The 57,671-nt window shown below is 43.0% G+C and carries 56 protein-coding genes and 3 pseudogenes (1 of these 59 running past the window's edge); 47 read left to right on the top strand and 12 right to left on the bottom strand.

From position 1 onward, the window contains the following. Together ACQ76X_RS31530 and ACQ76X_RS31525 are read left to right on the top strand one after the other, a co-directional pair. A protein-coding gene (locus ACQ76X_RS31530) for a YrpD family protein (RefSeq protein WP_076114327.1) crosses the window boundary here: on the top strand, positions 1-891 show its 3' portion. 174 nt of this gene lie to the left of the window's left edge; the window shows 891 of its 1,065 coding nt (coding positions 175-1,065); its start codon lies off the left edge, out of view; its stop codon occupies positions 889-891. A 126-nt stretch (positions 892-1,017) separates the two neighbouring features. Next, positions 1,018-1,833, top strand: coding sequence for a copper amine oxidase N-terminal domain-containing protein (locus tag ACQ76X_RS31525; protein WP_438497692.1), 816 nt, complete (start codon positions 1,018-1,020; stop codon positions 1,831-1,833). 80 nt (positions 1,834-1,913) lie between these two features. Here ACQ76X_RS31525 and ACQ76X_RS31520 read toward each other — a convergent pair whose 3' ends face one another. Beyond that, entirely contained in the window at positions 1,914-2,792 is an 879-nt protein-coding gene (locus ACQ76X_RS31520) for a hypothetical protein (RefSeq protein WP_438497691.1), read from the bottom strand. 165 nt (positions 2,793-2,957) lie between these two features. Here ACQ76X_RS31520 and ACQ76X_RS31515 point away from each other — a divergent pair, with 165 nt between their 5' ends. Then, positions 2,958-3,278 carry a hypothetical protein gene (locus ACQ76X_RS31515; RefSeq protein WP_076114330.1) on the top strand — a complete coding sequence of 107 codons (321 nt, stop codon included), beginning with the start codon at positions 2,958-2,960 and terminating at the stop codon, positions 3,276-3,278. A gap of 54 nt (positions 3,279-3,332) precedes the next feature. On the opposite strand, the gene ACQ76X_RS31510 is transcribed toward ACQ76X_RS31515, so the two are convergent. After that, positions 3,333-3,425: a YjcZ family sporulation protein gene (locus ACQ76X_RS31510; RefSeq protein WP_231578298.1), complete on the bottom strand. Its 93-nt coding sequence runs from the start codon at positions 3,423-3,425 to the stop codon at positions 3,333-3,335. Between the two features lie 255 nt (positions 3,426-3,680). Between ACQ76X_RS31510 and ACQ76X_RS31505 the strand changes: the two genes are divergently transcribed. The 7 genes from ACQ76X_RS31505 (at position 3,681) to ACQ76X_RS31475 (ending at position 13,746) form a co-directional block, all read left to right on the top strand. Further along, positions 3,681-4,985 carry an MFS transporter gene (locus tag ACQ76X_RS31505; protein WP_438497690.1) on the top strand — a complete coding sequence of 435 codons (1,305 nt, stop codon included), beginning with the start codon at positions 3,681-3,683 and terminating at the stop codon, positions 4,983-4,985. A 290-nt stretch (positions 4,986-5,275) separates the two neighbouring features. Continuing rightward, entirely contained in the window at positions 5,276-8,446 is a 3,171-nt protein-coding gene (locus tag ACQ76X_RS31500) for a GNAT family N-acetyltransferase (protein ID WP_438497689.1), read from the top strand. After that, positions 8,433-9,308, top strand: a complete 876-nt coding sequence (locus ACQ76X_RS31495) for an amidohydrolase family protein (RefSeq protein WP_438497688.1) — start codon at positions 8,433-8,435, stop codon at positions 9,306-9,308. The genes ACQ76X_RS31500 and ACQ76X_RS31495 overlap by 14 nt, the downstream gene beginning before the upstream one ends. 190 nt (positions 9,309-9,498) lie before the next feature. Continuing rightward, positions 9,499-11,055 (top strand): ABC-F family ATP-binding cassette domain-containing protein, encoded by a 1,557-nt coding sequence (locus tag ACQ76X_RS31490; RefSeq protein ID WP_342436027.1) that lies wholly within the window; start codon positions 9,499-9,501, stop codon positions 11,053-11,055. A 227-nt stretch (positions 11,056-11,282) separates the two neighbouring features. After that, the gene (locus tag ACQ76X_RS31485; protein ID WP_342436026.1) at positions 11,283-11,765 is read left to right on the top strand and encodes a DUF2975 domain-containing protein; all 483 of its coding nucleotides are present in this window, start codon (positions 11,283-11,285) and stop codon (positions 11,763-11,765) included. Positions 11,766-11,775: 10 nt separating this feature from the next. Then, positions 11,776-11,994, top strand: coding sequence for a helix-turn-helix domain-containing protein (locus ACQ76X_RS31480; protein WP_038593853.1), 219 nt, complete (start codon positions 11,776-11,778; stop codon positions 11,992-11,994). A 255-nt stretch (positions 11,995-12,249) separates the two neighbouring features. Further along, on the top strand, positions 12,250-13,746 hold the full coding sequence (locus ACQ76X_RS31475) for a serine hydrolase domain-containing protein (protein ID WP_438497687.1): 1,497 nt from the start codon (positions 12,250-12,252) through the stop codon (positions 13,744-13,746). Between the two features lie 26 nt (positions 13,747-13,772). On the opposite strand, the gene ACQ76X_RS31470 is transcribed toward ACQ76X_RS31475, so the two are convergent. Next, positions 13,773-14,432, bottom strand: coding sequence for a histidine phosphatase family protein (locus tag ACQ76X_RS31470; protein WP_438497686.1), 660 nt, complete (start codon positions 14,430-14,432; stop codon positions 13,773-13,775). Between the two features lie 155 nt (positions 14,433-14,587). Here ACQ76X_RS31470 and ACQ76X_RS31465 point away from each other — a divergent pair, with 155 nt between their 5' ends. Beyond that, positions 14,588-15,478 carry a LysR family transcriptional regulator gene (locus tag ACQ76X_RS31465; protein WP_438497685.1) on the top strand — a complete coding sequence of 297 codons (891 nt, stop codon included), beginning with the start codon at positions 14,588-14,590 and terminating at the stop codon, positions 15,476-15,478. 135 nt (positions 15,479-15,613) lie between these two features. On the opposite strand, the gene ACQ76X_RS31460 is transcribed toward ACQ76X_RS31465, so the two are convergent. Next, positions 15,614-16,600: a hypothetical protein gene (locus tag ACQ76X_RS31460; protein ID WP_438497684.1), complete on the bottom strand. Its 987-nt coding sequence runs from the start codon at positions 16,598-16,600 to the stop codon at positions 15,614-15,616. Then, positions 16,578-17,510, bottom strand: a complete 933-nt coding sequence (locus tag ACQ76X_RS31455) for a helix-turn-helix domain-containing protein (RefSeq protein WP_438497683.1) — start codon at positions 17,508-17,510, stop codon at positions 16,578-16,580. Before ACQ76X_RS31455 ends, ACQ76X_RS31460 begins: the two co-directional genes overlap by 23 nt. 168 nt (positions 17,511-17,678) lie before the next feature. Between ACQ76X_RS31455 and ACQ76X_RS31450 the strand changes: the two genes are divergently transcribed. The 5 genes from ACQ76X_RS31450 to ACQ76X_RS31430 are packed head-to-tail and all read left to right on the top strand — an operon-like array spanning position 17,679 to position 22,587. Continuing rightward, positions 17,679-17,921, top strand: a complete 243-nt coding sequence (locus ACQ76X_RS31450; RefSeq protein WP_438497682.1) for an acyl carrier protein — start codon at positions 17,679-17,681, stop codon at positions 17,919-17,921. Continuing rightward, on the top strand, positions 17,918-19,252 hold the full coding sequence (locus tag ACQ76X_RS31445) for a hypothetical protein (protein ID WP_438497681.1): 1,335 nt from the start codon (positions 17,918-17,920) through the stop codon (positions 19,250-19,252). The genes ACQ76X_RS31450 and ACQ76X_RS31445 overlap by 4 nt, the downstream gene beginning before the upstream one ends. 13 nt (positions 19,253-19,265) lie before the next feature. Further along, positions 19,266-20,384 (top strand): UDP-glucuronosyltransferase, encoded by a 1,119-nt coding sequence (locus ACQ76X_RS31440; protein WP_438497679.1) that lies wholly within the window; start codon positions 19,266-19,268, stop codon positions 20,382-20,384. Further along, positions 20,384-21,577: a radical SAM protein gene (locus ACQ76X_RS31435; RefSeq protein WP_438497677.1), complete on the top strand. Its 1,194-nt coding sequence runs from the start codon at positions 20,384-20,386 to the stop codon at positions 21,575-21,577. Before ACQ76X_RS31440 ends, ACQ76X_RS31435 begins: the two co-directional genes overlap by 1 nt. Beyond that, on the top strand, positions 21,574-22,587 hold the full coding sequence (locus ACQ76X_RS31430; protein ID WP_438497676.1) for a Gfo/Idh/MocA family protein: 1,014 nt from the start codon (positions 21,574-21,576) through the stop codon (positions 22,585-22,587). Before ACQ76X_RS31435 ends, ACQ76X_RS31430 begins: the two co-directional genes overlap by 4 nt. Before the next feature lie 69 nt (positions 22,588-22,656). Here the strand turns inward: ACQ76X_RS31430 and ACQ76X_RS31425 are convergent, their stop codons facing one another. Next, on the bottom strand, positions 22,657-23,409 hold the full coding sequence (locus ACQ76X_RS31425) for a nucleotidyltransferase domain-containing protein (RefSeq protein ID WP_438497675.1): 753 nt from the start codon (positions 23,407-23,409) through the stop codon (positions 22,657-22,659). 217 nt (positions 23,410-23,626) lie between these two features. Between ACQ76X_RS31425 and ACQ76X_RS31420 the strand changes: the two genes are divergently transcribed. Next, positions 23,627-24,613, top strand: coding sequence for an aldo/keto reductase (locus tag ACQ76X_RS31420; RefSeq protein WP_438497674.1), 987 nt, complete (start codon positions 23,627-23,629; stop codon positions 24,611-24,613). Positions 24,614-24,701: 88 nt separating this feature from the next. Here the strand turns inward: ACQ76X_RS31420 and ACQ76X_RS31415 are convergent, their stop codons facing one another. Continuing rightward, a complete protein-coding gene (locus ACQ76X_RS31415; protein WP_438497673.1) occupies positions 24,702-26,042 on the bottom strand; it encodes a hypothetical protein in 1,341 nt (446 codons plus the stop codon). 531 nt (positions 26,043-26,573) lie between these two features. Between ACQ76X_RS31415 and ACQ76X_RS31410 the strand changes: the two genes are divergently transcribed. The 8 genes from ACQ76X_RS31410 to ACQ76X_RS31375 are packed head-to-tail and all read left to right on the top strand — an operon-like array spanning position 26,574 to position 33,644. Then, a complete protein-coding gene (locus ACQ76X_RS31410) occupies positions 26,574-27,257 on the top strand; it encodes a GntR family transcriptional regulator (protein ID WP_076114509.1) in 684 nt (227 codons plus the stop codon). A gap of 30 nt (positions 27,258-27,287) precedes the next feature. Further along, on the top strand, positions 27,288-28,439 hold the full coding sequence (locus tag ACQ76X_RS31405) for an amidohydrolase (protein WP_438497696.1): 1,152 nt from the start codon (positions 27,288-27,290) through the stop codon (positions 28,437-28,439). A gap of 41 nt (positions 28,440-28,480) precedes the next feature. Beyond that, on the top strand, positions 28,481-29,524 hold the full coding sequence (locus ACQ76X_RS31400) for a methionine ABC transporter ATP-binding protein (RefSeq protein WP_438497672.1): 1,044 nt from the start codon (positions 28,481-28,483) through the stop codon (positions 29,522-29,524). After that, positions 29,499-30,158, top strand: a complete 660-nt coding sequence (locus ACQ76X_RS31395; RefSeq protein ID WP_038593806.1) for a methionine ABC transporter permease — start codon at positions 29,499-29,501, stop codon at positions 30,156-30,158. Before ACQ76X_RS31400 ends, ACQ76X_RS31395 begins: the two co-directional genes overlap by 26 nt. Positions 30,159-30,187: 29 nt before the next feature. Further along, entirely contained in the window at positions 30,188-31,207 is a 1,020-nt protein-coding gene (locus tag ACQ76X_RS31390) for a uroporphyrinogen decarboxylase family protein (protein ID WP_438497671.1), read from the top strand. 12 nt (positions 31,208-31,219) lie between these two features. Beyond that, complete coding sequence (locus ACQ76X_RS31385) at positions 31,220-32,050, top strand: MetQ/NlpA family ABC transporter substrate-binding protein (RefSeq protein ID WP_438497670.1); 831 nt, start codon at positions 31,220-31,222, stop codon at positions 32,048-32,050. 17 nt (positions 32,051-32,067) lie between these two features. Further along, the gene (gene proC, locus ACQ76X_RS31380; protein WP_438497669.1) at positions 32,068-32,877 is read left to right on the top strand and encodes a pyrroline-5-carboxylate reductase; all 810 of its coding nucleotides are present in this window, start codon (positions 32,068-32,070) and stop codon (positions 32,875-32,877) included. Next, positions 32,877-33,644, top strand: a complete 768-nt coding sequence (locus tag ACQ76X_RS31375; protein WP_438497667.1) for a VOC family protein — start codon at positions 32,877-32,879, stop codon at positions 33,642-33,644. Before proC ends, ACQ76X_RS31375 begins: the two co-directional genes overlap by 1 nt. 234 nt (positions 33,645-33,878) lie before the next feature. Here the strand turns inward: ACQ76X_RS31375 and ACQ76X_RS31370 are convergent, their stop codons facing one another. After that, a complete protein-coding gene (locus tag ACQ76X_RS31370; protein WP_438497666.1) occupies positions 33,879-34,529 on the bottom strand; it encodes a hypothetical protein in 651 nt (216 codons plus the stop codon). Positions 34,530-34,765: 236 nt separating this feature from the next. Here ACQ76X_RS31370 and ACQ76X_RS31365 point away from each other — a divergent pair, with 236 nt between their 5' ends. Continuing rightward, on the top strand, positions 34,766-35,671 hold the full coding sequence (locus tag ACQ76X_RS31365) for a hypothetical protein (protein ID WP_438497665.1): 906 nt from the start codon (positions 34,766-34,768) through the stop codon (positions 35,669-35,671). A 111-nt stretch (positions 35,672-35,782) separates the two neighbouring features. On the opposite strand, the gene ACQ76X_RS31360 is transcribed toward ACQ76X_RS31365, so the two are convergent. Continuing rightward, positions 35,783-36,223 carry a DUF6376 family protein gene (locus ACQ76X_RS31360; RefSeq protein ID WP_438497664.1) on the bottom strand — a complete coding sequence of 147 codons (441 nt, stop codon included), beginning with the start codon at positions 36,221-36,223 and terminating at the stop codon, positions 35,783-35,785. 375 nt (positions 36,224-36,598) lie between these two features. Here ACQ76X_RS31360 and ACQ76X_RS31355 point away from each other — a divergent pair, with 375 nt between their 5' ends. After that, positions 36,599-37,597, top strand: a complete 999-nt coding sequence (locus ACQ76X_RS31355; RefSeq protein ID WP_438497695.1) for an alpha/beta fold hydrolase — start codon at positions 36,599-36,601, stop codon at positions 37,595-37,597. Between the two features lie 285 nt (positions 37,598-37,882). Here the strand turns inward: ACQ76X_RS31355 and ACQ76X_RS31350 are convergent, their stop codons facing one another. Beyond that, positions 37,883-39,013: a C45 family autoproteolytic acyltransferase/hydolase gene (locus ACQ76X_RS31350; protein WP_438497663.1), complete on the bottom strand. Its 1,131-nt coding sequence runs from the start codon at positions 39,011-39,013 to the stop codon at positions 37,883-37,885. Positions 39,014-39,313: 300 nt separating this feature from the next. Here ACQ76X_RS31350 and ACQ76X_RS31345 point away from each other — a divergent pair, with 300 nt between their 5' ends. The 4 genes from ACQ76X_RS31345 to ACQ76X_RS31330 all read left to right on the top strand — a co-directional run bounded on the left by ACQ76X_RS31345 (position 39,314) and on the right by ACQ76X_RS31330 (position 41,699). Further along, entirely contained in the window at positions 39,314-39,436 is a 123-nt protein-coding gene (locus tag ACQ76X_RS31345; protein WP_438497694.1) for a hypothetical protein, read from the top strand. Positions 39,437-39,626: 190 nt separating this feature from the next. Further along, a complete protein-coding gene (locus ACQ76X_RS31340; RefSeq protein ID WP_438497662.1) occupies positions 39,627-40,490 on the top strand; it encodes a hypothetical protein in 864 nt (287 codons plus the stop codon). Positions 40,491-40,634: 144 nt separating this feature from the next. Then, entirely contained in the window at positions 40,635-41,102 is a 468-nt protein-coding gene (locus tag ACQ76X_RS31335; protein ID WP_438497661.1) for a hypothetical protein, read from the top strand. Between the two features lie 39 nt (positions 41,103-41,141). Further along, positions 41,142-41,699 (top strand): DUF4240 domain-containing protein, encoded by a 558-nt coding sequence (locus ACQ76X_RS31330; protein ID WP_438497660.1) that lies wholly within the window; start codon positions 41,142-41,144, stop codon positions 41,697-41,699. A 720-nt stretch (positions 41,700-42,419) separates the two neighbouring features. On the opposite strand, the gene ACQ76X_RS31325 is transcribed toward ACQ76X_RS31330, so the two are convergent. After that, on the bottom strand, positions 42,420-42,644 hold the full coding sequence (locus ACQ76X_RS31325) for a helix-turn-helix domain-containing protein (RefSeq protein WP_074100956.1): 225 nt from the start codon (positions 42,642-42,644) through the stop codon (positions 42,420-42,422). Between the two features lie 122 nt (positions 42,645-42,766). Between ACQ76X_RS31325 and ACQ76X_RS31320 the strand changes: the two genes are divergently transcribed. The 12 genes and pseudogenes from ACQ76X_RS31320 (at position 42,767) to ACQ76X_RS31265 (ending at position 52,930) form a co-directional block, all read left to right on the top strand. After that, positions 42,767-43,057 (top strand): DUF6809 family protein, encoded by a 291-nt coding sequence (locus tag ACQ76X_RS31320; RefSeq protein WP_438497658.1) that lies wholly within the window; start codon positions 42,767-42,769, stop codon positions 43,055-43,057. Between the two features lie 403 nt (positions 43,058-43,460). Next, positions 43,461-43,565, top strand: coding sequence for a DUF1259 domain-containing protein (locus tag ACQ76X_RS31315; protein WP_438497693.1), 105 nt, complete (start codon positions 43,461-43,463; stop codon positions 43,563-43,565). 230 nt (positions 43,566-43,795) lie between these two features. Beyond that, entirely contained in the window at positions 43,796-44,425 is a 630-nt protein-coding gene (locus ACQ76X_RS31310) for a TetR/AcrR family transcriptional regulator (RefSeq protein WP_438497656.1), read from the top strand. Then, a complete protein-coding gene (locus ACQ76X_RS31305) occupies positions 44,422-45,396 on the top strand; it encodes an alpha/beta hydrolase (protein ID WP_438497655.1) in 975 nt (324 codons plus the stop codon). The genes ACQ76X_RS31310 and ACQ76X_RS31305 overlap by 4 nt, the downstream gene beginning before the upstream one ends. Positions 45,397-45,731: 335 nt before the next feature. After that, positions 45,732-45,932 (top strand): annotated as a pseudogene (locus ACQ76X_RS31300) (DUF255 domain-containing protein); the annotation flags it as partial. 725 nt (positions 45,933-46,657) lie between these two features. Then, positions 46,658-47,212, top strand: coding sequence for a MarR family winged helix-turn-helix transcriptional regulator (locus ACQ76X_RS31295; RefSeq protein WP_341379004.1), 555 nt, complete (start codon positions 46,658-46,660; stop codon positions 47,210-47,212). A 108-nt stretch (positions 47,213-47,320) separates the two neighbouring features. After that, positions 47,321-49,129, top strand: a complete 1,809-nt coding sequence (locus ACQ76X_RS31290; protein WP_438497653.1) for an ABC transporter ATP-binding protein — start codon at positions 47,321-47,323, stop codon at positions 49,127-49,129. A 12-nt stretch (positions 49,130-49,141) separates the two neighbouring features. After that, entirely contained in the window at positions 49,142-50,350 is a 1,209-nt protein-coding gene (locus ACQ76X_RS31285; protein WP_438497652.1) for an MFS transporter, read from the top strand. Positions 50,351-50,709: 359 nt separating this feature from the next. Beyond that, complete coding sequence (locus ACQ76X_RS31280) at positions 50,710-51,180, top strand: hypothetical protein (RefSeq protein ID WP_438497651.1); 471 nt, start codon at positions 50,710-50,712, stop codon at positions 51,178-51,180. 111 nt (positions 51,181-51,291) lie between these two features. Next, positions 51,292-51,774: pseudogene (locus ACQ76X_RS31275) on the top strand (DUF4240 domain-containing protein); the annotation flags it as partial. Between the two features lie 104 nt (positions 51,775-51,878). Beyond that, positions 51,879-52,565, top strand: a complete 687-nt coding sequence (locus ACQ76X_RS31270) for a hypothetical protein (RefSeq protein WP_438497650.1) — start codon at positions 51,879-51,881, stop codon at positions 52,563-52,565. A 35-nt stretch (positions 52,566-52,600) separates the two neighbouring features. Further along, complete coding sequence (locus tag ACQ76X_RS31265) at positions 52,601-52,930, top strand: hypothetical protein (protein WP_438497649.1); 330 nt, start codon at positions 52,601-52,603, stop codon at positions 52,928-52,930. 107 nt (positions 52,931-53,037) lie between these two features. Here the strand turns inward: ACQ76X_RS31265 and ACQ76X_RS31260 are convergent, their stop codons facing one another. Continuing rightward, positions 53,038-53,262, bottom strand: coding sequence for a helix-turn-helix domain-containing protein (locus tag ACQ76X_RS31260; RefSeq protein WP_074100956.1), 225 nt, complete (start codon positions 53,260-53,262; stop codon positions 53,038-53,040). Between the two features lie 122 nt (positions 53,263-53,384). Here ACQ76X_RS31260 and ACQ76X_RS31255 point away from each other — a divergent pair, with 122 nt between their 5' ends. The 4 genes and pseudogenes from ACQ76X_RS31255 to ACQ76X_RS31240 form a co-directional block, all read left to right on the top strand. Continuing rightward, complete coding sequence (locus ACQ76X_RS31255) at positions 53,385-53,648, top strand: DUF6809 family protein (RefSeq protein ID WP_438497647.1); 264 nt, start codon at positions 53,385-53,387, stop codon at positions 53,646-53,648. Between the two features lie 155 nt (positions 53,649-53,803). Continuing rightward, positions 53,804-54,997 carry a recombinase family protein gene (locus ACQ76X_RS31250; RefSeq protein ID WP_438497646.1) on the top strand — a complete coding sequence of 398 codons (1,194 nt, stop codon included), beginning with the start codon at positions 53,804-53,806 and terminating at the stop codon, positions 54,995-54,997. Between the two features lie 210 nt (positions 54,998-55,207). Continuing rightward, positions 55,208-56,197, top strand: coding sequence for an SIR2 family protein (locus ACQ76X_RS31245; RefSeq protein ID WP_438497645.1), 990 nt, complete (start codon positions 55,208-55,210; stop codon positions 56,195-56,197). Positions 56,198-56,212: 15 nt separating this feature from the next. Beyond that, positions 56,213-57,671, top strand: a pseudogene (locus ACQ76X_RS31240) (ATP-binding protein); the annotation flags it as partial.

Below are 57,671 nucleotides of genomic sequence, written 5' to 3'. Positions count from 1 at the left end.
TATTCAACATCGAACAAACAACAAACCAATAATTTAAATTCGATTCCTGAAACATTTAACTATACATTTGTAGAGGGAGATACGGGATATTTTTATGAGAAGTCTTCGGTAAGTGCTGATGAATACGTATTAACTTACCCAATAGAATATTTAGCACAAAACGAAATAACATCTAATCAGAGTGAAGTAACTGCTGCTGCCTCCGACACAATTCCAAGTGGGATCGGGGGACGAGCAACAGTTCAAAAAAATGGCAGCATTAACACCTTTGTTATTCGTACCCCTGCCACTACTACTGGACCTACAGCCAGAACCTATATTTATGGCGGTTTTTCCGGTGTAGGAAAGGACAAGTCAGGGACTTCTAACAGAACTATTGAGGCAGATATGGGACTTGTATTTTCAAATGCATATGGTGTTAATAAGTGGCAACCAACTATTAACTACTATTGGGGAAGTGAAGGAGATGGACATACTGTTCCAGGAAATCGCATAAGTCCATATAATGAAATTTGGTATAAAAATGGATATGTTCCTGGTAAAGATGTAGATGTAACCATTTATCGAAATCTTGGTAATAATACTAGATTATCCACAAGAGGTTATGCTCTTTATGCTGATCATGAGGGAAACGGAACAAATACGTATCTTACAGCTGTTACAGAGATAGCAAACACTTATGTTAGTAGTACCAGTAGTTGGAAGTATTTGGCTACTATTGCGGATACAGTAGTTAATAAAGTGCCTCAAGGGGACGCTGCTGGACAAGTTACAGGTATATTGAGTAATATTCTCATAGACAGTAGCGCATATACTCCTGTGTCCAACGGTACCGATTTTGCTAATGTAACCATTTCGAGCAACAATGTAACAATAAAGGTTTCAAAATAATTATGACTACGTAGAGTTTAGAGTAAATAAATTTAAAGACACCTTATTTTTATGATGCCGTGGAAATATTCTCTGGTGTTATCACATAAGGTGTCTTTACTACTTTATCTTGAAAGGTTGATACATGTGTTCATCAAACGAAAGATAATGATACTTTGTCTTCTGATAACAACTTTTTCATCGATCACCATAGCAAATGCAGCTTCCACTCCATCTGCACCGGTTAAATCACCATTATTGTTGAAAATTAATCAGTTCTACGTGGCATACACCGCTCCCCATGCACCTTATGTTGATAACAAAAATCGTTTAATGGTTCCATTGCGCAGCATATCTGATTTATTGGCTGCTGACGTGAATTATGATGCTAAGACAAAAAACGCTATGATAACTAGAAAGAACTATCTAAAGGAAGAAGAGAAGAACTATACTATAAAAATGACAGTTGGGTCAAAAGAGATTGAAATAAATAATGTGAAATCCGAGATGGATACCGTACCAGCTTTAATCAAAGAAAGCATGTTCATTCCATTGAGCGTGGTTACTAAAGCACTCCATATTGAGACTACCTGGGATCATAATAAAGGACTTGTAAGTTTAAATCTCGATCCGGCCTACTTGCCTTCGGGAGTAGTAAGTGATGAGGGACATCTCGGGAAATCCGATACGAAGGTTAGGCCTATAAACTCAACTATTCAAACGACAGTCAACAAAGCTGGAATACCCATCATTAATGTAAATGTGACAGCCCTCAACGAGGGGAAATCATCATTAAGCAAAGGAAACTATTTGCGATTTTATGTTCAAGATTCGAATTTCGGATTTTTTGATGTATACAATAAGGATCAAATCAAACCTGGCGACACATTCTCCGTTCAAACAACAAATACAATTCTTGCAGATTCACTAAGATATATTCTAGTTGATGCTTTTGCAGATTAATTTGTAGGATTTATGATGCTGCAAATACTGATAAGATGAATGGGAATAAGCCCTTGCCATTAATGGCAGGGGCTTTAATATTAGGGCTGTATCCATTCGCCAAATAACTGCTGCGCCTTGTCCCAATCCACCCCAAGGCCTCCGTACCATCCCGCCCACGGCATTTCCATGTCGGACCGGCCTCTTGTATTGTTCAACTGAAGTTCTCCGTTTACAATGTCTTCCCTATTGCTCCAACGATCAGCTTGAAGCTCCAACACCTGATTGGGCAGGATGCCGACCGTTGCCAGTGATTGCAGGATACCCCGGCGCACACCTGCCGTTCCTTTAACCAGCTTCATGGAGGTTAGGCGTTTCTCATATTTACCTGGAGTCTCATCTTCCGGCGCCTCAGCGAGACTGCGGAGCAGCCGATTAAAAATGGCAATATCCTCACTACTCGGGATTATAGGCTCATTCTTTATGATTTGCGCAAACTCGGTTATGTCCACATAGGCGCCGATTGGACTATTTCCATATACATTCCCTAAGTGAATGGCATATCTAATATAGGATGCGTTTGTCCAGCCTTCATCGTTGTGGCTGAACCCGCACACTTTACAAAAGCGGAAACGTTCTGCTTCTTCATAACGATGCGGGCGGGTGTGAAGCATTTGGTGATAACTGGTCAAAGGGGAGATTCCTCGTGGAAAGCTGCCTCCTACACCTGTGACAAAAGCGGCGGCAATCACTTTCCACGAAAGGTTTGCATTCGCCTGCATCGTGGTCAGGCTCTGAATCACAGAATCATGTGTGATGTGCCCGATATCATTAGCCTGCCAATGATGCTGTTCCAGCAGTTCACGATCGGCAGATGACAGGGTATCCACCAGGTAGACGCTTACTTCCCTCTCTCTGTCGTAATCGTAATTAGGATACTTGTACAGCTTATTTAGTGCTTTAAGCGGTTTATGGTTCATATGAGCTCACCTCCCTACCAGTTGTTTATAGTTATACCAAATAAAACGGGTTCATTTCAAATAAAAGGAAGAGGGGAGGTTCATAGAACTTTTTTCTAAAGCAACGAACCACGTAATTGCACTAGGCATATGATGTATTAGTTTATTAGGAAGGGAGTGTTAACCATGAGTTTTCAAACTGCAGGATATCAGCAAAAAGTTTTGTATCAAGCAGACAGCCAATCTGTTCAAAACTTAAAAAACATTAGAAGCCACCTACAGCATATATGCAAACAACATGGTAATCAAATTGTCAGAATTGAAACCCTGGACGGTCAAGTTTACGTCGGGAGAATTGTGCATTGTGACAGAGGCTTACTGTATTTCGCAGTTCCAAAGCAAGGAGGGCAGCGTGCTTTTTTCGGAAGTCCTTCTTACAGTAGTGATGAGATGATTCTAACTCTTGTCCTGTACGAGCTGCTTGTCATTACTTTATTGTACACATAACATAAATGGGAAAAGAGCCTCCATAGCGTAGGCTCTTGTTTTTTTAATATCATTTTAGAACGTTCTCAGAACAATTACCAACAGAATGTAAAGCACCAAGATGACAGTAGTAGAAGTATACCCTCCGAATCCTGCACAACCACTCATTGTTGTTCCTCCTTTACTTTAACTTATACCCCATACTATGTATCTGTCCCTATCTCTGTAACGACTAATGCCTAATTTGTTTTTTTCTTGATCATCTTCATCGCTCTTTTTTAAATCTATATCCAGCAATTTTTACAAATATCGTGTTATTTTTGCGATTTTAAGCCTTATACTTCCTTTATGAGTCACCTCACCCTGTCCAAACTCACATATCCTATACATAAAAGCATTCATTTCATTCAGGAGGTCCAGTTTATGAGTACATATTCGAAGGAAGAAAAAAGCTGGATGTGGTACGACTGGGGTCATTCTGCCTACTCCATCATCATTTCGACGGCAGTCTTCCCGCTCTTCTACAAAGCAGCAGCTCAGGATGCTGGCATTAGTGCCGCGGATTCTACGGCTTACCTGGGATATGCTGTTGCAGTTTCGACGTTTATCCTTGCCCTGCTAGGCCCGATCTTGGGCACAATTGCCGATTACCAAGGGTTCAAAAAAACGTTTTTCGCCTGCTTCAGCTTGCTCGGCATAGTCGCTACTGCACTGCTCACGTTTATTCCTAACGACAGTTGGGAGCTGCTGCTCATCTGCTATATGTTCATCGCAATCGGGTCGACGGGCTCCAATGTGTTTTACGATGCGTTCCTAGTAGACGTCACCGACAACGAACGGATGAATAAGGTGTCTGCCCGCGGATTTGCGATCGGGTATATAGGCAGTACGATTCCTTTTATCATCAGCATCGCGATCATTCTTCTTGCTGAGCAAGAGATTCTGCCGATCTCCGTCACGGTGTCGAGCCAAATCGCTTTCTTCATTACGGCCCTCTGGTGGGGCATCTTCACTTTACCCATGCTCCGCAATGTACATCAGAAGCATTACTTGAACCGCGAGCCGCGAATCATCGCGAACAGCTTCAAGCGTCTCTACGAGACTTTAAAGCAAATCAAGCAGCATCGCGCGATTTTCCTTTTCTTGCTCGCTTATTTTTTCTATATCGACGGCGTCGGGACAATCATTACGATGTCTACCGCTTATGGAACTGATCTGGGCATCAAATCGACTGATTTGCTTATTATATTGTTCGTCACGCAAGTTGTCGCTGCTCCATTTGCAATATTGTACGGGCGTCTGGCGGATCGGTTCTCGGGCAAAACCATGCTATATGTCGGTATCTGCGTCTACATCATCGTATGTATCTACGCGTATTTCATGAAGTCGGTGTTCGACTTCTGGGTGCTTGCGATGCTGGTCGCCACCTCGCAAGGCGGCATTCAGGCGTTGAGCCGGGCTTACTTCGCACGGATGGTGCCGAAGGAGAACGCTAACCGGTTTTTCGGGTTTTATAATATTTTCGACAAGTTCGCATCGATTCTGGGACCACTTCTAATCGGAGTCACTGCGCAGCTCACCGGCCACACGAACATGGGGGTCTTCAGCCTTGTCGTCCTGTTCATCGCAGGTATCGTCATTCTCATGCTAGTGCCGGAGCCGGGAAGGGGACCGGGTGCCGGTTTGTCAGGCGGACGTCATGGCCGCAAGACGAGCGGGTTGAACTAGTCAGCGCGGTAACGCGCTTGCTCTAGCAACCTAAATTAAGAAGCTGAGCATTAAGGGTAGGAGAGAATGATACTCCAATAAAACAGCGGCAGTCCGGACATAATTTCGTCGTCCTTGGCTGCCGCTATTTCCTATAATAGGGTCAGACTGTGCTATGTACTCTTTAAGTATAAGAGTTTTAGCCCTCGTAATGGTCTTCCAATTAATAGTATAATGAGAACTTATAGGGCTATTATTGCTCTGCTAAAGAAGATTACATATCCATATTTGAAACATAAGGAGATGAGCTCATGACAGCAATTATCCCTACGGAACAAATCCGCATTATTGAATACGATCCTTCTTACGCTGGGGCGGTCGCAGAGATGTGGAACCGTAGCAACGAAAGCTGGGGCGGCGGCACCAACCACAGAACAGAAGACAGTGTGCGCAGGGAGATGGAGGTTTCGGCCAATCTTCATGTGTTTCTCGCTGTCGATGGCAAAGAGGTGGTCGGATTCTGCAGTTTTGCACATTACCGCCAAGATGAAGGGGCTTTGTACGTACCGTTATTAAATGTGCGACCTGATTATCACGGTTACAAGGTAGGCCGTAATCTGATTTTGAACGCCGTCCGCAAGACCGTCGAAGCGGGGTGGCCTCGTCTGGATCTGTTTACCTGGGCAGGCAACACCAAGGCTGTGCCTATGTATAAGAAATGCGGATTCTTCTGGGAAAAAAATGAAGATTACGTCCATCTGATGAACTTCATTCCAACTGTTCTTCAGACTGAAGCGCTTGCTCCCTATTTCGAGGAGCTGGATTGGTACGCTGACAGCACCCGCGAACTTCCCATTCAGCCGGATGGCCGGCGGGAGCGTGGTTTTGATTTCTTTGATTACACTTGGCAAAAGGGAGAACTCTCCTTGCGGGCAGAATTCGAGAAGTCCGGTCGCGGGCTGACCGCTCTTGATACACCTGACTACGAAATCTCCACTGAAATCGACGATCATGATCTTGTGTTTGGCTCCGCTTACAAGATTCGTTATGTGATCAAGAATCGTTCTGCGTCCGAGCTGGCGATTGAGATCAAGGGACAGAACGACAAGAACATCCGGTTTGACCTGTCCGCTGCACATACGCTCGCTGCGGGAGAAACGGTCATTGTAGAGGGTGATTTCGAGCTTGATCCGGTTCGGGAGGAGCAGAATGATAAGAAGACCCATCCGGTTGTGACGAGCCAATGGATCATCGGTGGCAAGCGGGCTGAGTTCCGCATTGGCGTAGCTCCGAAATTTCCGGTCAAGATGAAGATTGTATTGCCAACCCGGGAGCTGTATCCGGGCCTTCCGGCCGAGCTGTATCTGAACGTTGAGAATAACTTCGCCTCGGAAGCGGAGTTCGCTTTTGACTTGCCGGAGGAGGAATTCCTGCAGTGGGGTGAACGTGCAATACGCTTCACGGTTCCGGCTAAGAGCAAAGCCTCTATCCCGGTGCCCTTCACCCTGTTGTCCTACGGGCTTTACTCACAAGATATTGAAGTGACGGCCGTTCCAATTGGGCAAAAGGCGGTCTCCTTCACAAGTAAACTATCTGTTCTAATGAAGGGAACGCAGGGCCGCTTCGGCGGGCAGGAGGGTGATCAGTGGGTCGCTGTGAACGGCGCCTTCTCGCTTCATATGAACAAGTCCGACAATGGAATGTGGATTGAATATCCCGGCTCCAGCCACAACTTCTGGTGGACCTTTCCGAAGCTAGGCAAGCCGTTCGCAGAAGAATTCTCTAAGAAGCAGGCCGTCAGCGTGAAGATCTACTCGGAAGGGGAGAGCCAGGTTCTCGAAGCGCTCTACGAGTCGGATGAATTCCCGGGTATGGAGATAACAACGGTGGCTAAGCTATTCGCAAACGGAATCGCTGAGTTTCATCATGAGATCTGCAACACCAGCAGCAAAGCACTGGATGAGAACATGTATGTACTGACGAATTTCGGCTTTTTTGGCAAGCGGCTCATCCTGCCGTATCAGGGACATTACGTTGACATGGGCGATGCGTACGCCGGCGATCCGGGTCTTTGGGATAGCGACCAGGTCACGGAGAACTGGATGTTCTGCAAGGAAGAGAACGTCACCTGCGGAATTTGCTGGGACCCTTCTCTGAAGCTGCTTCGCCCGGAATACACGCTTGGGCTTGAGCATAACCTTGGGCAGATTTCCGCTGGAGAGGTCGTGCGGACAAAGGCAACTGTGTTTGCACTAAACACCTTTCCCAAGTGGCCGGAATTCCGCGCCTTTGCCAGAAAACAGAAGAATTCGGTCATCCCGGTGCTGGACGATCATCTGGAACTCACACTCGGCGGCGGAAATCCGTTTGCGGCAGGTGCGCTTCAGGCAGAACTACTCGAACGAAAGATGACCCCGCTTGCAGGGAGCTTCGATCTGTATGTGCAAAACGATGGCGGAGCGGAGCGGAGAGCGGCTGGTATCGAGTTGCAAAGGGAGCAGGATATACGCTCTGCGGGCTTTGAACTCTCTCCTGAGGAAATGGGATCGCCGGGACAGAGCGACTCCGGCCAGAAGGTCCGGGTCGTCTATCGCGGAGAGGATCGCATTCAGGAGCGGTTGGGTCTCTGGTTCCCTCAGACGGAAACAACTGTTGTTTGCGAGATCGAAGAAGGTCCGGCGGGTTCTATTTATACGGTGAGTAACGGAGTACTCTCGATAGCGGCTGCCCCTCAGTTCGGAAGTGTGGTGCATTCCTTGAAGCACCAAGGGGAAGAATGGCTGGACAGCTCCTACCCGGAAGCCGTTCCGCGTTCCTGGTGGAATCCTTGGTACGGTGGTCTTGGCGTAGGGATTTCCGGAATGGGTGGATTCAGCCGGCAGCAGGAGCCGAGAACCGCAGCATGGGTGAAGCGGAAGGATGTTCATGGCAATGTTTGGAAAGGCCTGCGATTAACCACTTCTATCGAAAAGCAGGAGGCAAACCGGGGGATCATAATCAACCAGCATTACCTTATGCTGCCCGGCGTCCCTGTGCTCTGTATGCTGCATTCGGTGACCAACGGAAGTGGAATGGTTCTGCCACAGTATTCGCTATCGGAGGATAGTTACTTCAAGCCTTCACCTGTCTTTTCCGAAGGGTGGATGGAATTCCCCGGGGAAGGCAAGTTCCTTCTTGGGAAAGTGGAAGCTCATCTGGATTCCAAGGGGATCTTGCGAGTCGGTGCGACTTCACGTAAGGACATGCTGCATGTTGTGAATAATTACCCCAACCAAAGGGCTTCAGCGTATGTGAACAATAAGGTATTCGCACATGATGTGGGTCATCATCTTCCACTTCTGAACGGAGAAACCGCTTGGACACAGCCAACCTTCCTGATCATGGGGGAGATCCCTCTGAATCCAGAGGATGTACGGGGTCTCCTGAAGCTGGCCTTTACCAGTCCTACTGACGAAAAGGAGAGCTTAAATGCCGATCATTGACATACACATTCATCTGTCTGACATCGACAGCTTTCATCAAACAGCGGCGGATCTGTCCAAGGTCGATTACACAGCCGCTGGCCTCAAGGCGGAATTTGACAAGAACGGTGTCGTTCTCGGCATTGGTATGGGGGTCACGGAACAGACGAAGGGAGCCTTTCCTGACTCTACTTCACCCAATCCGATGGGTCTTGATTTGGAAGCCAATGTTCCACCGTTCTTAATGGAATGCGTTGGCATTAACCCGAACATGCTCGCAGGGGGCCATGTCCAAGAGGAGCTTGACCGAATCGAAGCACGTCTGCAAGCTCCAGAGGTAGCGGGAATTAAGCTCTACGCCGGGTACTACCATCACTACGTTTATGACAAAATCTATACACCGGTCTATGAGCTGGCTGCCAAATACGGCGTGCCTGTGGTCATTCATACCGGCGATACGTATTCGATGAATGGATTGCTTAAGTATTCGCATCCTCTTACCGTGGATGAATTAGCTTACCAGCAGCGCGGTGTGAACTTTATGATCTGCCATCTGGGCGATCCCTGGGTGATGGACGCTGCCGAAGTGGTGGCCAAGAATCCGAATGTCTATGCCGATTTGTCCGGCCTTGTCGTCGGCGACCGGCCCCATTTTGAACGATTTATGAACGAACCCTTGTTCATGGACCATTTCCGCCGGGCGCTGGTGTACTCCGACCATTACGAGAAAATGTTGTTCGGCACCGATTGGCCGCTTGCCCCAATTGACCTGTATGCGGAATTCGTCCGCCGGCTTGTACCTGAGCGACATCACGAGAAGGTATTTTACGAGAATGCCTTTGGGTTGTTTCCGCGTATCCAGCAGCGGATTGCGGCGCTCTGATACTACCGGGGACAGCCCAGCCAGAGTGCAATGAAGCATAATTGAACAAGCCTTCCCCTTAGACCGTGTGAGGGGATGGCTTGTTTTTGGTTAAGGGAAATGTAAGATTTTTTAAAACCGTATGGAGTTGTGGCGCTTTAGCCTTTATAATATGACGAGTATAAAGAATAAAGGAAAAGGTGTTAAATACATGAGCATATTAAACGTAGAAAAGCTGAGTCACGGGTTTGGAGACCGCGCGATTTTCACCGATGTATCCTTCCGCCTGCTGAAGGGCGAACATATCGGTCTGATCGGTGCCAACGGTGAAGGTAAATCCACCTTCATGAACATCATCACAGACAAGCTACAACCGGACGAAGGTAAAGTTGAATGGGCTAAACGAGTGCGGACCGGATATCTGGACCAGCACGCGGTGCTTACCAAGGGACAATCGATCCGTGATGTATTGCGCGGAGCGTTCCAGTATCTGTTCGATATGGAACAAGAGATGAACGACATGTACGGCAAAATGGGTGAGGTGTCCCCGGAGGAGCTGGAGCAGCTGCTCGAGGATGTTGGAACCATTCAGGACACATTGACGAGCCAGGATTTCTATATGATCGACGCCAAAATCGACGAAACCGCCCGCGGACTTGGACTTACGGACATCGGCTTGGATAAGGACGTCCATGACCTTAGCGGGGGGCAGCGGACTAAGGTGCTGCTGGCTAAACTGCTGCTGGAGAAGCCGGACATTCTGCTGCTTGACGAGCCTACGAACTATCTTGACGAGCAGCACATCGTGTGGCTGAAGCGGTATTTGCAGGAATACGAAAATGCCTTCATTCTGATCTCACATGACATACCGTTCCTGAACAGTGTCATCAACCTGATCTACCATATGGAGAACCAGGCGCTGACCCGTTATGTGGGGGATTATGACTATTTCCAGCAGGTGTACGAGGCGAAAAAATCGCAGCTTGAATCTGCGTTCAAACGTCAGCAGCAGGAAATCGCAGATCTGAAGGATTTTGTTGCGCGGAATAAGGCCAGCGTGGCTACGCGGAATATGGCGATGTCCCGGCAGAAGAAGCTGGACAAGATGGAGGTTATCGAGCTCGCGAGGGAAAAACCGAAGCCGCAGTTCAACTTTAAGGACGCGCGCACTTCCGGCAAGCTGATTTTCGAAACGAATGAACTCGTGATCGGTTACGATTCTCCGCTGTCCAGACCGCTGAACCTGCGCATGGAGCGGGGACAAAAAATAGCGCTCGTCGGTGCGAACGGGATCGGGAAGACGACGCTGCTGCGCAGCATTCTCGGCCAGATTCCGGCGATCTCCGGTTCGGTCAAGCTCGGTGACCTGCTGGAAATCGGGTATTTCGAGCAGGAAATGAAGGATGCGAACTACAACACCTGTATTGAAGAAATTTGGACCGAGTTCCCGTCCTATACGCAGTTTGAAATTCGGGCGGCTCTTGCTAAATGCGGTCTGACGACCAAGCATATCGAGAGCAAGATCGCGGTATTAAGCGGCGGCGAGAAAGCCAAAGTCCGTTTGTGCAAGCTGATCAACCGTGAGACGAATCTGCTTGTACTGGACGAACCAACCAACCATCTCGACGTGGATGCGAAGGACGAGCTACAGCGTGCGCTCAAGGCGTACAAGGGCAGCATTTTGCTGATCTCCCATGAGCCCGAGTTTTACCGCGATATCGTGACAGAAACATGGAACTGCGAATCGTGGACGACAAAAGTGTTTTAAATAGCCGGCAACAGAGCTGGTCTGTTGTCGCAGGTTTGAGTGAACGTAAAGGGCGTCGCGCTTAAGTGACGAAAAGATAGAAGCTTCTGCAGCATAGTGCCGCAGGAGCTTTTTTTGCTTTTACATATAACAACAATAATATATTTAAATACACTAATTATTTATTGAAAAACGATAAATTATATGCTAAAGTCATATTAAATTTAAACATAAGTGAGGGGCTTTTTATGAAACGAGGAACAACACTCTTTTTAAAGGCAGCAGTTATTCTGATTGGAATCCCGGTTCTGGCTTTGTGCATATTTCTGGTACCTGAGATTGCGAATTTTGCAGCAGAATTGTATCCGGAGATGACGTACATCCAATTTCTCGTTTATCTCGATTTATATGCATCGGCGATTCCTTTTTACATTGCTCTGTATCAAGCTTTTAAACTTCTGGGCTATATTGACAAGAACAAAGCTTTCTCAGAATTATCAGTACGAGTATTAAAAAATATAAAATACTGTGCAATTACAATCAGCAGCGTGTATGTGTTAGGCATGCCACTCTTCTATCTCATAGCGGAGAAGGATGATGCCCCTGGAATCATAGTCATCGGATTGATTATTATCTTTGCCTCCATGGTGATTGCCGTTTTTGCTGCTGTTCTCCAAAGGCTTTTAACAGAGGCGATTGAACTAAAATCTGAAAATGATTTGACAGTCTGAGGTGAAAACTATGGCGATTATAATCAATATTGATGTGATGTTGGCTAAGCGGAAAATGAGCGTAACCGAACTTACGGAGAGGGTTGGAATCACGATGGCTAACCTGTCTATATTAAAAAATGGAAAGGCAAAAGCAATTCGCTTTTCCACTTTAGAGGCGATTTGTAAGGCTTTAGAATGTCAGCCTGGCGATATCTTAGAATACAAAAGTGACGAAGATACTAATTGACCTGAAATGTCTAAAAATAGTTCAAAGAAGCTTCTGCTGATGTTTTGGCGGGAGCTTTTTTTGGTTGTCTTTAAGTTTGTGTAAACGGTTAGTGGAGAGGATTCCTGTCAAATAGTTGCAGAGAAGTTGAGGAATAGAACGTCTAACTAAATGAAGAACGCAAAGATAAATAAAGAGCGTAGCTCCAGGCAGCAGCTTCTAATGACTTGGGGCTGTGCGGAGTATGAAATAATACGAACATGAAGAGGAGAGACAATGAAGAACTTATTTAGGAGAAAAGGCTTAGCGCTAGCAAGTGTAATCTTGCTTATCGTAATCATTACTGCCGCTGTTGACAGGGGCGCGTTTGGAACGTTGTTTACGGAAGGGAAATATGATACTGAGGAGCATATGGTAGAGACCCTTATGGCCAAAACAGCGACTCCAGGAGTAGCGATAGTCTCATCCAAGCAGGGCAATACAGATTATAAAGTATACGGATACGCAGATGTTGACCTAGACAAGAAGGTCACTGAAGAATCGTTGTTTGAATTGGGATCAACGACCAAGGCGTTTACAGCTCTGGCTATTATTCTGTTGAAAGATGAGGGGAAATTGGCTTTTTCGGATTCTGTCTCAGAGTATCTTCCCCGTTTTGTCCCAACCTTTCAAGGAGAGAATATGAATCTTACAATTGATCAGCTGTTAGCTCATACAAGTGGGATTCCGTCTTGGAGTATAAAGTTAATTCCTGAAGGAACTACTGAGAATCTGCTTGACGAAACCATAAATAAGATTTCAGATATTTCATTGGATACATACCCGGGGGCAGAATATCAGTATGCAACTGTAAATTATGATATTCTGGCGATGATTATTGAGAAAGTTACAGGTACAAGCTATCAGAATTATGTTACTCAGAATATACTGGTTCCGCTAAAAATGACGGACAGTTATTTTTCAACAGGTCAGGAACAGAAACCGGATCAGCTTACCAGAGGATACCGGGTGTTTTTCGGCAAAAGCTTCCAATATGATGCCCCCAGGTATTATGGGAATATTGCTGCTGGATATTTGGTGACGAATATAAAGGATTTGGAGCATTGGATGAATGCCCAATTAGGAATGGGTGATATCCCGGATGGTCTGAGGAGAGCTATTCAGCAATCTCATGAGGTGGACCTCCAAACCGCTGGATATGAAGAGAAGAACCAATACTATTCATACGGTTGGAGTAATGATCCAGAAGAACGGGTGATTAGTCACAGTGGAAGTAATCCTAATTATTCCTCACATTTTATTATGGATATAGAGAAGCATGAGGCCGTATTAGTATTAACTAATTTGAATTCAACTGCACCATCGCTGATTGCACATAACCTGCATGAGAATATGAATGGTAATCCTATGAATAAATTTACATACGATGACAGTTATATATTGCTTGATTTGATATTTTCGTTCCTGGCCTTACTAGCAGCCATTAGTTTAAGTCTTAAGGTGATTAAATTAGTTGGAGGAAGCAAGCAAAATAAAAATGTTGAAAAGACAAGGAACAAGAGGATTATAGTAATTCTTGTTATTATCCTAAGAGCGATGTTGCTGGTATTGGTTATGTTCTGGCCTTATCTGTTAAACAATAATTACTACATGATTAGCGTGTGGATGTCGTATTCACTATTCCTATGGGTGGGGCTAGTTTCACTCAGCTGCATGTTATCAATTATATTGAATTTGAAAAAGATAGGAGTCCTTAGAAGCAATTTGACCTAACTCAACCTGAACCGTTCTCCCATTTGCTAACAAGTAGCTTTACCGATTTTGCTTTCCTGGTTCTGTGCTCCACGATAATGTGAAGTATCACCCAGCAAATCGACGTATGGTATTCCATTTATTACTTGTACTTTACATAAAGCAGTGGAGAAAATATCCGGCATTTCCCCGATTTCCCGCAGTGATTTATTGAGAAAATGAGCCATTATAACTTTCAAGGTTATTCGATGTGTAACGATGAGCAGCTTCTGTCCCGGGTTATCGTTAAGGATGCAGTCAACAGCAGGAACCACTCTTTGTTCCAGCTGTTTATACGTCTCGCCTAAGCTGACAGGAACATATAGATCAGGACTGGTGAAAAATCGAGCATATTGCAAGGGATAATCTTGCTCTATTTGCTCGGTTTTCATTCCTTCCCATATCCCCATATTGATTTCCATCAGCTCATCCAACTGTTGAATAGGCAGCGTTCGATTTCCCCTCAAAATTTGCGCGGTATGCACTGCTCTTAGACTGCTACTTGAATAGATCGCGCCTAAGTTCTCTCCCTCTAAACGTTCCTTCAACCATTCAGCTTGCTGCTTTCCCAGGTTAGTAAGAGCTGAATTCTGATGCCCTTGCATTCTTTTCTGCAAATTCCATTCTGTCTGCCCATGGCGGGTTAAATATAATACGGTTTCTGTCATGTTCGAAGCCTCCCTTATTTATAGTTGTAAGTATAAAATAAGAGAATATAAATAAACATTATATAATAATTAATATTCATAATGTATATTTATAGTTGCGAATTCCTGTTTGCACAAATACAGTGTTCCATTCATATCGTTAGGAAGGTATTCAGATGAACTTTCATGTATTGAGATTGTTTTATTACGTGGCGATAACAGGTAGTGTAACCAAAGCCTCGGAGCGATTGCATATCAGCCAACCCGCGATATCCGCACAGATTCGTAAGTTTGAACGGGAGAATAACATTACGTTATTAGAAGTGAGAGGGAAGAGGATGGCGCTCACACCACTTGGACACAGGCTGATCCAGCCACTTGAGAAACTGTTTGCCATGGGTGAACAAATAGAGCAAATGATTGAAGATTATCACAAATTTCCGATGGGGAATATCCGTATCGCAGGCAATTACCTTGCCACAAGCCTGCTCATTCCCAGATGGGCATCCTTATTTAAACAACGGTTTCGCGACCTTGGGATTCAGATTTCGACCGCCAATTCTTACGAAACTATGGAAAAATTAATAAACTTTGAAGCGGACGTGGCTATTTACAGTGATATGGAATTCCCTTCCCATAATACGGGAAACTTTGAATACCGCGAATTGTACAAGGATGAGTACGTGTTTGTGGTTTCTTCCGGGCACCCTTTTGCCAAGCAGCAGGTCTGTCTTGAAGACATGGTATCGGAGGCGTTTATTATGAGAGAGGAAGGTAGTGCGGCCAGAGAGAGACTGCTTCGGCTGTGTGAAGACAGAAAAGTAGGGCAACCCAAGATCGAACTGCAATTTAATGGAGTGAACGAGACGATTCTGGCTGTGATAGCCGGTTATGGAATTACCTTTGTCTCTTCCTTGTTGGCACAGCCTTATCTTGATCAGGGGACGTTAGCCAAGGTTGAAACAGGAGACACTGTGACCAAGCATTCAATATGGATGGCCAGCAGCCCAAGGCACAGCAGGAAAGTTATGTTCAGTCGTTCATTGCACTGGTCATGGAACAATTAGAGAAGTAGTTGTTTGAACAGAGATAAAAAAACTCAAGCCGTTAACGAATTCTTAAAATCTATTTGATCTAAGCGTAATAAGAGAAGACCGTTCCTAATAAGGAGCGGTCTATTTGTAGTGGGTTCTATGGGAAATCTAACTCTTGAATACGGGTTTGCTCACTAATTGCACCAGCTCAAGCAGCAGCTCTTCTTCCGAGTGAATGATTTCAAGCATTTTCTTATGGATTTTGCCGCGTTGTGCGGGTTTGTTACCCGAACACATCACCTTTATCATAAATTGATTCACCATATTCCACATCTCCCCGGCAATCCGGTAGCCCTCGGCAATGCGGGTAAGCTCAGGCACTTCTTGATCAGCGGAAATGGCACTCAGGAAAAGGCTGTACCTTATCCGTGTGATCGGAAGGGTGTTGGCAGCCAGCAAGAAATAGGCACTATATTCCTCAGGGTTCTCTGCGATTATTCCTGTCTCGAGGTAGGCATCAGCATAGGCCCTTAGATGCTCCGCAACCTGGAGCGGCTGGACTTCATGCTCTTGATTCAGCAGCGTATGCTCAAGGGCAAGGCGCCATTGCCCAAGGGGGCGCGATGGCTCGCACAGGCTGAACTCTGCGAAGAAATGGCAGGCGGACTCCCATTCATCCAAATCCACCGATTCCAGGGGGCGGCCGTAGTAGCCATCCGTTAAATAAATTTTCCGGCTTGAACGATCGACGCCTACAGCCAGACAGGCATGTGAAGTATGCAGCTTACGGTAGGCCAGACACCAGGGGCAGCTATAGGAATCGAATCCTACCAGAACAGGCATGCCGCCAGCGAGCCGCTTCTCTAGCATATCAAGCAGAAAAGACTTGTCCATCGCCGGCTCTTCCCGGTTCACATATGTGAAATTTATCCCATGATAAGCCGCCAGATACTCCTTGCTGATTCGCGGAGTAGATACCCGGTCGATGATGGACTGTTCTGAAGACTGTTGTTGCTTGAAGGAGAACTGCCAGGCATTGCCGTACATGTACTTGCTGTCTTTACCCTGCCATTCAGCCACTGATTGAATACAGTCATCGATACAGCTGCGAAGTGTAGGGTAGGGGGTGCTTTTAACGGGCAGGATGTTCAGCATAACTTATCATCTCCTTGCCAATTGAGAAATGGCTGTGCCCCCAATTACGGTAATTGCCCGGTGTCATCCCGCTGTATTCGCGGAACAAACGGTAGAAGTATTTCATATCTCCGATCCCGACCTCAAGCGCAATCTTCTGAATGCCAAAGTCTGTGAACATCAGCAGTGCACAGCTGTATTTCATACGTATTTCCTGAAACACCTGGATATAGGATTTGCCGGTCTTCAATTTGAACAGTCTTTGAAATTGGCGTGAGCTCATGGAAATATAGCGGCTGATCTCCTTCAATGAAATTCTCTGCTTAAAATTGCTGACCATATATAGAATTACATCATGCAGCGGATCATCAGCCTGCTGTAAACGGTCTGAGAAAGGAACTCCCGCACAAGGCTCGACAATCCTTAGAAGTTCAAACAATAAGGGATACAGCCTCAATGGATCTGCCGACGGGCTGTTATTATGTAAGTCCTGCATGCGGCAGAACAAGGCCTCCAGTTCCATTCCCTGCTCGTGGTATCCGAACCAGGATTTCTGCTCTTCCAGCAACCGTAACCGGCGTTGCTGTTCTTCTTCGAACGGCCCGGTGAAGAGCGCTGGCAAAGCGGCAGGAAGCTTGAACACCTCCGGACTCAGCATACAGTTCAGGATCCGCAGCCGCTGTGTTCCACTCAGATCCCGGGGCTGGAACACATGGGATACCCCAGGCGGGATGACAAACAGATCACCTTTTGCAACCTGTATCTTGTCCCCGTCGATAAGCTGAATGCCCTCTCCCTCAAGCACATATGCGATCTCCATGAAATCATGCTGGTGGAGAACAGATGTGAGCGATTCTTCGGTCAGCAACACTTGAACCGGTGAATTTGTGTCAAATAGATATTCCCCAGCAACTACCGGAAAAACCTCCATAGACGAACCTCCGTTTCAGCTAGAAGTAGAAGAATAAGTAAGATAAGTAGTCTGGAATCCATCTAGTATAACTGAATATTTTGGCGCATTCAACCATATATTAACAGTTTTAAATTTGGTATATTCTTTTCATTCCATCCAAGTAAGCACAGAGAAAGGAGTATACACATGCAGCAAAAAGTTATTGAAATCATAGCGGAAATCAAGGGGGATCCTGCGTTGTTGCAAACGCTTGACGGCAGCTCCGATTTGACGATTGACGCTGCTCTGGATTCGCTCCAGATTATTAATTTTATTCTTAGGATCGAAGATGAGTTCAATGTCGAAGTTGATTTCGATACCTTTGATCTGGAGCATTTGAAATCGGTAGACCGTTTCACGGGTTATGTTGCCGGACTTACCGGACAATGAAGACTACGGTGCATTGCGGCAGCTTTGAGTCGGAACGATACTGGCGGGAGAAAGACCTCGCCGCGCTGCCTTCCATTCCCGACCTGAGCGGGATGTCCATTGTGCAGGCTATGGATGAAATGCTGTTTGTATTCTGCGGCAGCAGCGATGTTCTGCTGACCCGTTACGGCATGAACAAAGCGCAGGTCGATTATTTGCATTCCCTCGGCTACGCATTCACTACCAATGTGTATCCGATGACATTGCAAGAGGAAGGTGCTGCGCAGGAGAGTCTGAATATATTTGAGCTGCTGGACAGACTGGACCCGGAAGACCCATTAGCCAGGATGATACCCGGGGGAGCGTCCCTTTCCCCTTTTGCCGTGCTTCCCGGAACACAGAATGCCCTAAGGCGCTACCACCTTCAGCCCGAGCTGCCGGACGAGCAGACGGTACGCAGCGTGAACACCAAATCCTACTCGATTGCGATGCGGGACAGATTGTCGTTGCCTAACGTAGGGTTAGCGGTTGACAGCGTCCAGGAATTGCTGCATACCGGGCTGCAACTGCTGGAGAAGGGCCCGTTCCTGATCAAAGATGAGTATGGTGTTTCCGGCAAAGGAAACCAGCTGGTAGATTCCGAGCGGACCCTGCGCAGAATTGCCGGGTATCTGGAATCCGGCAGGAATAAGGAGAAGCGAATCCGCTTTGTGCTGGAGCGGCTGCTCGACCGTGAAATGGACTTCTCCTGTCAATTTCATATTGATCAAGCAGGTGCAATCTCCATTGTGTCTGTGCAGCAACTGGTGAACAATGGGTTTGCCTTCGGAGAATCACAGTCTCCCGGCAAAGCGCTGCTGGATAGGCTGGAGCAGGAGAATTATTGTGAAATCATGCACAGTATAGGGAGAAAACTCTACGAGGATGGCTATTATGGCGACGTCTGTGTGGATTCGATGCTGCTGCGCGACGGCTCAATTGCGCCTCTGGTCGAGATTAACGCACGGAAATCGATGAGTCTGATCAAGCACAGCGTAGACCGGTATCTGAACCGGGAAGACATCCATACGGTTCTGATTCAGGTTCCGCTGGTTTCTATGGGGCAAGCCTCTTATGAAGTGCTGCTGCGGCATTTGGAGCAAGCGAATATTTTGTTCGGCGCGGGAAACGGGGAAGGCGTGATTCCTTTAACTTCAGGTACGCTTCATCCGCCGGGTAAGGAGCACTCCGCAGGCACCAAAGGCAAGCTGTATGCGGCGCTCGCTTACCGCGATACTGCGCATAAGAAGGAGCTGTCGGTCAAGCTGGACGAGGCGCTGCAAAGCAGCGGATATACTATTTTGCGGAAATGAAGGGAAGCAGCCAATGAAGGATACAGTGACAATACTATGTTCTGGCTTTGGGCTGGGCTTTTATGTCCCTGGCCTGCTGATTGAACGGGCGCTGAAGGTTTTGGGAATCAAGGCGGAGGTGGAGGTCTTCGAAACCTTAATGTTTGAGGATAAGAAGAAGACGACAGATAACAGCCGCAAAGCTTACAGGGAGAATTTTGCCGTGGCGCTGACTTCGCAAAAAATACCGGGGGATATCCGCAACAGCCTTGACCCCACTGTGGTCAAAGCGTTATTTGAACGTTGGCGCGGGGAAGGAAGGCAGCATTTCATTACACTCTCCGGACACTGGGTTCATGTACTGGATATGTACCGGGACACAGCGGCTTATGAAGTCTTGGCCGATTTGCTCTATATTGATGCGGACCTCTCTCCTTCCTGGAAGAACCTCCGCAGACTGAACCCCGGGTATGCGCAGGGCTACCGTGAAGTGAACATGTATGACCTTGTGAATCGGAAGGTGCTGTGCAGAATTGACACAGGTATCGAGCCGCTGCCCATGCCAGCAAGGAATGGCCGTTTGGTTGTGCATGGCGGAGGTTGGGGAATCGGAACATTCCGCGAGAAATTCGCTGAGCTGGAGGCAGCGGGCTACCTGCTTGATATAGCTGCTTACAGCAATGAGGAGATTGGCGAAGAAATCCACGGAAGACACTACTATATGAATGATCCGCAGTGGAGGACATGGCTCCGTGACAGCAGCGGACACTACAGCTTCCCTCCCTTTGCCAAGGTGAGCGGCAGCGGGAAGAACCGGTTCCCGCCTTGTCAGAACTATCAAGAAGGCATGTATGGTGTCATCCGCCAGGCCTCCGCAGTTATCAGTAAGCCGGGTGGTGGTGCCTTGGTCGATTCACTGTCTTGCGGGACTCCGCTCGTGCTGCTGGACCCGTTCGGTCCCCATGAGAAAATCAACAGTGATCTCTGGGTCGAGCTTGGCTTCGGTATCCGTTATGAGGAGTGGAAGCAGGCTGGCTTTGACCGTGAACTGCTGCGGAGGTTATCGGAGAACATCTTAACGTCCAGAGAACGGTATCCTGATTATGCCAAAAGCTATGCAGAACATCTGTATGCAGCAGAAGGGAGAAGCTAATGCAACCAAGCAGCAAAGTAGCGCTGGACGCCAAGTCCTTTGAAGCGCTGAAACGCACCATCAAAAATGTAGTCGTTCCTCATAGAGAGCGGAAGCTTGATCCCGGCTTCAAGACCGTGATGCCGGAAATTATGTCGCTCAAGCTGACTAACCGTTGTAATCTTCGTTGCAAGCATTGCTATCAGTGGAATGAATCCGGCTATCACCATGATATGGACAAAACCGAGCAGAATCTAGACATGAGGCTGGACATGATCCGCGAACTGCTGGAGGAGACCGATGAAGCACAGTCCAGGCTGTACTTGTGGGGCGGAGAGCCGTTGTTTCACCGCGATACACAGCAAATTCTGGAGCTCCTCAAAGCGCACCCCAGAGATACGACGATTTGCACCAATGCCCTTCTTCTCTCTAAATATGAAGAGGAGCTGTGTGCGATCTCGGACAATCTGGAACTGCTGATCCCGATTGAGGGCTTTGAGGAAGAACATGATCTGCTGCGGGGGAAAGGCTCTTTTCAAAAAGTGGTCGAGGCTGTGGACCGGCTGCTTGCCTTGCGGGAGCAAGGGAAGTTCAGAGGCAGAATATCAGTGCATAATGTGATCAATGACAATATGATCGGCAAGCTGTACGAAATGGTGGAATTCTTTGAGCAAAAGGGTGTCGATCTGGTGCTGCTCTGCTTCCCCTGGTATATATCCAGTGAGACCAGTCTGGAAATGGACCGGTTCTATGACGAGCGCTTCCAATGGCTTGCCGAGCTGAGCCCGGACCACCGCAGCAGCTGGCATGCCTTCAAGTATCATATCAAACCTGACAATGTGGTCAGGCTGACAGAAGACCTGAAACGGATCAATGCCCACACCTGGAAAAATACCCGCATCCGTTACCAGCCGGGACTGGACTTCGATGAGATCGAGGATTTCGTGGCCGGCAAGCCAATGGCGTCCCGCAGCACCTCGAAATGTCTGGCGCTTAGCACCCGGGTCGATATTGCCCCGAATGGTGATGTGAGCGCCTGCAAGTTCTTTTCTGAGTTGTCCATCGGCAATGTAAACGAACAAACGTTAACGGATATTTGGAACTCCGAGCGTTATGACCGGCTGCGGCGGATTCTGGATGAAGGGTTGTCCCCGGCCTGCTCCAAGTGCAATGTGCTGTACCTGAATACCTATTCGGCACTGACACATGTATGAGGACTGAAGGCGGGACACGTTCTTACAGGCTCGGCATTCTCGGTGCTTCGAATATCGTCAGGACTGCCCTACTGGAACCGGCTGGTTATGTTGATGATATTACCGTATCCGCTATTGCCAACCGCACCCCGGAGAAGGCCGTGGAACTGGCTCACGCATACAACATCCCCCATGTTGCAGGCAGTCTTGAGGCGTTGCTGGAAATGAAGGAGCTGGATTCGGTATATATCGCTCTCAGCAACGATCTTCATGCAGAGTGGGCCCTCAAGGCACTGGCGGCTGGTAAGCATGTGCTGGTCGAAAAGCCAATTGCCTTGACTCCTGCAGAGGCGGATCAATTGAGGACGACTTCGGCACAGCCCGCAGCCCCTAAGCTAGTCGAAGGCCTGATGGTGGCTCATCATCCTTGGCAGCAGGCGCTCAAATCCATCATTGCTTCCGGTCAATATGGCCAGCTGCGCAGTCTGAAGACCCGCATAACCATTCCTGCCAAGGACCAACATTCCGGGAATTACCGCAGCATCAAGTCAAAAGGCGGCGGTGCCTTTGCTGATCTGGGCTGTTACTGGCTACAGTTCGTGGAGAACATAGTGGGGCTTCAACATGTGCAAATCTCCGGGCAGTCGAAATTTGACGGTCCGGACGGCTGCGACTGGACCTTTCAGGCATCGCTTAAGTATGACAGCGGGCTGGATGCGGAATGTCTGATCTCCTTTGAGCTGCCTTACCGTGCCTCGCATACCCTTTATTTTGATCAGACGGTGCTGACGGTACCCGATTTCTTACGGCCGCTCAAAGGATTCTATCCTATGAAAATACGCCATGATCTGCCGGATGACCGCAGTACAGTTCAAGATTTTGAACCAATGAATTATTACGTGAACCAGCTTCGAGCTTTCGCTGAAATAATGGACGGGACCCGTGAGGCTGGACTGGAGCGTTCCTTGGAACGGGTAACTCTTCAAGCGCGAATGATGGCTGTGGCCCAACAGGCCTGGAGCTATAGGTAAATAAGAAAACAGTCTGCATCCGGTGGCCAGAACTGCTGGTCTAGGGATCAGACTGTTTTTTTGTACGGATTAACGGTCTGACAAGGGAGGCGGCTGGTCTATCCAGTTGCGCTCATTGTTCTTTACATAGATTCCCAGTGCCTGGTCAGAGGAAAGCCCGGGGTTGTGGAAAGAGAGCATCATCGCTGCAAACCGTGTGCTTTTATTGACATTCGGATTGAGTAGAAGCTCTGTAGCCCGCTGTTTGAAATCCTCTGGTTTGTGCGGCGCGGTCTCGACCGTATCGAGCAAGGCCTTGTGGCTAGGGAAGAGCATACGGTTATAGGCCAGGATCATCCGTCCGCTGTAAAATACCAGATTGCTTACCGTATGCGCCATTAGATAGGCATCGTTATTTTTGGCGGCTTCCTTGGCGAAATAAAAAGCATACAGGTGAATCTGCGCGCTGAAGTCCCGCAAATTGCGCTCACGGTTCCCTTCGGGATAAATGGGGATTCGAGCTACAAGACGCTTCAGTTCAGGTATTCTTGAGAAAAGCACTTGCGAACCGGTAAACGCATACCGTGTCGCCTCGTTACCGCGCTCAGCGGCCAGCTCCAGAAAGTGGAGATTAATCACCTTCACATCCACGTACCCGCCTTCATATGTGCTGGCCTCCCGGTCCACATAAGACAGGTTGTTGTTTCTTGCATGCGCTTCGTAGGATTCATCAGTTACCACCAGATGGACATCCACATCGGAAGTTTCCTTCGCCCGGTCCCGGGCAACCGACCCAGAGGTGATGACCGCCAGACAAGAAGCGTCAACTTTCAGCTTGTTCACGAAATTCTCCATTGTCTGTCTATGGTGTTCCAACATCAGGTTCATCCTCTCTATATTGTTTTTGCTCTATTAAGCGTAACGATTACCGCGCTTAGCGGCTATGGTCAATGAAGACATCTATTCATCCGCAGCATGTAATAAAATCGCTTGCCTTGGAGTTAACTCCAAGGAGTAAACTACATTTGAAGGAAACAATATCTATGGGGGGAACAATCAAATGGAATATGTGAAACTCGGAAATACTGGTTTGGATGTCTCTCGGCTATGTCTGGGTTGTATGAGCTTTGGTGAAGCAGAACGATGGGTCCATCCATGGGTCCTTGATGAAGAGCGGAGTCGTCCCATTATTAAACAAGCTCTGGAGAATGGGATCAATTTTTTTGATACAGCGAATGTATATTCAGACGGAACAAGCGAGGAAATCGTTGGACGGGCTTTAAAGGATTATGCTAATCGAGATGAAATTGTCCTGGCGACGAAAGTTTATTTCCGAATGCATCAAGGTCCAAACGGTGCCGGACTCTCGCGAAAGGCGATCATGAGTGAAATAGACAAGAGTCTTAAGAGACTGGGAACAGATTATGTGGATCTGTACCAGATTCACCGCTGGGATTTCAATACTCCCATTGAAGAAACGATGGAAGCATTGCATGATGTTGTTAAGGCCGGGAAGGCAAGATATATTGGTGCTTCTGCCATGTACGCTTGGCAGTTTCTAAAGGCATTACATGTAGCTGAGAACAATGGATGGACTAAGTTTGTATCCATGCAGAATCATTTCAACCTCGTATACCGTGAAGAGGAGAGAGAGATGCTGCCGCTTTGTAAGGAAGAAAAAATCGCTGTGATTCCATATAGCCCACTTGCATCAGGGAGATTGACGCGTGATTGGTCGGAAACCACACATCGCTCCGAAACCGACCAAGTCCAGAAATCTAAATATGATGCGACTGCAAATACGGACCGGTTGATTGTAGAGAAAGTTGCAGCAATCGCAGAACAACGTGGCGTTCCCCGTGCTCAAATTGCACTTGCCTGGGTGTTGCAGAAATCACCAGTAACAGCCCCCATCATCGGTGCAACGAAAATGTCTCACCTTGAAGATGCCGTAGCCGCTCTTTCCATCACGTTAACAACTGAAGAAATTGCTTCGCTGGAAGAGCCATATGTTCCTCATCCGGTAGTGGGTCCTATTTCGATGTAATGATAAAATTGCAAGCTATGAACAGACAAAGCCACTAACCTGCGTTAGTGGCTTTTGGTCTCTTTTACTGATTGGAGATTCTTAGCCCCTATTTAATTTCCCTTAAATAATCTTCTAGCTTTTGTACTTCAGTATAGGAGAGCTTTAATGAATATCCATCGTTAAAATCCAAAATAAATAAATGCTCAAATGCGTTGTTTGGCAAAGCATATTCGGTTGAATTCATTGATTTTCTTGTCTGAGGAAAGGTATTAGGAAATATCAATGCAGACAAAACTGATCTATCGATAGTCATTTCATCGTTAAATTGTGTAATGATTTCAACCCTAAAAGGAGTCTCTTCTGTAAAATAAGAAGTTGTTTTAGTCTCATTTTTACGCAGCTTTTTATATTGATCTATATAACTTAACAACCTGTCTCTGTAATCACGGTCAATGAGGACAAGCTTTGTTTCATTACGAATGGAGAACTCTGATGACTCAAATGAATCACCAAGGAATGAGAAATCATAGTAGTTGCTATGCAATGATTTTATAACCATTTTCTCAGTATCCGGGGAATTCGCAATTTCAACATTTTGACTTGATGTTATAAACTCATATCGATTTTGAACTCTTAAATTAAACTCTTCATTACGAATACCCTTCATTTCGTTACGATTAATATTCAAATTAGCGCCGTAATACACGGGTAGGTGTATGCGGCTGTCCTTTTGCGATTCCACCTGATTCATTGCATAATCTGGATTCAAATATTGTGTATACAGCTGATAGAATGAACTGTAAGTATGTGTTATTAGCTTGTCAATTTGATCTGGCGAAAGAGGGAAATCTAAAGATTCTAGGATACGACTTTCCTTAATATCAATTAAGTGATAATTAAGCTCTTTATCTTCAGCGAAAGGGGAACCAACCTCATAGATCAGAAATTCCCCCTCCGAGAACCCGTACTGCAGAACAAAATATAAGGTATCTTCGTTATAAAGAAATACGCTCATTGGTTCATCATGTTGTAAAGTACTAAGATATGAATCTTCGGGAACTCTAAGCCTATATTCATATGGAAACCCTTCAATTTCCATAGCTAATATATTTTCGCTGGTTTTGTTATTGAAAAAAGGATTAACATCGATTAACTGGTATCTAACACTCTTATCATGGAAAACTGAAGACAGATACCCTGTTACATCAACGGACTCCGAATACAAAAAATGAGGATCAGAGATAAAGCCGCCGTATAAAGGAAAGATTCCGGACCACTCAAAATTCCGCAAGTTATATTTATCTCGCTTGATTTCCACGTTGTTCCCATCATATTCTTTAGAAGATATTTGATTGAACCCGAAAATTTCTTTTTCATAAGTTCGAAAGATTAAAAACGAGAACACAACAAAAGAAACTATAGCAATTATTATGTAAAATCTTTTCACTTTCATCGCTCCTACATAGTTGTTTCTATTATATACAATATACTAAATGTATAAGATAGACATTGAATTTACTATACAGTTTTTTTGTTGAAACCGATATTATGGATATAATAGGAAGGAGTATTATGGCTTTTTGAACCCCGTGCGGAAATGGAAGTCAAACTTGTGAAGAATGTGGCAAGCGTTCCTCACCCTGACTGGTCAATTAATCTTAAGCATGACTTTAACTGAATCTAAGCAAGCAGCTCATGTGGTTCGTCACATGGGCTTTTTTTGTTGCGGATTTGCTCTTTTTGCTGAAGTAACTATCGGGGCATTTAAAATTAATGAAAGATATACGACAGTTTTTTATTCACCCATAATACCCACTTGACTAGGGGGAATAATAGGTTTATAGTATGAAAAAAGCTTGGAAAACAGAGACGTGTTTTAAAATAATCTTCTATTTAATCTATTAAATTAATAATTGTATACAATTATACAAATATATTTAAAGCCACTCACAAATTATCGATGAGGAGCAATATAGGTATGGTGATACGATCACGAAGGTTGTCAAAGGATAATACCTACTATGCATTAAAACAAAAAATTATTGATAGTGAGTTAGAGCCGAATCAAGCGGTAAATGAAGAAAATTTGGCGGCGTTGCTCGGGGTCAGCCGGACTCCTTTAAGAGAGGCCATTCAGAGATTGGAGAATGAGGATTTTCTCGTTCGTCAGCCGAATGGAAGGTTGCGGGTAGCCTCCGTAACTATCAAAGAGGTGGAAGAGGTTTTTCTGATTCGCAGCATGCTTGAAGGCTATATTGCAAGAAGTGCAGCTAAGCATGCTACAGATAAAGATATTCTACATTTAACGACGATGATGGAGCGAATCAAACATTCCTTCCAGCTAGGTGACAAACAGGATTTTGTATCCTATGGCTTTGAGTTCCATGATTATTTATCTGAAATCAGTGAACTTAGAACGTTTGAGAAAGTTCTGAATCAATTAAGAGATCATTCGCTTCGCTACTGTCGCTATGTCTCCATGCATGGAGATTGGAACACACAGGCGGATGAAGAACATAATTATATCCTGCAAATGATAGCTGACAAAAATGAAGATGGTGCAGAAAAAGCTATGCGGGATCATATTTTAAGTAGCTTATCTACTGCGCTTGCGCGAATCAAAGGGATGGAAGAAAACGAGATAGACCATATCGGTCCATAACGAAAGGGGATTACTTCACCTATGAAGCCACTGCATAAGATTGATCAAGCTTTAGCTAGTCAATTGATAGAGGTTCGAAGAAACCTGCATCGAGAACCAGAGCTGGCATATGAAGAGTTCAGAACAACAGAGAAACTGCGGGAATGGCTGACAACTGCCAATATACATATTTTAGACCTCCCTTTAGAGACTGGACTTATCGCAGAGATTGGACAAGGTGACGGGCCTGTTGTGGCCATTCGCTGTGATATTGATGCACTTCCGATAGAAGAACAAACGGAATTACCTTTTGCCTCAGAGATTCCTGGAAAAATGCATGCATGTGGCCATGACTTTCACACCGCTACCATCTTAGGCGCTGCCTTGTTGTTGAAGGAGCGTGAAAGTGAATTGCCGGGAAGAGTTAGAGTCTTGTTCCAGCCGGCAGAAGAAACAGGACACGGGGCGGAAGGTGTCTTAGCATCAGGAGGCCTCAAGGATGTAGCTGCTATATTTGGTTTGCATAACTCACCAGACTTGCCAACAGGATCTTTTGGAACGAGATCGGGAGCTTTAACGGCAGGTGTTGACCGGTTTGAAATCACTGTAAAAGGCGTTGGCGCTCATGCTGCTACTCCGGAAAAAGGTGTGGATTCGATTGTGACCGCTGCGCAAATTGTTACAATGCTGCAAACCGTCGTAAGCCGCCAAAATAATACTTTAGAGCCGGTTGTGTTAAGTGTTACCAGAATTAACGGAGGCTTCACATGGAATGTATTGCCGGAAAAAGTTGAATTAGAAGGTACGGTACGTACTTACAATGAAGAGATCCGCCGTCAGATTCCTATACAAATAACCCGAATTATCGAAGGGATTGCTGCAGGAGCCGGGGCTGAGGCGCAATTGCATTGGTATCCAGGCCCGCCAGCAACTATCAATCATGGGGACTGGGCTGACTTCACCAAAGAAGTCGCCTTAGAAGCCGGATATGATGTGCATGATATCCCGCCGCAAATGGGGGGAGAAGATTTCTCATACTATTTACAGCAGATACCGGGTGCTTTTGTAAATATCGGAACGGGGCCGGCCTATGCTTTGCATCACCCCCGTTTCGATGTGGATGAGGCAGCTATACTGCCTGCGGCTAAATATTTTGCTTCATTGGCAGAGCAAGCACTTCAGAAGCTGCAAGAGAAGGCTTAATCCTAAATCTTAAATCTACAATATGATTGAGGGGAATGAACATGATTGAATTAAAGAATGTGTACAAAACATTCACTCGCAAAGAGATTACGATTGATGCTCTGCAAGGGATCAATTTGAAGGTTGAAAAAGGCGATATTTTCGGGGTTATCGGCTATAGTGGTGCGGGAAAAAGCACATTAATCCGTTTAGTCAATTATTTGGAAAGACCCACAAAGGGCCAGGTTCTTGTAGCCGGGCGTGATTTGGGAACATACAACGATAAAGAGCTGCGGGCGGCCAAGAAAAATATCGGCATGATTTTTCAACATTTTAACCTGTTAGAATCTAAAAAAGTATTTGATAATGTCGCGATTCCTCTCGTTCTGCTGAAAAAGAATAAAGATGAAATCCGCAAGCGGGTACAGGAGCTGCTTGAGTTTGTCGGATTAAGTGACAAGGCTGGAAGTTACCCGAGTGAATTATCAGGTGGACAGAAGCAGCGGGTCGGGATTGCCAGAGCGCTTGCCTCGAATCCGTCTATCCTGCTGTGTGACGAAGCGACTTCTGCCTTAGATCCACAGACAACACGATCTATTTTACAGCTTTTGAAAAAAATCAATGCGGAATACAACATTACGGTGATGATCATTACGCATGAAATGTCTGTCATTCAAGAGATTTGCAACAAGGTGGCTGTGATGGAAGAGGGACGGATCATCGAGCAAGGAAGCGTGCTGGATGTATTCGGTCAACCCAAACATGAGACCACGCAAAATTTTGTGAAGACCGTTATTCAAAACAGCATGACGTCCAGCGTTCAAAAATCAATAAAAGCAGAACATGGAAGTCTGCTCTATAAACTTAATTTTGTTGGTGAAAATGCATCTGAGCCCGTTCTGTATGAGATGATTCGTTCTTCCGAGATAAAGGTCAATATTTTATTTGCGAATATGACAGAGATTCAAGAAACGACACTCGGAACAGTGATCATTCAATTAAATGGAGAGCAATCAGAGATTAACAATGCTTTAGCTTTCCTGAAAAGAAGCGGAGTCGGTGTAGAGGAGGTAGAATCTTATGTTTTCGACCACAGTAACAAGTGAACAATTTATGCAGGCCATAATAGAAACGATTCAAATGGTAGGGTTCTCCTTGTTTCTTGGTTCCCTGCTTGGGATTCCAATCGGGATATTGCTTGTAATTACTCGTCCAGGCGGTGTTTTGGAGAACAAAGCCCTTTACGCCATCATAAATCCGATGATCAACATCATTCGCTCTCTACCTTTTATTATTTTGCTGGTTGCGATTGTTCCGTTTACACGGGCCATTGTGCATACTTCGATTGGGACAAGCGCAGCGATCGTACCGCTGATTATCTATATTGCGCCTTATATAGGACGTTTGGTAGAGAACTCGCTGCTTGAAGTGAACCCGGGAATTCTTGAAGCCGCAGAGGCGATGGGGGCTACTCCCTTTCAAGTCATCTGGTACTTTTTGTTGCCGGAAGCGGTCGGATCCTTAATCCTGTCATTGACAACAGCGACGATCGGATTGATAGGTGCAACTGCAATGGCCGGAACAGTAGGCGGCGGCGGAGTCGGCAACTTGGCCATAGTCTATGGATACCAGCGATTTGACACCGTAGTTGTGGTAGCCACCGTTCTTATTCTCATCATTTTGGTGCAAGGCATTCAATCTTTAGGTAACAAGCTGGCAAGAAAAATTCGCCGCTATTAGTTATTACAGAGACATGGAGGGATTGGCAGATGAGTGAATGGAGTAAGCAAGATCGGTTTAAAGCAATATTGTCCGGAGAACGGGCGGATCGTCACATTGTCAGCGGATGGCGTCATTTCATTGACAAGGAACAAAATGCAGAAGATTTAGCAGCAACAACGATTTCTTTTACGCAAAAATATGATTGGGACTGGGTCAAAATTAATCCTAGAGCAACTTATTTAGCTGAAGCCTGGGGTAATCAGTATGACTTTACGGATTATCAGACCGTCTTTCCTAGACAGAAGACGACTGCTATTTCTACCGCCGATAACCTGTGGGATATTGAAGTGAAAAAGGCAACCCAGACTGCATCTCTGCTGGAGCATTTAGAGGCGGTCAGAAAAATTCGTCAAGGGTTACCGGACACCCCGCTGATCCAAACGATATTTTCGCCATTAACGGTGTTGCTGTTTATCGTAGGGCGTTCTGCTTATGTAACAAAAACTGTGTTTGGCATTGAGCAGCCTGTTACTTTGGAATCGTTGTTTAAAGAGCATAGAGCGGCGGCACACCATGCGTTACATGCTATTTCATTAACCTTAGCCGATTATGTGCAAGAGTTGCAGCAAGCGGGTTCAGATGGTTTGTTCTATGCGGTGACAGGTACAGCACATCCGGGATTATTTGATGAAGCGATGTTCGATGAGTTGTCCAGACCCTATGATTCTATTGTGTTGGAGGCCGCAAGTTATGGCAAAAACATCCTTCATACCTGTGGAGCGCATGCAAAGCCGGAGAAATTCAATGATTATCGTATTGATGGGATCAGCTGGGATACTATAGCCGAAGGCAATCCAGGTTTAGAAGCGAATCTTAAAGCTACTAAAGTAGGTGGCGTTGATCATGGATTGTTTGCAGTAAACAATATAGATCAAATTCAAAAGCAGGCGAAGGAAGCTTTGACGTTAATGAAAAACCAGCCTTTTATTCTCTCGCCAAATTGTGCGATCCCGCTAAATGTTACAGATGAGGCGTTAGAACAACTAAAAAACTCAGTATTTGAATAGGAGATGAAGGTAATGAAAAAGTTAATGTTAGTAATGTTGATAGGTGTTCTGGCGGTGTTAACGGCCTGCGGCAATAAGGAAGCAGAAAGTTCTGGAGATAAGAAGAAGCTTACCGTTGGATTCGGTGTCGGAACCTATGAGGAACAATTCCGTCAGTCGATTCTGCCAATCCTGGAGAAACAAGGCTATACCGTTGATATTAAAACCTTCTCGCAAAACATGCAGGTCAATCCGGCGATGAAGGAAGGCTCCATTGACGCGAGCATATTCCAAAGCACAGCTTACATGGAAGCCATTAATAAAGAAATTAACGCAGACATGACAGGAATTGCTTATGTGCCAGGCGCTCCACAAGGTCTTTATTCCGTAAATCATACTACTCTTGACGATGTTAAAGATGGTACAACGGTGGCAGTTCCCAACGATCCGGTTAATCAGGAGCGTGCACTTCGTATTCTGGAGGAATTGGGCTGGATCAAAATTAAAGAAGGAGCAGGTGTAGCGGACTTCAACATTAACAGCATGGAGCCGGATAAGTATAATATTGATATTAAAATTTTGGACCCGGCGCAAATTCTGGTTTCCCTTCAAGATGTGGATTATGGTGTTGTGAACGGTAATTATATTGCGAATTCACCCGACAGAAAGATTACGGATGCACTCAAAATTGAAAACACACCAATGCAGCACAGAATCATAGTATCAGTTAACAAAAAGGATGAAGATTCCCAGTGGGCCAAGGACTTGAAGGCTGCCTATGAATCCAAAGAGTTTGAAGAATATATCCTTGGAATCGAGAAATATAATGGGTTCATTTTGCCTGAAGCATGGAAAAATAATTAAGTAAGGAGTGAACGTACGTGACCAAGCAAAAGATTCATTTTATTGGCGGAGGACAGATGGCGGAAGCGATCATCCGCGCAAGTATTGCCAATGATACCCTGTCTGCAGAACAAATCAGTGTATCCGATATTAATGAAGCCCGTCTTCAGTTGTTGAATACAAAATACAGCGTAAATACGGATAGTTCGCAGGAGCAAGGCCTGTCTACAGCGGAGTTGATTGTAGTTGCAGTTCGTCCACAGGATGATTTGACTGCACTCGGACAAATTGTGCAACAATTCGCTTCACCTACTGCCGCAGTCGTATCGATTGTGGCGGGGGTAACGATTGTGAAGTTAGGACAATATTTTGGAGCTGATCGCCCAATCATTCGGGTCATTCCCAATACGCTGACCGATACGGGTTACGGATATAGTGGTGTAGCTTTAAATGCCTACGCCACTCGAGATCAAGTTGAGAAGTTCCTGCTCGGGTTCGGCAAAGTACAATATCTGGAGGAGTCATATATAGATATCTTCACTGGGTTCGGTGTGGCTGGACCTAACTATATCTATTATTTCATTGAATCTCTTGCGGATGCGGGGGTACTCGCCGGATTGCCACGGGAGCAAGCATGGAAGGTAGCGCTGGAGAATGTTATGGGAGCGGTTGTGATGCTGCAGCAGACAGGTCTGCATCCAAGACAACTGCTTGATATTAATAATTCGCCTGGCGGTGTTGGCATTCACGGCTTGTACGAGCTGAACAACAGTGATTTCGCGGCCGGACTGCAAAGAAGTGTTCTGGCAGCCGTAAAGCGCACTACTGAGCTGGGAGTGAAGGAATAATGGCAACCCTGAAATGGGATCATTTAGTACACTATGTCAATGACCTGGATAAACCGGTTGAAATCTTCAGCGATCATGGTTTGGTTGCTTTTAAGGGAGGTTCTCATAAGGATTGGGGAACCTATAATGCTTTAAGTTACTTTGGGCTAACCTATCTTGAGTTTCTCGGCATCGAGAATCTGGAGTTAGCGAAGGCAACCGAGCACAATGTTGTAGTGAGGGATGCGGTTAATCTTCTCCCAGAGCATGAAGTCTTAAGCAGAGTTGTGATCCGGACGAATGATATTGAAGAAATCGCTGCTTCCTTGAAGGCAGCAGGTTTATCATTATCTCCTATAATCGATGGTAAACGTCTGGATAACAAAGGCAGATTAATAGAGTGGCGGATGATGACCATTGATGGAGACTTTCAAGGACTGGTCTATCCGTTTATCATTCAATGGAACGGGACGGATGAAGAGCGATTGGAACGGTTAACGGCATCCGGAGTCATTCAATCCCATCCTGCGGGACATGCGGAAATCGTGAGGGCGGTATTCCACGTCTCAGATCCTGCAGCCGCCGCTGAACATTGGGGTGCGTTATTTGGACTGCTAATTGAACAGTCAGAGGTTAATAACACCTTCACCCTTAAGATTGGAGATAAGTCTTTTGCTTTCGTGCAAGGGGATGAGAATCAATTCAAACAGGTCATTTTTGAAACGGATTCCACCGGATTAAAAGGGAAGACGATTCAAGTTGGTGCTGGTGAATATGTGTTTGTTTAAAAAGTAACTGTGTCAACTGATTTCCTTGGTTTGAAAATGGGTTGTTATCGCATAGCGCGGTAACAACCCTATCTGCGTTTTGTAGTGAGAATGTGGGTAACCTGCCGACTCTCTCTGCATTAGGGCTCTGCTCTGAATCACTTCTGGCTGTGCTGGAGCAAAAGCCACTCGGCAGCTTCCAAATCCCGTGCAAAATAGTCAGAGCTATTACGCGTGTCAAAAAGTGAACCGATCTCAGCAGCCCCATGCCCCTTTATAGAAATCGTAAACCTTTTGCCGATCCCACATGTCAAAAGTCCATTCTAGCCTTTTGGTCAGCAGTCCTACAGCCCGATTAAGATCGGTGAAAGCAAAATAACGCAATACTGCACCTATATAAGACAATTCACTTTTATCCCCATTTCCCTGCCGGTAAAGCGCATTAGCACTGGCAGCCGCATCCTTGAGATCACCTCGATCCAGTGCATCTTCAAGATAAGCCAGCCAACTTTGAAGCGGTGCATCATGACATAATTTTATGCTGCCTTCCTCTAGCGGTCTCGCATATTCATCCGCCGCTTTCCGATCTCCCATCAGCAAAAAAATCATAACAGCATAGCTCTGCTCGCAGGCCATACAGTCGGAAAGATCATCGCACTCTGTCATCCAAAATTTTTGGAAATATTGTATTGCCTTCTCCCTGTCTATGTTAAGGTAGAACGCAAATTGGGCAGCCATCGGCATCGCCTTGGCAAGATCATCCCGAAAGGTAGCCTCGCAGGCATAGCGGTAACGAAACCGCAATCTCCAATAACGATTTCTCGCCAAATCCGCTTGATGAATGGCATCCAAATAAGCCGCCATCTGTACTGCCCCTTCAGGGAGCTGACTAATCGATGCCTCCAAAATTCCTTGCTCTCATATACCCTCCAGCATGGATCGGAAAAACTCGTCAAGCTGCTAATAAGTAAAATTTTGTATTAATAATATAAATAGGGGCGAGTAAACAGGAAGCCCAAGCCAGGTGAAAAGGCAGGAATACAAGATTAAACTGTCGAAAAATGATGTAATTTTTATTATTGGGGCATTTTGCATCAGATGTTAAAATATATCTTATTCAGAAAGAGGAGGAAGTAATATTTATGAAATGGGTTTGGGGAGTAATAACAGCGGCAGTATCAGTAATTGTGCAATTGCTTATCTTGAGTCTCTTAGGTTTTAACTTTTTTAGCTTTTCTGTGTTATTCATTATTCCGGTAGGGGGGATTATTCTCGGAGGTATAGCCACCTTCGGATATTTTTCTAAAACTGTGAGACAGGGATTAAAGCCGAATAAAAACAACTACTTAATATCGGTTATTTTCATATTACTTTCATTTAGCGGGTTTATGTATGGAGAATATCAAATGGCATATGTCTCATCATCGAATGAAATTAATTATAAGTTTGAGGGGGAGCATATAAGCAATTTTGTGTTTGGAGAATCAGATGAACCTATAACTCTGTTGAACTATTATGATTATAAATTTAATAATAGCAGTTTAAGCATATTTTCAAGAGGACATGTGAGCAATGCAATAGATATTGAACCCAATAAGTGGGTAAACATCAGCAAATTCCTCATACAATGTGTTGGTTTATTAATAGGTGGTCTAAGTGCCGGATTGCTGGTGACAAGTGGTAAGACACATTGTTCTTCGTGTAACAAAGCGTATTTACAGGAAGATAAACTTTTGGACGTAAATGATGAAATGATAGAGCCCGTATTAAGTGAAATCAATCAATACATACAGAATAACAACGGTGAAGGATTAACAAAGTATATCACTGAACAAAAGGCGCTTTGTGAGGGTGCAGCTTCAGATACTAATGTTAAATATGGATTTAAGTTTGGTCATTGTCCCAATTGTCAACAGGGCTACCTGATAAAGAGTTGTTATACGCTAGATAAACATGGGAATTTTGAAGAGCAAGAAGATAAAAAGGCAGTAATTCCTATCAGCAAAGAGATTGTAACTAGTGTACAAAAAGCAGAAAAAGCATCATAAATGAAAATTTGAGAGAAGTGGAGAACCTTTCACTATTTTATGATTGCGGCTGACACAAAGAAAAAGCGCTTAAGGTATGTATTCCCATACTTTGAGCGCTTATTTAGGCTGTTATTGCGGGATGAGCTGGGTGATCTGGTTCAATAGCTCGTTGACTTGATTTATAGTCTCGGGAATACCTGTCGATTCGAAGGCGGCTTTTCCTTCTTCCAGGTTGGTTATGGCCTGATCCAGTCCTTGCTGCAGTGTTTCATTGTATCCGACAATAGATTGATGCAGGCCTGCCGCATATTCCGGAACCTGAAGCCTGGCATATTCGACGATCTGTTCCTTGAGGGCAACCAGCCTATCCTTTAATTCATCCCTGGCCTGCGGGTCTGTGGCAGCATCCGTGGCCCAGGTCCCCATCTCTTGTCCGAACTCCGTCAAAGTTTGCATATAAGAAGCTGTATCGGCGGTGAAATTGACGCTGTCTCCTACCTTTTCTGCAATCCCGCAACCCGGTACAACCAGCAAGATGAGTAGCAGCAGACTTAAGCCATATTTCTTCATTTGCTTCACTCCTTTAGAGTATCTTATGTGCCAAGTTTACTGTAGTTCATACGGCCAGAAGGGCATCAGGTTGCATGAAAGTGATATGCGGCTACGATTATGTCAAGGTATTTCAAAGACAGATTTTTTCAAATTCTGTGATCAACAATTCTGTGCACTATTATTTAAGCTTTAATAATCGACTGAACTGTGACTTTCTGTCGTAGCTAGTTGTTGATTCACACGTACCTGTACTACTTGTTCATATTCAGTTCATATTGTCGTCATGGGGAGTACATCTCTATCGTGTATGCTAGCTTAATGTTTCGATAAGGCAGCCCAATACAGAAATATCGACTGGAGAAGATGCGAGTGAAAATACGTGAGGTGAAGAAAATGGATTTGGATACAACAACAGGCAAAAAACCAGCTAGTAAGATGAAAAAATTACTTAGCATTTTACTTAAGGTATTAGCAGTATTAGTTATAGGAATCGTCGTTTTTCTAGCCATTGTTTTTGTCGTTGATAAGATCAGCAGTAAATCAGAGGAAGGAAAAATAAAATCCTATGGTCAGTTTGTAACAGTAGATGGGAAAAATATGAATGTCTTGATTCAAGGACAAGGTGAAGAAACAGTCGTGCTACTACCAGGTTTGGGAACAGGAACACCAGCACTGGATTTTAAGCCGCTAGTAGAAGAGTTATCACCATTTTACAAAGTCGTAGTGATTGAGCCTTTTGGTTATGGATTAAGTGATGGAACCGAAAAAGAACGAAGCATAGGAAATATTGTAAGTGAAATTCATGAAGCTTTACAGCGTCTTAAAATTGACCGATATATTCTAATGGGTCACTCCATTTCAGGCATTTACGGACTAGATTATGTGAACAAATATGAACACGAAGTGAGTGCATTTGTCGGGATCGATAGCAGTGCTCCAAAGCAATACGGTGATAAGGTTATTGAATCTCCAATATCATCTACAACAATTTCACTACTCAAAAAATCAGGTTTAGCCAGATTGATAATGAAACTAAGTGCTGACCCATATGCTACAATACCAGTTGATGATGAAACAAAAGAACAAATGAGAATTATTTCTTTCAAAAACTTCAGAAATCCTACCATTGTGAATGAAATAGAAAGTAGGTTTCCTAATTTTAAAGCAGCTGAAAATTTAACATTCCCAAAAAATCTTCCAGTTATATTCTTTTTACAGCCGGATAGTGCAGCAATTGAAGGATGGTCAACACTACATGAAGAGCAAGTAAAAGATTCTGTACATGGAAAAGTGATGACCTTCGAAGGAACACATTATTTACACCATACCAAATCAAAAGAAATCGTTGAAAACTTTAGGGCGTATATGGAAGAAGTGAAAAAAGACAAGTAGATGATTTTTAAAATGAAAGTTTGTTTGTAATTATTTGATGTAACAACATGCGCTCATTCGCATTATCTAAACACGGTCCTCGTATTATCCATGCTACGGCATCATGCGCAAGCTTCCTTGCATGTCATGTCGTAGCATTTTTTTGATAGTTCATATTCAGTTCTTATTGCCGGCATTGGGAGTAATTTACAGGAATAAATAACCATCTCTTTTTTAGCCGACACAATGATCATTTGAATGAGTGGTATTTATGTAAATCTGATTACATCAACGGGGTGTCTCAATTCATACCGTAATGCTTTTGTCCATACTTCCAGGATTTAAGTGCTCCCAAAAGGTTTTGGGGTTTTGGGGGAACTCGTTATTTATGGGGACTTGTATTTTAGAATTTTCAACTGGACTATGAAAGGAAATCCTTTCCCATTTTTGCGGAGATGCTGCCCCAAAACACACCTGTACGCTAATCTCCGTCGTGTCAAAAACCATTGAATGCAAGGTTCCTAAACAATCTTCATAAAATGGGCAACATACGCCATTGGGCACTTTCTCCTCCAGTATTGTCTTTATTGATTCTACAGAAATAGATCCTTTCTTTTTTGAAAAATAATCTTTTATAGTGTTGTATCGAATAACAGAATGCCTTCTGCGATTATTATCATAAGGCAACATTTCGTTGCTCTCATAATGATTTGTTGCGACAAGGAAATCTTCACTGTTTCTAAAAGATATTTTTCTATCGTCTCCGAAACAGGCAGTTTCAGCTATTGCGGTATTTCCGTAAGTATCAGCAATCAGTAGGTTTACATTGCTTCGTATAGGCATATTCTTCAAAAGATATATGGCATCCTCAACAGAGGAGCAATTATCCAATAAAGACCTCAGCACAAACGGGAACCAAAGTCCTTCACCAAAAGGGCGTTGTCCAAATTCACAAGATGACATGCTTACTGTTAAGCCATGCTCATTTATTCCGTCAAATCTCCCAAACAATAGCAGTGAAAAACCTATATGCGCAGGTTTTCCGTCTGCCCTTGTTACACACAAACACATCTCATCTTCAGTTGAAAATTCATAACTTCTGCCAATTAAAGTGTGCCCATCAGATGTAATACTTGGCAAAGCTGCGAATTGACTGCATGCTCCAGCTTCTATTACATCATCCGCAAATACAGCCAATTTCCCCAGTGGGATCTTTAAGCTGTCTGAAAGTCCAATGATTTCCTCGTTTACTCCGGGACAAAATTCATCTAAAAGGGTTTGTTTCTTTCTTAATAGAAAACTATCCATACAATTACCTTGTATATTGATACTCATAAGCTCCGGGTTGTTTCGAAGTGTATGAGCCAGCTTAGTGCCAATCTCGTAATGGCTGCCCTCTGAGACGAATTTTGAAAAGCTAACGAACTGGTTTGACATGTTGAGCGCCTTCTTTCAGACTGTTTTTTAGATATTTTATAAGCGGGTGGCTTATACTCACCCCCTCTGCATATTATGATATTGTTTTTCTTTCATATTGTCCTGTCATTACCTGCGCATAGTTGACAGATCGAAGAGGGTCACCGACAGAAGTGCAAACTTCGAAAAATAAGTTATATTCTACCATTTAATAGTATAATAAAAACATGCATCAAGCAGGCGTTTAAACACGATCTAGCATGGAAACTACTTAATAATCTCTAATTGAGGGTGAATACATTGAAGCGAATAGCAATAGATATGGACGAGGTAATTGCAGATTTTCATGCAAAACACTTACACTTATACAACACCAGTTACAATGAATCTTTAACTATTGAGGACTTGCAAGGCACAAGGTTATGGAGGGAAGTCAGAAAGTAATCAGAGAATTGAGTAAATATTACGAGATTTATATCACAACAGCAGCTATGGAACATCCATCTTCATTTCAAGCTAAATTTGAATGGTTAGGTGATATTTACTGCTCCACACAATGTCAATGAATCAGGTTATGTGCGAGTTAACAACTGGTATGAAGTTGGGGACTATTTTTTAACGAAAGAGGTATGAAATGAAAACAAAGTTCATTAACGTTGAAGGATTACATGGTTGTGGGAAATCAACAACTGCATGGAAGCTAAATGAAAAATTGAGGGAGCAAGGTTTCAATTCGAGAGTCTTTCTTGAAGTGGACATGGACTATGCTCAAAGAAATCCCTGTGACCTTAGATTTTTAGCTTTATTAAATGAAGAAGAATATAAGAATCTAACTATTCAGTATCCTGAACAATCCAGCTTGATTGAAAGTTTAGTTGAGAGAATTGATGATGAATACTATCAAATTTATTACCCGGACATTAGTGATGATAGTAATGAATTATTAGACAAACTAAAGTCTTATCAGGCATATGAAGGAAGATTGAATAGTGATACTTTTGTAAGAATAATGTTTATGAAGTTTAATGATTTTGTTGAGAAAGCATTGCAGGATGATATTGTTTATATTTTTGAAAGTGTTTTATTTCAGCATATTATAAATGAATTATTGCGTTTCAGTAACTTATCAGAAACTTATATTTCAGAATGTATAGCGAAAATGACAAATATTTTAAAACCACTAAATCCCATGTTGTTTCATTTGCGCACAGATAATACTAAAAGAATTATAGATAAAGTTGCATTTGAACGGTTGTCAGATAATTATGATTTATATCCTGACTGGATTGATTGGATGATTGAATATGTAAAGAATTCTAGCTATGGGGAGAAGAATGAAGTCGAAAACAGGGAAGATTTAATGGAATACTTTTATAAAAGGGCTGACATTGAAGAGAAAGTATTTAGTTTATTGGATATTGAGAAACATATAATTAACATAGATCCGATAAGTAAAGAGACATTGAATTCTATGGTTTACAATATGGTTGTAAAATGAAACCTCTTTTCCTAAATCGCAACTAAAAGAGGTAATGCCCCATGACAATTCAAAAAGTATCCAATAGATTAGTCGAGGGGAAATCACCCTATCTGCTGCAACAAGCTTGTCTTAATATTCACGAGTCTCAATTTGGAGGAGCATATGAACATATTTACAAAGCAATTGAAACTTGAGGATCTGAGCAATATCCAATATGAAGTACATACTGGCACATCAAGAGTAGTAAATTATCTCGAAATCATGATTTTAAAATTTATCGGGGATTATGGATATGGATCAGATGGGAACTCGGATGCAACTTATATGAGTGCAATTGGTAAAGCCGTTTTAGAAGCTTGGGAACCTGGGGGTCTAATAATTGACTTAAGCGATCTATCATATGAGTGGGGGGATCGAATTGAAAGCGTCTTTTTTGTTGGAAAAGAAAAATATACAGATACACCGTTTCCAGTAGCATTAATTGTAGGGAGCAGATCAGAAGAGGCTATTAGAACTCTAATTGTTGGCTTAGAAAGCAATAAAACAATTGAAGAAATTGGATGGGTGTTTAAAGATCTAGATAGTGCTTGGGAATATATTGAATCCAAATTAATTGAATATAAAATTTAGTAATCCCAATAGAAAACATAATAACGGAGGGTCTTTGCAATGACGACTGATTTATTCTGGGAAATGATAAACAACTCAAAAAAGTATGGTGAAGAACAAGTTGAATGGTTAACTAAAGAATTAACAAAGTCTAGTAAAGAAGAGATCCTTCAATTCGAAATAGAATTTAGGAATAAGATGGAACAATCCTATACATCTTCACTATGGGGGGCAGCTTTTGTAGTAATGGGAGGCTGTTCGGATGATGGATTTGATTGCTTTAGGGGTTGGTTAATCTCCCGCGGAGAAGAAGTTTTCAATCAGGTAATAAAAAATCCTGAATTTCTAGCCGAATATTTATCTGAAGAAAATTTGCAAGAGGATGTTTTTGCACCCCAACTGGAAGAGATGCTGTCAGTTGCTTCAGACGCGTACATTTATCAAAAAACCGGTATGTTCGAGTGCAACGATGATATAAACACTGAATTTTATAATGAGCTGGAAGCTCGAGGTTACAATTTTGAAGTAATAAATATTGAAAATGATTGGGAGGAAGAAGACCTAGAAGAAATGTACCCATTGTTATGGGGAAAATTTGAAGATAACCCACTTACTTAAGGGACTCTTCGACGGAATTGAGATGAAACCCATGAAACCCAAATTCGGCGTTATTAAGTTTGGTGGAATTACATTGATCCTTTCGGGGATTCTCTTTTTTGCCCAATATCATCTATTTGTTCTGCCTATGCCCAGCCCCCGCTGTTGAATGCAGATCTGATGAGACGGCTGAAGGGATGGCGGTTCAATATCGCGATACCCTCAATCGTCGCATTGTACCGGATATTAGTGAAGGTTGATAAAATCAAAACATCGCTAGGATGCGGTCTTTTGGCTGTCATCATACCAGTCAATATAGTCTTGGTCATTATCCTGGGGCTGTTGGTCTATCCCGTTTTTGATATTGAACTTTCACCTGATATCTACAAGCTGGCTCTCAGCATATACTATGGAGGCACGCACTCTGTAGCGATCATACTGAGCATGGCAACCATCATATTGTGTCTTGTGATAAGAAAAAGTGTACTCGGCAAGCCTGCAGCTTATTTTGATTGGGGCCTATCCCTGGTTGATTGGAACTGCTATGGTAATTGTCTCTCAACTTGCTTTTGTTGCATGGTTTGTCATTCTCGGCATGGGGATGTTGGGTAGGACGGAGGGAGCAGTGAGATAGGCTTCTTTATTAATATTTTCGGTTTGACCTATCAAGCAGGCATACTTATTGCTTAACTGATAAACAAGCTCCCGTGATTCGTCACAGGAGCTTGTTTTTGCTGCGCACTATTCTTTTTTGCCGGGATAACGCTTGGGGTTGTCTGTCTGACCCAGAATATAGTCGATGCTTACTTTATGGAAATTGGCCAGAGTAATCAAAACGGCACTCGGGACATCCAAATTTCCATTCTCATAGCGGGAATAAGTGGCTTGTGTGATATGTAAAAGCTCAGCCATTTGTTGTTGCGTCAGGTCTTTGTCTTCGCGTAAGTCGCGGATTCTTTTGTACAATGTGATCACCCAAGCCAAGTTTACTTTATGCGAAAATTGCATATTGATATTTATGCGGTTTTCGCATAAAATTTATACATAGAAAGATTGATAGTCTGCGAAAGGAGGCCTAATGAATCATTTTGGAGGATTTTTATTATGGAAGGCTGCGCCCGAATGAGTTGGTTAAGCCAAATGATCCGGAATTTCAGAAGATTAATCAGAAAATCACTGAATCCATGCAAATACTCAAAGAGTATTTTTCCGAAGAAGATTTTGAGCAAGTCGAAAAGCTGTTCGATTTACAAAGTGATTCAAACTCTCTCCAATCAGCATTATCGTTTATTCAAGGCTATAGAATGGGGGCATTAATGATGATTGGGGTATTTAATGGGGAGAAAGAGTCTATGCAAAAAGGCAGTGGGGTTGATTGAGGTTTGGGAGCAGCCATGGGAGCGATTTACGGAAAGGAACAGCGAACTTTATCGATATCGAATTACTGGTAATGAACGAACTTACTCGATGGTTTTAATTAGCGCAAACAATAAATCCGTGGATAATATCGGGTTAGAGCTTAAAGAAGTACCGTACTTTTCTCAATTTGTAATAAATGAGGAAGAAAACGAGCAATTTAACGACTTCTTTTGCGCAAGATTGAGAAATGCCACTAGAGCGTGAATTAGAAGGTCATGTTTTTCAAGATGATATAGTGATAAAACTAAAAAATATTGGACTAGGGCCGATGATTTCTCTAAGAGTTGCCGGATTAATAGATGCTGATTAAGAAACGTATAGCAATTTAATGACTGAGATTCCGTCCATGTACAAAGGCAAGACATCCTTAACTACCATTGGTTATTCACAAATCCAAATATTTGGTATATCCATTGGGAGGCAATCCAGCGTCCGCTAGGTTTTGCTAAGAATGTGCGAGAAGCGTGATTCGAAAATGTTGAAAATCCATGCCGTACTGTATCCAAAGTAACCTGATAAAAACAAGCCGGAAGCGCATCTTGGGCTGCACTCTGGCTTGTTTTTATTTGTTGAGGTTCATTCTCCTCGTTCGTAAGATAAATTCACTCTTGCTATTAGTTGCAATTAAAGATATATTATTAATTAAATAAACGATTAATTAATTAATTGAAGTTTGGTTTAAGAGAGGTGGAATATATTTGGCCAGACCCGTCAATGAAGAAAAAAGACAGGAGCGGCGTAAACGTATCCTGAAAGAAGCTGTAGTCCTGTTTGCAGAAAGTGGATATTCAAATACCACAACGGCTATCATTGCGCAGAGTGTGGGCGTGACTCCCGGAACCATTTTTCAGTATTTTCCCAGCAAAGAAGCTTTATTCTACGCTGCTGTCCTTGAGCCGCTTGCTGATATTCAGGTGAAATCACTTGCTTGTCTACAACAAGAGGGGACACCGGGGGTATTGATCAAGAACATGGTAAAAGAACAATTCGACCATATCTACTTCTATACCAATGGATTACGTCTTGCTCAATCTGTCTTAGGACAACGAGAAAGATTCCCTGAACTTACACAAAAGGTTCTTGAAAGTATAAAGGTAATGACGGATAAGATCGAATCCGTCTATGCCAAGGGACAGTCAATGGGAGAATTCAACAAAAGCTTTTCTCCGGCAATGATCTCTCGTGCCTATATCTCTTTCTTAAATGGAGTAGCCTTAACACTTGGAGAAAGTATTCTTCATCATCCCGAGTGGGAAAATCTGAAGGGGCATGCCTTTTATTTGTTCGCACCCATACAATCGAAAGAAAAACTGGAGGAGTCTGAATGAGTCAAACATCATTACAACCCGATCTGACCTTTAACGCCCGTGTGAAAAAACGAAAGAAAATTTTATGGACCCTAGGGATCGTGCTTTTGCTTGTGACGGTTCTTGTATTTTTTATATCTTATAAAGTAGTAGACACCTTGCTGCATCATCCTAGAGACACTAATGTCAGCTACGGATTGAATATCGCTAAAACTCCCTACGAAGAAGTTGAGTTCAAGAGTTTGGAAAATGAGAACACGATTAGAGGGACCTTCTTTCCTGCACAGGGACTTTCTGGTGGGAAAAGTGATCAGACCATAATTGTCGTCCATGGATATACGAGCAATCGTTTAGTCAAAGGGCGGACCCAAAAGTTAGTAGAGCATTTCGTGCCGAAAGGCTACAATGTATTGGCATTCGACCTCAGCTCGCAAGGTAAATCCGATGGTGATTTGATTACCCTGGGCCTCAATGAAAAATACGATTTGCTGGGAGCGGTGAGCTATTTAAAATCCAGAGACCATACGGGTGATAACATTGGAGTGATCGGCTTTTCAATGGGTGCTGCTACTTCTTTGCTAGCCGCAAGTGAAAGTGATGACATCAAAGCCGTAATTGCAGACAGTCCTTTTCGTAATGCCGGTCTATTTCTGAGAGAGGGTTTGCCCTTCTTTTCAGGTTTACCTGCGTTTCCCTTCAGTTATACATCGACTTGGATGGCAAATTGGGCCTTTAAGGTTGATCTTGATTCCATATCTCCTATGGATGCGGTGAAAAAGATGCAAGACAAGCCAGTTATGCTCATTCATGGTACTGGAGATCAGCAAATTAGTTATAAAAATACAGAAATTATCTACGAGTCGTTAAAAGATAACCCAAGTGCAGAAGTATGGTACCCGCAAAATACGGAGCATATCGATGCTCTCAACCACTACCCGACTGAATATTTCCAAAGAGTAGACCGCTTTATGGATGAGTATGTAGGAAAATAATTTCAGTCCAAGAGAGCCAACTAGTGGAGGAGTTGTCCTGATGAAGTAAAAATACCCAATAATATCAAGCATTTTTAGCCTGTAGTGTAGAAAACCACTATAGGCTTTGTTTTGCCTTTTAAATGAATATACAGAGCATGGTGATAAGATCGACTCAAGCTGTCGTTGGAAAAGAGGGGGGAATTGACCTCTATGCCCTGACCTTCAGCATTATATTCACGAACGTATATGAGATAAGCATTTCGTATCCATTTATCTTAATATTGTTTCACCTCAAAAGACACTAACACTTCTGTTAGTGTCTTTTTCATTCCCATTGGATAATATAAACTTATATGGGTTTGAGTCAAAGGAGGTATATATTGGAGAACAGAGGAGGAAAAAATTCTAACCGATTACTACAAGAAAAATCACCATACTTACTACAGCACGCCCATAATCCAGTGGACTGCTATCCGTGGGGTGAAGAAGCCTTTGCAAAGGCAGTAGCAGAGAATAAGCCCGTATTCTTATCCATCGGCTATAGCACATGCCATTGATGGGATGTTCGTGTGAATCAATTTTAAGATGCTTTCGCCAGTGGAATTGGCGAACTTCGTGAATATTATATATGAAAGTCAGGAAAGCAAATAATTAAGGAATGAGTGCTTCAATACATGGGATTCAAAGAGAAAATTAATGCTAAGTTTGATGAAATATTCGACTTTTTATCTATGAAAAGTTCGTCTAATTATGGTTATATAGTGAGAAAGTTTAGAATTCAAAGCTTTTACAATAATCAATTTATGCACCGCGATTACATTCAGAATGAAGCTGTTGTATATTGTCAAAATAATAATTTACAACATATAAATGAGCTACTACTTCGAAGAAAAGAATTGAAAAATCAAAAAAACTATTTGCTAAGTATTGGGGCTGGTATCGGTACTACCGGTAGGTTTTTTGTAAATAACATTTATAGGGGGCGTTTTTGCGGTCCTTTAACATTATATTCACACGTTGGGCATACGCCCTTGATCCGGCAGAGGGATTTCGGGGAAGTAGGAGTATCCGGACATATGTTTCGACCTTTGAAGAATCAGAACCAGATTATTCAAGAATTAGTTTTTCGGAATTCTGTACATTTCTCGAATACATGATGTTAGGTAACTCTGCCTCTAGGCTTACCTTTGTTTCTGAATCTGATTTGCAAAAATAAAAGGAATCAGTTATATTCAATGTAATTAGATAATCTAACTATAGGGGTAAGGAGGTATACAAATTGAAAAGAAAGCCTGCCAAGGAATATACGACTGAGCAACAATTACCGAGACTTGGAACATCGCCTTATTTGAAGTTGATGGAGCGTACAGCCTCATCCGATACCAATCTAAATTCAGCGCATCTGGGACTAATTATGCTCTGGCTGGGAGATAACATTTTAGACATGGTGGATATTGATTTAGCTGCTTTTGACATCACGGAGAGCAAGCTGGATCTATTACTCCTATTATCCCTTCACGCAGATCAGGAGTTGGTTACACCTTCATCCATAGCAGACCGATTGGGGATTCGTCGATCGTCTGTAACGGCCTTGTTAATATGGCTGGAGAAAAAAAATTTGATTGTTCGTGAACCGTATGCCAAGGATGGCCGCATGACTCACGTTCGTATTAGCGCTGAAGGCAGTACGCTTGTGAATCAAATATTGCCTACATTCTGGTCTACTTGCGCATCCCTTGTTGATGAATTAGATAAAGAGGAGCAAGCGGTGTTCCAAAAAGTGTTGGTTAAACTAAATGCAAGCTTAGAAAAACGACTTGGATCGGGTAGATAATTTTTTTGGTCATATAGTTAGATAATCTAATTACATGAGATCAGAGATGGATATAATCTGATTTGATAACCGTGATGGATATTACAACATGAAGGTATGTGATTCAAAATGAAACAAACTCGGCATTCCGGGGACCAGCAGCAGAGTCGTGAACAGCATTTTATATCGCTGCGCATCATGTTTAAGGAGATGTTCTTGCACACAAGGACGCAATGGGTCTTGCTTATGCTTGGTGCCGTTACAGTGATAGCCATTTCCATTCTTGAATTTATGATCCCTCAGTTAACTAAAGAGATCATAGACCAGATCATCCCTGAAAAAAGGTATTGCGCGCTACTAGAAACGGGAGGTTTTATCCTGCTAGCTGCATTGCTGCTGGGGATATTTAACTTCAGTAGCAGTTATGTAATGACAATTGTTAGTCAGAAGGCAATTCTCCAGTTGCGAAACAAATTGCATAAACACACATTAAGTTTGGATCTGAAATTTTTTGATCGCAATCGGACCGGGGATCTTATGGCAAGGTTAACGAGTGATGTAAATCAACTACAGGAACTGGTTTCAGCCGATAGCCTGTCCATCATAGCGGATGTCATAACCTTCGCTGCGATCGTGGGGTACTTATTATATACGGACTGGCAACTAGCATTAATTACACTTATTACCTTGCCTTTCTTATTTGTAACATCACGATATTTCAGCCTACGTATTAAGAGTTCCTATAGAGCGGTACGTCACATATCAGCTCAGTTAAACAACTCACTTCAAGATACGTTGTCAGGCATACGAATGATCAAGTCTTTTGCAAGTGAAGATGCGGAAGCTAAGCAGTTCGAGGCATTGAGCGAACAGCATCGGATAGCCACAGTTTTTGCTTCAAGGTTGTCGGAAACCTTCTCGCCAATTATCGATTGGCTGAATTATGTAGGTATGACGTCGGTGCTCCTGTTCGGAGCGTGGCAGGTTATGCATGGGAACATGTCCGTTGGTGATATCGTAGCTTACTTAGCTTATTTACGTTTGTTGCAAGCGCCCATCCGCTCCTTTAGCAGAATGATTACCAAAGTGCAGCAATCGGCAGCAGCATTCGAGCGCATTCAAGAAGTCTTAGCAACCGTTCCAGAGGTTTACGATAAGGAAGGAGCGATTGTTCTGCCGCCAGTAAAAGGACAAATTGTGTTTGATGATGTTGAGTTTGCATATGAAGAAGGACATCCCGTCCTACAAAACTTTCAATTGCGGCTTCCATGTAACCAAACTACGGCTTTGGTTGGTTCGTCAGGATCAGGAAAGTCAACGATTGCTTATTTGATTGCACGTTTGTACGACGTTCAGCGAGGGGACATTTATATTGACAGTTATCCGTTAACGGAAGTGACGGTGAAGTCGCTTCGTCAGCAGATGGGGATCGTATCTCAGGACGTAATCCTCCTCAATGGCACGATACGTGAAAATATTGCGTACGGTAGACCTCAGGCCACAGACGATGAGATTAAAGCGGCTGCCCATGCCGCAAACGCCCATGAATTTATTTCAGCCTTTCCAATGGGCTATGATACGCCCATCGGTGAAAGAGGGGTCAAGCTTTCCGGAGGCCAAAAGCAAAGATTGTCAATCGCCAGAGCTTTCTTGACCAATCCTCGCATTCTTATTTTGGACGAAGCTACGGCTGCTCTGGATACGGAATCTGAACAACGTATTCAGCATGCGTTATCTGTGCTTCTTCCAGGTCGAACTTGTCTGGTTATCGCCCATCGTCTTTCCACGATTCAAAATGCCGATCAAATTGTTGTATTGGAGCATGGAGAGATTGTGGAGCTGGGAAATCATGAAAACCTACTCCGCCGAAATGGGCGATACAAGGAACTATACGAGATGCAATTCCCAACGAAATCTAACTTCGAACAAATTTTATAATTGAGGTGTAATATGAACAATCCAATCAATGCTACGGGTGCAACTAGAAATTATAAGCTTATGACCATCATCCTTTGCTGGACCGGCCTTGTTGTCATGTCCAGTCTATACGTAACGATTCCGCTAATTACGTTGTTTGCACAGCTTTTTGAAATTTCCACGACGAATGCTGCCGCTGCGGGAAGTACTTTTTCGATAGGCTTTGCCATTGGTTGCTTAATCTATGGTGCGCTGTCCGATAAATACGGACGGAAGACTGTTATATTTGCAGGGCTTCTTTTCCTGACATTGATATCATTAATTCTGGGAACCGTTCACAGCTTTGCATGGATTTTAGGATTAAGAGGACTACAGGGAGCAGCAGCAGCAACCTTCTCTCCAGTAGCACTTGCCTATGCGGTTGAGATGTATCCAGCGGAAAAACGGGTAACTACCATTGGTTTTATCAGTACAGGATTTCTGATTGCAGGTATTGTTGGTCAAGTGGTTAGTAGTATACTCAGTGAGCATTATGGATGGAACGCTGTTTTTTATATTCTTGCCGTTGTGTATGCGGTGACCGCCATATTAGTGTTCTTCTTCCTTCCCAAAGGAGGTATCCAGCAGGCACACGCTAATATCTGGGAGCCTATTAAGCAAATTGGCAAAGTGTTTGTTCAAAAACAATTGGTGTTATGTTATCTAGTGGCATTCGTTCTGCTTATGTCTTTTGTAAGCATGTATACAGTGCTGGGTAACTATCTAAGTACAGCTCCATATGAGCTAAGCAAGCAAGAAATTCTTTCTGTCCGTATTATCGGCATATTAGGCATGCTCGTTTCTCCATTCGCGGGAAGAATATCTAAGCATGTCGGCGTAGGTATAACGCTTCGCGGTGGATTGTTGCTAGCGATCATTGGTTTGGCGTCTATGGGGATGATTTCTAATCTGCCACTTCTTATTGTGATGAGCATCCTTTTTGTAGGGGGGATCGCACTAGCCGTTCCTTCACTTGTTTCGCTTGTTGGGCAAGTGGGCGGCAAGATGCGTGGGATAGCTGTATCCGTATATACTTTTATATTGTTTACAGGCACAAGCTTCGGTCCGATTATCTCGCTTCAATTGATGAATAATGCAAGTTATTTAATTACGTTTCTTCTATTGGCATGTATTCTGTGCATTGGGTTGCTAGCAGCATGTCTTATTCATCATGAGGAGGCAGGGGAGATAAACAGCCAGTAAATTTGTGATCAATAAACAAAAAAAACGATGAAATGACATCATAACGATTGTTTATTAAAGGTAACTTCATTTGAAGTTGCCTTTTTTAAAAGATAAGAATTTATATGTTTTGGGGTAAGCGAAGCTTACCCCTTATTTAAAAAGATAAGAATTTATATGTTTTGGGGTAAGCGAAGCTTACCCCTTATTTAATTTGCTGAGATTAACGATTACTAAGTGTATTTTGAAATCGTAATATTCTTCCATTTGATAGTATAATTAAAACATGCCTAGATAGGACTGTTACAAACATGATTTGTCTTGAGTTTCGTGAATATAAAGTTAGACGAAATGCACATTTAGTCAATTTGGAGGAGTATATGAACATATTTACAAAGCAGTTGAAACTAGAGGATCTGAGCAATATCCAATATGAAGTACATACTGGCACATCAAGAGTAGTAAATTATCTCGAAATCATGATTTTAAAATTTATCGGCGATTATGGATATGGATCAGCTGGGAACTCTGATGCAACTTATATGAGCGCAATTGGTAAAGCCGTTTTAGAAGCTTGGGAACCTGGAGGACTCATAATTGACTTAAGCAGCCTATCATATGAGTGGGGGGATCGAATTGAAAGCGTCTTTTTTGTTGGAGAAGAAATATATACAGATACACCGTTTCCAGTAGCATTAATTGTAGGGAGCAGATCAGAAGAGGCTATTAGAACTCTAATTGTCGGCTTAGAAAGCAATAAAACAATTGAAGAAATTGGATGGGTGTTTAAAGATCTAAATAGTGCTTGGGAATATATTGAATCCAAATTAAATGAATATGAAATTAAGTAATCCCAATAAAAAATATAATAACGGAGGTTCTCTGCAATGACGACTGTTTTTTTCTGGGGAATGATAAACAACTCAAAAAAGTATGGTGAAGAATAAGTTGAATGGTTAACTAAAGAATTAACAAAGTCCAGTAAAGAAGAGATCCTTCAATTTGAAATAGAATTTAGGAATAAGATGGAACAATCCTATACTTCTTCATTATGGGGGGCAGCGTTTGTAGTAATGGGAGGATGTTCAGATGATGGATTTGATTGCTTTAGGGGTTGGTTAATCTCCTGCGGAGAAGAAGTTTTCAATCAGGTAATAAAGAATCCTGAATTTCTAGCAGAATATTTATCTGAAGAAAATTTGCAAGAGGATGTTTTTGCACCCCAACTGGAAGAGATGCTGTCAGTTGCTTCAGACGCGTACATTTATCAAAAAACCGGTATGTTCGAGTACAACGATGATATAAACACTGAATTTTATAATGAGCTGGAAGCTCGAGGCTACAATTTTGAAGTAACAGAGATTGAAAATGATTGGGAAGAAGAAGACCTGGAAGAAATGTACCCATTATTATGGGAAAGATTTGGAGAGAACCCACTGACCTAAGGAATGTTTTGATGGCGGACAAACCGCCGCGGTCCTCCCGGAATGTAAGGGGTCTTGAAATTCGTGGACTGAGGTAACTGTATGATTTATTAAAAGGTGGTGCTATGGAAAAATTTACGTTAGGTATTGCTGTATTGGTATTTGTGATCCTTGCGGGTTGTTCACAGAAGGAAAATCATCCAACAAAAGAATCTATATCCAAAATAGAAGCTTCCGTTGAATCGCCAGAGAAATCAGCAGCAGAGATATTAAGTGATCTGGCTAATCAAGAGTTTTCAATCCACGCAGATCAGATTAGTGAAGATGATTATACTTTTATGGAGGCCTTCGGAAAAGCATTCATAAATCTTTATACCGGAGCTGTTGCAGAACAGGTAACCGTATCGTTTGAAAACTACATCGCTAATAAAAATCTCCGTCAGTTCACTAATAAAATGTTGGAGTTAGAACAACTGCAGGATTCGAAGGGTGGTAATGGTATAATATTCGGCCTGGACAATGAGTTTAAGAAAGCAGAGCTCAAGAGGCTGGATAACAATCTTTACTATTTAGAGTTCCCCTTTTCAAACCAGGGGTCTGGGATGAGCTGCAAGCTGTTAATTCAATCTGTTAACAAGTCATTAACAATAGCGGATGTGTACTTTGGAAACAAAGATGGTGTAGATACGTTGGCAACAGGTCACCCAGCGGTAAGAAAACTTAATAATCCTAAATTGTGGGATGACCGGGAATGGGTTGACGGTGTAATGGAGAAGCTTAGAAAATATGAAACCGAACTCTTGAGCATGTAATGATCCTATTGATAAATTATTAGAATAGGCGGATTATGATGGAACCCAAATTCGGCCTTATTAAGTTTGGTGGAAGTACATTGATCCTTTCGGGCGCTGGTAATCAGCATATATTATGGGGAATGCACTCTATAGCGATCATACTGAGCATGGCAACCATCATATTGTGTCTCGTGATAAGAAAAAGTGTGCTCGGCAAGCCTGCAGCTTATTTTGGATTTGTGGTAGGGATACTGGATCTTATCGGAGCCTATCCTTGGATGGTTGGAACTGCTATGGTATTTGTTTCTCAACTGGCTTTTGCTGCATGGTTTATTTTTCTCGGCTTGAGGGTGCTGGGGAGGATGGAGGAAGCAGTGGGATAGGCTACTTTATTAATATTTTCGGATTGTCCTATCAAGCTGATATACTTATTGGATAATTGAAAAACAAGCTCCCGTAGATTGTCACAGGAGCTTGTTTTTGCTGCGTACTATTCTTTTTTGCCGGGATAACGCTTGGGGTTGTCTGTCTGACCCAGAATATAGTCGATGCTTACTTTATGGAAATTGGCCAGAGTAATTAAAACGGCACTCGGGACATCCAAATTTCCATTCTCATAGCGGGAATAAGTGGCTTGTGTGATATGTAATAGCTCAGCCATTTGTTGTTGCGTCAGGTCTTTGTCTTCGCGTAAGTCGCGGATTCTTTTGTACAATGTGATCACCCAAGGCAAGTTTACTTTATGCGAAAAATGCATATTGATATTTATGCGGTTTTCGCATAAAATTTATACATAGAAAGATTGATAGTCTGCGAAAGGAGGCCTAATGAATCATTTTGGAGGATTTTTATTATGGAAGGCTGCACCCAAATGAGTTAATTAAGCCAAATGATCCGGAATTTCAGAAGATTAATCAGAAAATCACTGAATCCATGCAAATACTCAAAGAGCATTTTTCCGAAGAAGATTTTAAGCAAGTCGAAAAGCTGTTCGATTTATTGATTGATTCCAACTCCTTGCAATCATCTTTATCGTTTATCCAAGGATATAAAATAGGGGCATTAATGATGGTTGAAGTGTTTAATGGGGATAGTATATGACAGGATCATTAGTGCAGTTCGAAAGAAGTGGTCCTGTAAACATTTTTACAAGCTATAGCATAGGTTTATGAAAAGACAAGTGAAATGTAACAAGCCAGCGAGTATTCCTTTCCTTGGCTTGTTTTTTGTTGTTGACTTTTCAGAAGTACTCGTTAATGAAGTATATTGCTCATTGGATAGAGCTTAATGTTTTGGATGATGAAGATAAATCGTTTGAGTACATGTCTATCTTCGCCAGAATTGAGTATAAAACGATCAAGCGCAGAATGAAGCAGGGAAAAGAAGCAGGAGCCAAAAAAGGTATGTGGACGAACGGTAAGCCAACATTTCCCTACTATTATGATAAAAACACAAAATCGGTACTGGTGGATGAAGGCAAGCGCCCTATTTATCGGGCCATAGTTGAAAAACACCTGAGCGGAATCAATCTTGGGCATATTGCGATATGGTTAACGGATAACAAGATACCTACGCTATACAATATTAAGCCGGATGGAAGGGACAAAGGGTGGTCCAATGTGACCGTACAAAGGCTGCTATTGAGCGAGATTCATCTTGGCTACATCACCTATGGAAAAACGCGAACAAAACGTGGTCAAGTAGAGAGTGTTCCTGAAGATGAACGAATTAAGGTCATGGGAACACATGAGAAGTTGAAGACACAGGAAGAACATGATGCCATCGTAGAACGTTTAGTGAAGAACAGGCTGATGAATCCCAATAGCCGGAGAAATATATTTCCACTTTCGGGACTACTCTACTGTGAGAAATGCGGCTGTAGAATGCAGTTCAGAGTGGGACAAAGCAAAAAACAGGGCCAATACTGGAGCGCGTTATGTTATCACCATTATAAGGATGGCAGCAAATGTGAGCAGAAGGGGAAGGTGTTGGACGAAGAATTTTTCAATGCTTTATATGAGCGGATCATTAATGTAGACCCGAACATGTTGCAGGAGATCGAGCTACAAGGTCGCGGTTATAACGATACGAAGACTATGATTGCAGTGAAGGAGCAGGAGTTACAAAAGCATAAACGGGCATTAGATAAATTACATGAATCATATGAAAAGGACATTATTACGAAGCAGGTGTTTATGGAGCGAAAGGTAGTTAGGACAAGGCAAATTCAGAAGCTGGAGGAAGAATTGCAGGATTTGCGGAAGGTGGTAGTGGATGAATGTAATTATCCTACGGTGGAGCAGATAAATGAACGGATTAGGCAGTTTAGGGGATTGTGGGATGTAGCGGTGACAAGTGAAGAGAAGCATAGGGCGTTGAAGAAGCTGGTGGAGCGGATTGTTTATAACCGGGAAGGGAATCGGGTGCAGTTAACGGTTTGTTATAGGTAAAATAATGCATGAAGCAATTTGAAATTAACTAAGGGCCTCTGGAATTGTTCTGGGGGTTTTTTATATGGGGAAATTTAGTTCTTTTGGAAGGGGAGTAGAGAACTTTGTCGAATATTAAAAAGAGAATGGGGTACTGGCGTTTTTTGGAATAATTTCTGCAGGAGATTGAACTAAAATCATTTATTAATTTATAAAGGATGAATATTAATAATGGAACTGAATACGGTTTTTAAATTAGTTCAGAAGTTCACTCAAGATGTTCCATTAATTTTAATGGGTACTGGTGGAACAATTCCTTATGGTATTCCAGGAATGTTTCAACTTTCCGAACATCTAATTACACAACTAGGACCTAAATATAGTTTTGACAATGAATGGGTTGAATTCCAAGAGCGTTTAAAGAAAGGGCAAGATCTGGAGTCAGCATTAACCGGGTTAAACTTGCTGGAAGAAATCATGTATGATATCACGAGAAGTACGTGGGAGTTAGTTGCTAAGTACGATTTACAGCTTTTTCATAAAGTACTAAAGGACGAGATCACTTTGTCTATAGGTAAGTTACTAAAAGCAATGTGTGTACCTCACCCTAAGCAAGTGAATGTTATTACCACAAATTATGATCGCGTTATTGAATACGCATGTGATCAATTTAACTTATCTGTAAATACACTGTGCGCCGGTAGATATATGAGGATGATCGATATTGAATTAGCTAAGGGGAAAAGAAAGGTTAATCTATTGAAAGTTCATGGTTCTTTGGACTGGTTTGAACACAGCAACGGAAGTATATACTCAATTCCTTTACAAGCAATAATACCAGAACAAATGCATCCGAAGATTATACCGCCAGGATCAGAAAAATATCGCTCAATCGCTCAACCTCCTTGTAGAGATGTAATACATATTGCAGATGATTACATTGCAAAAGCTGAAAGCTTTTTATGTATTGGTTATGGGTTTAATGATGAGCAGATACAAACTAACATAATTAGTGCCATTCGCAAGGGAAAACCAATAGTCGTAGTTACTAAAAAATTATCGGATTCTGCATTAAAAATGATATCAATGAATGCAACTAATTATGTAATAATTCAAGAAAATGATATAGCAGGATACACAGATTTTTTAATGAAAGATGTAAAACACTCAGAAAAAGGAGAGTTTTGGAAGTTGGAAGAGTTTTATAATATTCTTATCTAATTTGGAGGTTTGTAGATGTCTATTTTCAAATTTCAAGATCCACAGGCTGTAGGTAAAGTCCAAAGCGTAGATACTGCTTCCGTTATTGTAAAAGTTACTAGAGGCGATATGCTTTCTAAGCTACAGGTGAATCATTTAGTTGTGATCCGTGCTTCAAAACGTGGACAACATTTAATTGGATTGGTTGTTAAAATTATGCGTAAATTTGATGAGAATATGGAAGTGGAGAATGAAGAAGTTCCATGTTCAAATGATATTGTTAAAATAACCTTGATAGGTACTTTTTTTGATAAAATTGGACTTGCTTCAAATCAATTTAAGCGTACGTTGGAATCAGTACCGGAGATTGATGCTGATTGTTTTATAATGGACGATATAACATTAACAAGTTTTATGGGGGTGATATCTCAGAGCTCAGCAGATACTAATAATCCTCTATGTATTGGAACCTATACGCTCAATGATAATGCAAGGGCTTGGTTGGACGGGAATAAGTTATTTCAACGACATGCTGTCATTGCTGGAAGTACTGGCTCTGGCAAGTCATATACTGTTGCCTCTTTAGTTGAACAAATTGCTAAGTTGGACTCATCGAATGCAATATTATTTGATATCCACGGAGAATATGCACCAATTAAGGGGGAGGGAATTCAGCATTATAAGATTGCTGGCCCATCAGATAGTGTGAAAGATGGGAACATGTTTTTGCCGTATTGGTTACTTACTTATGACGAAATGTTATCCATGATGCTTGATCGTAGTGACAGCAATGCCCCTAATCAGGCGATGGTTTTTAGTAGAACAGTTCTACAAGAAAAAGAAGCTTCTTTAAAAGAACAAGATAAGACGTTTATGTTAGATAACTTAACAATTGATAGCCCTATTCCATATAGAATTGATGAACTAATTAATAGTATAGAAGATTTAGATACAAGAATGGTTCCTGGAGCAAATAATTAAGAAAAACAAGGGGAATTTTACGGTAAGCTTTCACGGTTTATTCAAAGGTTAAAAGCAAAAATACAAGACAAACGTTTGAATTTTATGTTTTCTAATGATCAAGCGTTATTACAATATGATTATATGACCTCCCTATGTAAAAAATTAATGTCCTCAGCTTCACAAGGTGGAGGGGTGAAGATTATTAACTTTTCTGAAGTTCCTTCTGATATTTTGCCATTAGTAGTTTCACTAATTGCTAGAATTGTATTTTCAGTTCAACAATGGGTAGATAAGGACAAAATCCATCCCATTGCGTTGTTTTGTGATGAAGCGCATCTTTATATTCCAGCTAATGTACAACTTGGAGTTGAAGCATCAAGCTTATTAAGCTTTGAACGGATCGCTAAAGAAGGAAGAAAATATGGGATCGGTTTGGTAGTTATTTCTCAAAGACCGTCGGAAGTAAACCGGACTGTACTTAGTCAAAGTAGTAATTTTATTGCTATGCGATTAACGAATGCAGATGATCAAA

This window comes from Paenibacillus sp. IHBB 3054 (assembly GCF_051594305.1).
Lineage (GTDB): Bacteria > Bacillota > Bacilli > Paenibacillales > Paenibacillaceae > Paenibacillus_AQ.
This window is presented reverse-complemented; position numbering and strand designations above follow the sequence as displayed.

Coding starts and splice junctions, on each gene's coding strand:
- ACQ76X_RS31520 (WP_438497691.1), bottom strand. CDS start 2,792: ATGAACCATAAACCGCTTAAAGCACTAAATAAGCTGTACAAGTATCCT.
- ACQ76X_RS31515 (WP_076114330.1), top strand. CDS start 2,958: ATGAGTTTTCAAACTGCAGGATATCAGCAAAAAGTTTTGTATCAAGCA.
- ACQ76X_RS31510 (WP_231578298.1), bottom strand. CDS start 3,425: ATGAGTGGTTGTGCAGGATTCGGAGGGTATACTTCTACTACTGTCATC.
- ACQ76X_RS31505 (WP_438497690.1), top strand. CDS start 3,681: ATGAGTACATATTCGAAGGAAGAAAAAAGCTGGATGTGGTACGACTGG.
- ACQ76X_RS31500 (WP_438497689.1), top strand. CDS start 5,276: ATGACAGCAATTATCCCTACGGAACAAATCCGCATTATTGAATACGAT.
- ACQ76X_RS31495 (WP_438497688.1), top strand. CDS start 8,433: ATGCCGATCATTGACATACACATTCATCTGTCTGACATCGACAGCTTT.
- ACQ76X_RS31490 (WP_342436027.1), top strand. CDS start 9,499: ATGAGCATATTAAACGTAGAAAAGCTGAGTCACGGGTTTGGAGACCGC.
- ACQ76X_RS31485 (WP_342436026.1), top strand. CDS start 11,283: ATGAAACGAGGAACAACACTCTTTTTAAAGGCAGCAGTTATTCTGATT.
- ACQ76X_RS31480 (WP_038593853.1), top strand. CDS start 11,776: ATGGCGATTATAATCAATATTGATGTGATGTTGGCTAAGCGGAAAATG.
- ACQ76X_RS31475 (WP_438497687.1), top strand. CDS start 12,250: ATGAAGAACTTATTTAGGAGAAAAGGCTTAGCGCTAGCAAGTGTAATC.
- ACQ76X_RS31470 (WP_438497686.1), bottom strand. CDS start 14,432: ATGACAGAAACCGTATTATATTTAACCCGCCATGGGCAGACAGAATGG.
- ACQ76X_RS31465 (WP_438497685.1), top strand. CDS start 14,588: ATGAACTTTCATGTATTGAGATTGTTTTATTACGTGGCGATAACAGGT.
- ACQ76X_RS31460 (WP_438497684.1), bottom strand. CDS start 16,600: ATGCTGAACATCCTGCCCGTTAAAAGCACCCCCTACCCTACACTTCGC.
- ACQ76X_RS31455 (WP_438497683.1), bottom strand. CDS start 17,510: ATGGAGGTTTTTCCGGTAGTTGCTGGGGAATATCTATTTGACACAAAT.
- ACQ76X_RS31450 (WP_438497682.1), top strand. CDS start 17,679: ATGCAGCAAAAAGTTATTGAAATCATAGCGGAAATCAAGGGGGATCCT.
- ACQ76X_RS31445 (WP_438497681.1), top strand. CDS start 17,918: ATGAAGACTACGGTGCATTGCGGCAGCTTTGAGTCGGAACGATACTGG.
- ACQ76X_RS31440 (WP_438497679.1), top strand. CDS start 19,266: ATGAAGGATACAGTGACAATACTATGTTCTGGCTTTGGGCTGGGCTTT.
- ACQ76X_RS31435 (WP_438497677.1), top strand. CDS start 20,384: ATGCAACCAAGCAGCAAAGTAGCGCTGGACGCCAAGTCCTTTGAAGCG.
- ACQ76X_RS31430 (WP_438497676.1), top strand. CDS start 21,574: ATGAGGACTGAAGGCGGGACACGTTCTTACAGGCTCGGCATTCTCGGT.
- ACQ76X_RS31420 (WP_438497674.1), top strand. CDS start 23,627: ATGGAATATGTGAAACTCGGAAATACTGGTTTGGATGTCTCTCGGCTA.
- ACQ76X_RS31410 (WP_076114509.1), top strand. CDS start 26,574: ATGGTGATACGATCACGAAGGTTGTCAAAGGATAATACCTACTATGCA.
- ACQ76X_RS31400 (WP_438497672.1), top strand. CDS start 28,481: ATGATTGAATTAAAGAATGTGTACAAAACATTCACTCGCAAAGAGATT.
- ACQ76X_RS31395 (WP_038593806.1), top strand. CDS start 29,499: ATGTTTTCGACCACAGTAACAAGTGAACAATTTATGCAGGCCATAATA.
- ACQ76X_RS31390 (WP_438497671.1), top strand. CDS start 30,188: ATGAGTGAATGGAGTAAGCAAGATCGGTTTAAAGCAATATTGTCCGGA.
- ACQ76X_RS31385 (WP_438497670.1), top strand. CDS start 31,220: ATGAAAAAGTTAATGTTAGTAATGTTGATAGGTGTTCTGGCGGTGTTA.
- ACQ76X_RS31375 (WP_438497667.1), top strand. CDS start 32,877: ATGGCAACCCTGAAATGGGATCATTTAGTACACTATGTCAATGACCTG.
- ACQ76X_RS31365 (WP_438497665.1), top strand. CDS start 34,766: ATGAAATGGGTTTGGGGAGTAATAACAGCGGCAGTATCAGTAATTGTG.
- ACQ76X_RS31360 (WP_438497664.1), bottom strand. CDS start 36,223: ATGAAGAAATATGGCTTAAGTCTGCTGCTACTCATCTTGCTGGTTGTA.
- ACQ76X_RS31355 (WP_438497695.1), top strand. CDS start 36,599: ATGGATTTGGATACAACAACAGGCAAAAAACCAGCTAGTAAGATGAAA.
- ACQ76X_RS31350 (WP_438497663.1), bottom strand. CDS start 39,013: ATGTCAAACCAGTTCGTTAGCTTTTCAAAATTCGTCTCAGAGGGCAGC.
- ACQ76X_RS31345 (WP_438497694.1), top strand. CDS start 39,314: ATGGACGAGGTAATTGCAGATTTTCATGCAAAACACTTACACTTATAC.
- ACQ76X_RS31340 (WP_438497662.1), top strand. CDS start 39,627: ATGAAAACAAAGTTCATTAACGTTGAAGGATTACATGGTTGTGGGAAA.
- ACQ76X_RS31335 (WP_438497661.1), top strand. CDS start 40,635: ATGAACATATTTACAAAGCAATTGAAACTTGAGGATCTGAGCAATATC.
- ACQ76X_RS31330 (WP_438497660.1), top strand. CDS start 41,142: ATGACGACTGATTTATTCTGGGAAATGATAAACAACTCAAAAAAGTAT.
- ACQ76X_RS31305 (WP_438497655.1), top strand. CDS start 44,422: ATGAGTCAAACATCATTACAACCCGATCTGACCTTTAACGCCCGTGTG.
- ACQ76X_RS31290 (WP_438497653.1), top strand. CDS start 47,321: ATGAAACAAACTCGGCATTCCGGGGACCAGCAGCAGAGTCGTGAACAG.
- ACQ76X_RS31285 (WP_438497652.1), top strand. CDS start 49,142: ATGAACAATCCAATCAATGCTACGGGTGCAACTAGAAATTATAAGCTT.
- ACQ76X_RS31280 (WP_438497651.1), top strand. CDS start 50,710: ATGAACATATTTACAAAGCAGTTGAAACTAGAGGATCTGAGCAATATC.
- ACQ76X_RS31270 (WP_438497650.1), top strand. CDS start 51,879: ATGGAAAAATTTACGTTAGGTATTGCTGTATTGGTATTTGTGATCCTT.
- ACQ76X_RS31265 (WP_438497649.1), top strand. CDS start 52,601: ATGATGGAACCCAAATTCGGCCTTATTAAGTTTGGTGGAAGTACATTG.
- ACQ76X_RS31250 (WP_438497646.1), top strand. CDS start 53,804: ATGAAGTATATTGCTCATTGGATAGAGCTTAATGTTTTGGATGATGAA.
- ACQ76X_RS31245 (WP_438497645.1), top strand. CDS start 55,208: ATGGAACTGAATACGGTTTTTAAATTAGTTCAGAAGTTCACTCAAGAT.